At 42.6% G+C, this 57,671-nt stretch carries 59 protein-coding genes and 1 rRNA gene (1 of these 60 running past the window's edge); 18 read left to right on the top strand and 42 right to left on the bottom strand.

Annotation, left to right across the window (positions count from 1 at the left end; all coding sequences use genetic code 11):
- The 19 genes from AOG27_RS17995 to AOG27_RS18080 all read right to left on the bottom strand — a co-directional run.
- Window positions 1–139 (bottom strand): 16S ribosomal RNA (locus AOG27_RS17995); the annotation flags it as partial.
- 715 nt (window positions 140–854) lie between these two features.
- Complete coding sequence (rplQ, locus tag AOG27_RS18000; RefSeq protein ID WP_004589197.1) at window positions 855–1,256, bottom strand: 50S ribosomal protein L17; 402 nt, start codon at window positions 1,254–1,256, stop codon at window positions 855–857.
- Between the two features lie 39 nt (window positions 1,257–1,295).
- Window positions 1,296–2,282, bottom strand: coding sequence for a DNA-directed RNA polymerase subunit alpha (locus AOG27_RS18005; RefSeq protein ID WP_004589198.1), 987 nt, complete (start codon window positions 2,280–2,282; stop codon window positions 1,296–1,298).
- 24 nt (window positions 2,283–2,306) lie between these two features.
- Entirely contained in the window at window positions 2,307–2,927 is a 621-nt protein-coding gene (gene rpsD, locus AOG27_RS18010; protein ID WP_036974007.1) for a 30S ribosomal protein S4, read from the bottom strand.
- A gap of 21 nt (window positions 2,928–2,948) precedes the next feature.
- The gene (gene rpsK, locus AOG27_RS18015) at window positions 2,949–3,335 is read right to left on the bottom strand and encodes a 30S ribosomal protein S11 (RefSeq protein WP_036974009.1); all 387 of its coding nucleotides are present in this window, start codon (window positions 3,333–3,335) and stop codon (window positions 2,949–2,951) included.
- 13 nt (window positions 3,336–3,348) lie between these two features.
- On the bottom strand, window positions 3,349–3,705 hold the full coding sequence (gene rpsM, locus AOG27_RS18020; protein WP_036974011.1) for a 30S ribosomal protein S13: 357 nt from the start codon (window positions 3,703–3,705) through the stop codon (window positions 3,349–3,351).
- A 128-nt stretch (window positions 3,706–3,833) separates the two neighbouring features.
- A complete protein-coding gene (rpmJ, locus tag AOG27_RS21310) occupies window positions 3,834–3,947 on the bottom strand; it encodes a 50S ribosomal protein L36 (RefSeq protein WP_002959476.1) in 114 nt (37 codons plus the stop codon).
- Window positions 3,948–3,969: 22 nt separating this feature from the next.
- Window positions 3,970–5,298, bottom strand: coding sequence for a preprotein translocase subunit SecY (gene secY / locus AOG27_RS18025; RefSeq protein WP_036974013.1), 1,329 nt, complete (start codon window positions 5,296–5,298; stop codon window positions 3,970–3,972).
- A gap of 10 nt (window positions 5,299–5,308) precedes the next feature.
- Window positions 5,309–5,743 carry a 50S ribosomal protein L15 gene (rplO, locus tag AOG27_RS18030; RefSeq protein WP_054554386.1) on the bottom strand — a complete coding sequence of 145 codons (435 nt, stop codon included), beginning with the start codon at window positions 5,741–5,743 and terminating at the stop codon, window positions 5,309–5,311.
- Window positions 5,744–5,747: 4 nt separating this feature from the next.
- Entirely contained in the window at window positions 5,748–5,930 is a 183-nt protein-coding gene (rpmD, locus tag AOG27_RS18035; RefSeq protein WP_016710201.1) for a 50S ribosomal protein L30, read from the bottom strand.
- A gap of 3 nt (window positions 5,931–5,933) precedes the next feature.
- Entirely contained in the window at window positions 5,934–6,440 is a 507-nt protein-coding gene (gene rpsE / locus AOG27_RS18040; RefSeq protein WP_036974018.1) for a 30S ribosomal protein S5, read from the bottom strand.
- Window positions 6,441–6,449: 9 nt separating this feature from the next.
- Entirely contained in the window at window positions 6,450–6,800 is a 351-nt protein-coding gene (gene rplR / locus AOG27_RS18045) for a 50S ribosomal protein L18 (protein WP_036974021.1), read from the bottom strand.
- Between the two features lie 9 nt (window positions 6,801–6,809).
- On the bottom strand, window positions 6,810–7,343 hold the full coding sequence (gene rplF / locus AOG27_RS18050; protein ID WP_054554387.1) for a 50S ribosomal protein L6: 534 nt from the start codon (window positions 7,341–7,343) through the stop codon (window positions 6,810–6,812).
- A gap of 13 nt (window positions 7,344–7,356) precedes the next feature.
- A complete protein-coding gene (rpsH, locus tag AOG27_RS18055) occupies window positions 7,357–7,749 on the bottom strand; it encodes a 30S ribosomal protein S8 (protein WP_054554388.1) in 393 nt (130 codons plus the stop codon).
- A gap of 21 nt (window positions 7,750–7,770) precedes the next feature.
- Entirely contained in the window at window positions 7,771–8,076 is a 306-nt protein-coding gene (gene rpsN / locus AOG27_RS18060; protein ID WP_054554389.1) for a 30S ribosomal protein S14, read from the bottom strand.
- A 10-nt stretch (window positions 8,077–8,086) separates the two neighbouring features.
- Window positions 8,087–8,626: a 50S ribosomal protein L5 gene (gene rplE / locus AOG27_RS18065; RefSeq protein ID WP_054554390.1), complete on the bottom strand. Its 540-nt coding sequence runs from the start codon at window positions 8,624–8,626 to the stop codon at window positions 8,087–8,089.
- A gap of 16 nt (window positions 8,627–8,642) precedes the next feature.
- A complete protein-coding gene (gene rplX, locus AOG27_RS18070; protein ID WP_054554391.1) occupies window positions 8,643–8,957 on the bottom strand; it encodes a 50S ribosomal protein L24 in 315 nt (104 codons plus the stop codon).
- Window positions 8,958–8,967: 10 nt separating this feature from the next.
- Window positions 8,968–9,336: a 50S ribosomal protein L14 gene (rplN, locus tag AOG27_RS18075; protein ID WP_010378257.1), complete on the bottom strand. Its 369-nt coding sequence runs from the start codon at window positions 9,334–9,336 to the stop codon at window positions 8,968–8,970.
- Between the two features lie 275 nt (window positions 9,337–9,611).
- Window positions 9,612–11,555 carry an AsmA family protein gene (locus tag AOG27_RS18080; RefSeq protein ID WP_054554392.1) on the bottom strand — a complete coding sequence of 648 codons (1,944 nt, stop codon included), beginning with the start codon at window positions 11,553–11,555 and terminating at the stop codon, window positions 9,612–9,614.
- A 230-nt stretch (window positions 11,556–11,785) separates the two neighbouring features.
- On the opposite strand from AOG27_RS18080, the gene AOG27_RS18085 reads away from it, so the two are divergent.
- The 4 genes from AOG27_RS18085 to AOG27_RS18100 all read left to right on the top strand — a co-directional run bounded on the left by AOG27_RS18085 (window position 11,786) and on the right by AOG27_RS18100 (window position 14,698).
- Entirely contained in the window at window positions 11,786–12,205 is a 420-nt protein-coding gene (locus AOG27_RS18085; protein WP_054554393.1) for a hypothetical protein, read from the top strand.
- Between the two features lie 8 nt (window positions 12,206–12,213).
- Window positions 12,214–12,414, top strand: coding sequence for a helix-turn-helix transcriptional regulator (locus AOG27_RS18090; protein ID WP_054554394.1), 201 nt, complete (start codon window positions 12,214–12,216; stop codon window positions 12,412–12,414).
- A 151-nt stretch (window positions 12,415–12,565) separates the two neighbouring features.
- On the top strand, window positions 12,566–13,732 hold the full coding sequence (locus tag AOG27_RS18095) for a hypothetical protein (protein WP_054554511.1): 1,167 nt from the start codon (window positions 12,566–12,568) through the stop codon (window positions 13,730–13,732).
- A 288-nt stretch (window positions 13,733–14,020) separates the two neighbouring features.
- Window positions 14,021–14,698: a TorF family putative porin gene (locus tag AOG27_RS18100; RefSeq protein ID WP_054554395.1), complete on the top strand. Its 678-nt coding sequence runs from the start codon at window positions 14,021–14,023 to the stop codon at window positions 14,696–14,698.
- 65 nt (window positions 14,699–14,763) lie between these two features.
- Here the strand turns inward: AOG27_RS18100 and AOG27_RS18105 are convergent, their stop codons facing one another.
- Window positions 14,764–15,657 (bottom strand): aldo/keto reductase, encoded by an 894-nt coding sequence (locus tag AOG27_RS18105; protein WP_054554512.1) that lies wholly within the window; start codon window positions 15,655–15,657, stop codon window positions 14,764–14,766.
- Between the two features lie 170 nt (window positions 15,658–15,827).
- Between AOG27_RS18105 and AOG27_RS18110 the strand changes: the two genes are divergently transcribed.
- The 4 genes from AOG27_RS18110 to AOG27_RS18125 are packed head-to-tail and all read left to right on the top strand — an operon-like array spanning window position 15,828 to window position 19,691.
- Window positions 15,828–16,538 (top strand): YIP1 family protein, encoded by a 711-nt coding sequence (locus AOG27_RS18110; RefSeq protein ID WP_054554396.1) that lies wholly within the window; start codon window positions 15,828–15,830, stop codon window positions 16,536–16,538.
- Between the two features lie 48 nt (window positions 16,539–16,586).
- The gene (locus AOG27_RS18115) at window positions 16,587–17,753 is read left to right on the top strand and encodes an efflux RND transporter periplasmic adaptor subunit (protein ID WP_054554397.1); all 1,167 of its coding nucleotides are present in this window, start codon (window positions 16,587–16,589) and stop codon (window positions 17,751–17,753) included.
- Window positions 17,753–18,460: an ABC transporter ATP-binding protein gene (locus AOG27_RS18120; RefSeq protein WP_054554398.1), complete on the top strand. Its 708-nt coding sequence runs from the start codon at window positions 17,753–17,755 to the stop codon at window positions 18,458–18,460. The genes AOG27_RS18115 and AOG27_RS18120 overlap by 1 nt, the downstream gene beginning before the upstream one ends.
- Window positions 18,453–19,691 (top strand): ABC transporter permease, encoded by a 1,239-nt coding sequence (locus tag AOG27_RS18125; RefSeq protein ID WP_054554399.1) that lies wholly within the window; start codon window positions 18,453–18,455, stop codon window positions 19,689–19,691. The genes AOG27_RS18120 and AOG27_RS18125 overlap by 8 nt, the downstream gene beginning before the upstream one ends.
- Here AOG27_RS18125 and AOG27_RS18130 read toward each other — a convergent pair whose 3' ends face one another.
- Window positions 19,692–20,015 (bottom strand): Bor/Iss family lipoprotein, encoded by a 324-nt coding sequence (locus tag AOG27_RS18130; protein WP_054554400.1) that lies wholly within the window; start codon window positions 20,013–20,015, stop codon window positions 19,692–19,694. It lies immediately after the preceding gene.
- Entirely contained in the window at window positions 20,012–20,326 is a 315-nt protein-coding gene (locus tag AOG27_RS18135; protein WP_054554401.1) for a Bor family protein, read from the bottom strand. Before AOG27_RS18135 ends, AOG27_RS18130 begins: the two co-directional genes overlap by 4 nt.
- 175 nt (window positions 20,327–20,501) lie before the next feature.
- On the opposite strand from AOG27_RS18135, the gene AOG27_RS18140 reads away from it, so the two are divergent.
- Genes AOG27_RS18140 through AOG27_RS18150 form a run of 3 tightly spaced genes read left to right on the top strand, consistent with a single transcriptional unit; the run spans window position 20,502 to window position 22,434 of the window.
- Window positions 20,502–21,356, top strand: coding sequence for an endonuclease/exonuclease/phosphatase family protein (locus AOG27_RS18140; protein ID WP_054554402.1), 855 nt, complete (start codon window positions 20,502–20,504; stop codon window positions 21,354–21,356).
- 8 nt (window positions 21,357–21,364) lie between these two features.
- On the top strand, window positions 21,365–21,727 hold the full coding sequence (locus AOG27_RS18145) for a DUF5329 domain-containing protein (RefSeq protein WP_054554403.1): 363 nt from the start codon (window positions 21,365–21,367) through the stop codon (window positions 21,725–21,727).
- Between the two features lie 29 nt (window positions 21,728–21,756).
- On the top strand, window positions 21,757–22,434 hold the full coding sequence (locus tag AOG27_RS18150; protein WP_054554404.1) for a nitroreductase family protein: 678 nt from the start codon (window positions 21,757–21,759) through the stop codon (window positions 22,432–22,434).
- Here AOG27_RS18150 and AOG27_RS18155 read toward each other — a convergent pair.
- From AOG27_RS18155 to AOG27_RS18165, 3 genes are read right to left on the bottom strand one after another with little or no spacing between them, the layout of a single operon-like run.
- Window positions 22,427–23,488, bottom strand: a complete 1,062-nt coding sequence (locus AOG27_RS18155; RefSeq protein ID WP_054554405.1) for an efflux RND transporter periplasmic adaptor subunit — start codon at window positions 23,486–23,488, stop codon at window positions 22,427–22,429. The two genes, AOG27_RS18150 and AOG27_RS18155, sit on opposite strands and share 8 nt — an antisense overlap.
- The gene (locus AOG27_RS18160; protein WP_054554406.1) at window positions 23,478–26,765 is read right to left on the bottom strand and encodes an efflux RND transporter permease subunit; all 3,288 of its coding nucleotides are present in this window, start codon (window positions 26,763–26,765) and stop codon (window positions 23,478–23,480) included. Before AOG27_RS18160 ends, AOG27_RS18155 begins: the two co-directional genes overlap by 11 nt.
- 3 nt (window positions 26,766–26,768) lie before the next feature.
- On the bottom strand, window positions 26,769–27,074 hold the full coding sequence (locus tag AOG27_RS18165) for an ArsR/SmtB family transcription factor (RefSeq protein ID WP_054554407.1): 306 nt from the start codon (window positions 27,072–27,074) through the stop codon (window positions 26,769–26,771).
- A 145-nt stretch (window positions 27,075–27,219) separates the two neighbouring features.
- Between AOG27_RS18165 and AOG27_RS18170 the strand changes: the two genes are divergently transcribed.
- Window positions 27,220–27,564 carry a rhodanese-like domain-containing protein gene (locus tag AOG27_RS18170; RefSeq protein ID WP_054554408.1) on the top strand — a complete coding sequence of 115 codons (345 nt, stop codon included), beginning with the start codon at window positions 27,220–27,222 and terminating at the stop codon, window positions 27,562–27,564.
- Between the two features lie 62 nt (window positions 27,565–27,626).
- The gene (locus AOG27_RS18175) at window positions 27,627–29,417 is read left to right on the top strand and encodes an alkaline phosphatase D family protein (RefSeq protein ID WP_054554409.1); all 1,791 of its coding nucleotides are present in this window, start codon (window positions 27,627–27,629) and stop codon (window positions 29,415–29,417) included.
- Here AOG27_RS18175 and AOG27_RS18180 read toward each other — a convergent pair.
- The 6 genes from AOG27_RS18180 to AOG27_RS18205 form a co-directional block, all read right to left on the bottom strand.
- Window positions 29,414–29,956, bottom strand: a complete 543-nt coding sequence (locus AOG27_RS18180) for a PH domain-containing protein (RefSeq protein WP_054554410.1) — start codon at window positions 29,954–29,956, stop codon at window positions 29,414–29,416. The genes AOG27_RS18175 and AOG27_RS18180 overlap by 4 nt on opposite strands.
- Window positions 29,957–30,054: 98 nt before the next feature.
- Complete coding sequence (locus AOG27_RS18185) at window positions 30,055–34,359, bottom strand: alpha-1,6-glucosidase domain-containing protein (protein WP_054554411.1); 4,305 nt, start codon at window positions 34,357–34,359, stop codon at window positions 30,055–30,057.
- Between the two features lie 22 nt (window positions 34,360–34,381).
- Entirely contained in the window at window positions 34,382–37,276 is a 2,895-nt protein-coding gene (locus tag AOG27_RS18190; protein ID WP_054554412.1) for a TonB-dependent receptor, read from the bottom strand.
- A gap of 187 nt (window positions 37,277–37,463) precedes the next feature.
- The gene (locus AOG27_RS18195; protein ID WP_054554413.1) at window positions 37,464–38,081 is read right to left on the bottom strand and encodes a LysE family translocator; all 618 of its coding nucleotides are present in this window, start codon (window positions 38,079–38,081) and stop codon (window positions 37,464–37,466) included.
- The gene (locus tag AOG27_RS18200; RefSeq protein WP_054554414.1) at window positions 38,081–38,260 is read right to left on the bottom strand and encodes a DUF4177 domain-containing protein; all 180 of its coding nucleotides are present in this window, start codon (window positions 38,258–38,260) and stop codon (window positions 38,081–38,083) included. The genes AOG27_RS18195 and AOG27_RS18200 overlap by 1 nt, the downstream gene beginning before the upstream one ends.
- Before the next feature lies 1 nt (window position 38,261).
- Window positions 38,262–38,666, bottom strand: coding sequence for a DUF3224 domain-containing protein (locus tag AOG27_RS18205; RefSeq protein WP_054554415.1), 405 nt, complete (start codon window positions 38,664–38,666; stop codon window positions 38,262–38,264).
- 77 nt (window positions 38,667–38,743) lie between these two features.
- Between AOG27_RS18205 and AOG27_RS18210 the strand changes: the two genes are divergently transcribed.
- Entirely contained in the window at window positions 38,744–40,516 is a 1,773-nt protein-coding gene (locus AOG27_RS18210) for an ABC transporter transmembrane domain-containing protein (RefSeq protein WP_054554416.1), read from the top strand.
- Window positions 40,517–40,577: 61 nt separating this feature from the next.
- Here the strand turns inward: AOG27_RS18210 and AOG27_RS18215 are convergent, their stop codons facing one another.
- Window positions 40,578–41,210 (bottom strand): OmpA family protein, encoded by a 633-nt coding sequence (locus tag AOG27_RS18215; protein WP_054554417.1) that lies wholly within the window; start codon window positions 41,208–41,210, stop codon window positions 40,578–40,580.
- A gap of 80 nt (window positions 41,211–41,290) precedes the next feature.
- Entirely contained in the window at window positions 41,291–42,070 is a 780-nt protein-coding gene (locus AOG27_RS18220; protein ID WP_161804360.1) for a substrate-binding periplasmic protein, read from the bottom strand.
- Window positions 42,071–42,190: 120 nt separating this feature from the next.
- On the opposite strand from AOG27_RS18220, the gene chrA reads away from it, so the two are divergent.
- Window positions 42,191–43,327 carry a chromate efflux transporter gene (gene chrA, locus AOG27_RS18225; protein ID WP_054554418.1) on the top strand — a complete coding sequence of 379 codons (1,137 nt, stop codon included), beginning with the start codon at window positions 42,191–42,193 and terminating at the stop codon, window positions 43,325–43,327.
- Here chrA and AOG27_RS18230 read toward each other — a convergent pair.
- The 4 genes from AOG27_RS18230 to speA are packed head-to-tail and all read right to left on the bottom strand — an operon-like array spanning window position 43,324 to window position 48,303.
- Complete coding sequence (locus AOG27_RS18230) at window positions 43,324–44,574, bottom strand: mechanosensitive ion channel family protein (protein ID WP_054554419.1); 1,251 nt, start codon at window positions 44,572–44,574, stop codon at window positions 43,324–43,326. The genes chrA and AOG27_RS18230 overlap by 4 nt on opposite strands.
- Complete coding sequence (locus tag AOG27_RS18235) at window positions 44,571–45,494, bottom strand: acetyltransferase (RefSeq protein WP_054554420.1); 924 nt, start codon at window positions 45,492–45,494, stop codon at window positions 44,571–44,573. Before AOG27_RS18235 ends, AOG27_RS18230 begins: the two co-directional genes overlap by 4 nt.
- Window positions 45,495–45,522: 28 nt before the next feature.
- The gene (locus tag AOG27_RS18240; protein WP_054554421.1) at window positions 45,523–46,401 is read right to left on the bottom strand and encodes an acyltransferase; all 879 of its coding nucleotides are present in this window, start codon (window positions 46,399–46,401) and stop codon (window positions 45,523–45,525) included.
- A 21-nt stretch (window positions 46,402–46,422) separates the two neighbouring features.
- Entirely contained in the window at window positions 46,423–48,303 is a 1,881-nt protein-coding gene (gene speA / locus AOG27_RS18245; protein WP_054554514.1) for a biosynthetic arginine decarboxylase, read from the bottom strand.
- A gap of 198 nt (window positions 48,304–48,501) precedes the next feature.
- Between speA and speE the strand changes: the two genes are divergently transcribed.
- Window positions 48,502–49,365, top strand: coding sequence for a polyamine aminopropyltransferase (speE, locus tag AOG27_RS18250; RefSeq protein WP_054554422.1), 864 nt, complete (start codon window positions 48,502–48,504; stop codon window positions 49,363–49,365).
- Window positions 49,366–49,414: 49 nt separating this feature from the next.
- Here the strand turns inward: speE and AOG27_RS18255 are convergent, their stop codons facing one another.
- The 3 genes from AOG27_RS18255 to AOG27_RS18265 form a co-directional block, all read right to left on the bottom strand.
- Window positions 49,415–51,016: a methyl-accepting chemotaxis protein gene (locus AOG27_RS18255; RefSeq protein WP_054554423.1), complete on the bottom strand. Its 1,602-nt coding sequence runs from the start codon at window positions 51,014–51,016 to the stop codon at window positions 49,415–49,417.
- Window positions 51,017–51,089: 73 nt separating this feature from the next.
- Window positions 51,090–52,319, bottom strand: a complete 1,230-nt coding sequence (locus AOG27_RS18260; protein ID WP_054554424.1) for a hypothetical protein — start codon at window positions 52,317–52,319, stop codon at window positions 51,090–51,092.
- Window positions 52,306–52,920, bottom strand: a complete 615-nt coding sequence (locus AOG27_RS18265; protein WP_054554425.1) for a methylamine utilization protein — start codon at window positions 52,918–52,920, stop codon at window positions 52,306–52,308. The genes AOG27_RS18260 and AOG27_RS18265 overlap by 14 nt, the downstream gene beginning before the upstream one ends.
- Before the next feature lie 159 nt (window positions 52,921–53,079).
- Here AOG27_RS18265 and AOG27_RS18270 point away from each other — a divergent pair, with 159 nt between their 5' ends.
- A complete protein-coding gene (locus AOG27_RS18270) occupies window positions 53,080–55,122 on the top strand; it encodes a glycoside hydrolase family 97 protein (RefSeq protein WP_054554426.1) in 2,043 nt (680 codons plus the stop codon).
- Between the two features lie 127 nt (window positions 55,123–55,249).
- Here AOG27_RS18270 and envZ read toward each other — a convergent pair whose 3' ends face one another.
- Both envZ and ompR read right to left on the bottom strand, forming a co-directional pair.
- Window positions 55,250–56,545 carry a two-component system sensor histidine kinase EnvZ gene (envZ, locus tag AOG27_RS18275; protein ID WP_054554427.1) on the bottom strand — a complete coding sequence of 432 codons (1,296 nt, stop codon included), beginning with the start codon at window positions 56,543–56,545 and terminating at the stop codon, window positions 55,250–55,252.
- Window positions 56,546–56,550: 5 nt separating this feature from the next.
- Window positions 56,551–57,270, bottom strand: a complete 720-nt coding sequence (gene ompR / locus AOG27_RS18280; protein ID WP_054554428.1) for a two-component system response regulator OmpR — start codon at window positions 57,268–57,270, stop codon at window positions 56,551–56,553.
- 166 nt (window positions 57,271–57,436) lie between these two features.
- On the opposite strand from ompR, the gene greB reads away from it, so the two are divergent.
- A protein-coding gene (greB, locus tag AOG27_RS18285; protein ID WP_054554429.1) for a transcription elongation factor GreB crosses the window boundary here: on the top strand, window positions 57,437–57,671 show its start. 248 nt of this gene lie beyond the right edge of the window; 235 of the gene's 483 nt are visible here — the first part of the coding sequence; its start codon is at window positions 57,437–57,439; the stop codon falls past the right edge of the window.

The raw sequence follows: 57,671 nt of genomic DNA on the forward strand, positions 1-57,671 counted from the left end.
TAAGGCATATTCCCAAGCATTACTCACCCGTCCGCCGCTCGTCAGCAGAGTAGCAAGCTACTCTCTGTTACCGCTCGACTTGCATGTGTTAGGCCTGCCGCCAGCGTTCAATCTGAGCCATGATCAAACTCTTCAATTAAAAGTTTTTTGAAACCGAAGTTTCGTGCTCAATGAATTCTGTATAAATTGACTATATAGTCACTCATAAGAAATTGAGACTCTAAATTTGTTTGCTCCACTTAGTAAACCAAGCTTCGCTGTTAGAACTCAATCTGTACGAGTGCCCACACAGATGATTGCTTTATATTGTTAAAGAACGTTTGAGATACTTTTGCGTCTCAAGGGCTGTGCATTCTACGCAAGCCGTTATTTTTGTCAACACTTAATTTTGAGAAAAGTTTATTTTTTCAAAACTCAGTTTTACTTGACTCAACCAACTCGTCGTTTTGCTTTTTTGTAAGCAGTCCGCCGTGTCGGTGGATGCGCATTATAGGGAGATCTGAATTGAGATCAACTGTTTTTTGAAGTTTTTATGAAAAAAATGACTGTTCGCGCAAAATACGAACGAAACGGGTAAAAATAGCACTAAATTACTCGTATTATGGCTATTTAGGCAGTGTTTTTTATAAATGAGCTTGTATTTAAGTTGTATAGAAGGTGATTTTAACTATAAAAGAACGCGAATTGATCTTTATATGTGATCTTAATTGCTAGGTGCTGGGTGCTAGGTACTTCAAGATTGCATGGTAATGTTTAGGGTTGATAGAGCTGTATTATTGAGAGTGAATTTTTAGTAGTGAATTTTAGAAAGTAAAAAGCCGAGCATAAGCTCGGCTTTTTGGTGTCTTTACGACTTACTCTGCAGACTGCGCGTCTTCTTGAACTTCTTCGTTTGTCGCTGGGCGACCAACTAGTTCAATATAAGCCATTGGTGCATTATCACCAGCACGGAAGCCACACTTAAGAATACGAGTGTAACCACCAGGACGGTCTGTATTACGTGGACCGATTTCGCTGAATAATTTACCAACTACTTCATTATCACGCGTGCGAGCAAACGCTAAACGGCGGTTTGCTACACTGTCAGTCTTAGCCAGTGTGATTAAAGGTTCAATTACACGGCGCAACTCTTTAGCTTTAGGCAAAGTTGTTTTGATGATTTCATGTTTCACCAAAGAACCAGCCATGTTGCTGAACATCGCTTTGCGATGGCTGCTGTTACGGTTTAATTGACGACCACTCTTACGATGGCGCATGACCCTATCCTTCTAACTAAACTAATATAGTGATTTAGATTATTCAGCTAGGCTTGCAGGCGGCCAATTTTCTAGGCGCATACCTAGAGAAAGACCACGTGAAGCTAGCACGTCTTTAATTTCAGTTAGAGACTTCTTACCTAAGTTAGGCGTTTTAAGAAGCTCAACTTCAGTGCGCTGAACTAAATCACCGATATATTGAATTTGCTCGGCTTTCAAACAGTTTGCTGAACGTACTGTTAGCTCAAGATCATCAACTGGACGAAGCAGAATAGGATCGAATTCTGGCTTCTCTTCTTTCTCTTCTGGCTCAGTTACATCACGTAAATCTACGAATGCATCTAATTGCTCAGCTAAGATAGTAGACGCACGGCGGATCGCTTCTTCAGGATCTAGAGTGCCGTTTGTTTCCATATCAATGATTAACTTGTCTAAGTCTGTACGTTGCTCAACACGGGCTGATTCAACCGAGTACGCAATACGTTCAACTGGGCTGAATGATGCATCAAGCAGCAGACGACCAATTGGACGCTCATCGTCATCAGAGGATAAACGACTAGATGCCGGCACATAACCGCGACCGCGCTCAACACGAATACGCATGCTGATCTCGCTGCTATCTGTCGTAAGGTGACAGATAACGTGATCTGGGTTGGCGATAGTTACATCACCATCGTGCTGAATATCAGCCGCAGTCACAGGGCCTACACCAGATTTAGTCAGGGTCAGAAAAACTTCATCTTTGCCTTCTAAAGTTACTGCTAGACCTTTAAGGTTTAACAGAATTTCAATGATGTCTTCTTGTACGCCCTCTTTCGCGCTGTACTCATGCAATACACCGTCGATTTCTACTTCAGTTACTGCACATCCAGGCATAGATGATAACAGTATACGGCGTAAGGCATTACCCAAAGTGTGACCAAAGCCACGCTCTAATGGTTCTAAAACTACTTTAGAACGCGTTGGGTTGATAGCGTCGATATCGACTAACCTTGGTTTTAGGAATTCGGTAACAGAACCCTGCATTTTATCCTCTCTTAACTCTTAACTTTACTTAGAGTAAAGTTCGACGATTAGTTGTTCGTTAATGTCCGCAGACAGATCTGAACGCTCAGGTAGGCGCTTGAAGCTACCTTCCATTTTCTTACCGTCAACTTCAACCCAAGTCGGCTTTTCACGTTGCTCAGCCAACTCTAGAGCAGCGATGATACGTGCTTGTGTTTTTGACTTCTCACGAATTACAACAGTATCTTCTGGAGTAATTACGTATGAAGGAATGTTCACAACACGACCATTAACTAAAATCGCTTTGTGGCTTACTAACTGACGTGCTTCAGCGCGTGTGCTAGCAAAACCCATGCGATATACAACATTGTCTAAACGTTGCTCTAAAAGCTGTAACAAGTTTTCACCTGTATTACCTTTAAGGCGAGCAGCTTCTTTGTAGTAGTTACGGAATTGCTTTTCTAATACACCGTAGATACGACGTACTTTTTGCTTTTCACGTAGCTGTAAACCGTAATCAGATAAGCGACCTTTACGAGCGCCGTGCTGACCAGGTGCAGTCTCAAGTTTACACTTAGAGTCGATAGCTCTTACGCCGCTCTTAAGGAACAGGTCAGTACCTTCACGACGACTCAGCTTGAGCTTAGGGCCCAAATATCTTGCCATGTTATTTCTCCTAACCTATTGTTAAACGCGACGTTTCTTCGGTGGACGACAACCATTATGAGGGATTGGCGTCACGTCAGTGATGTTGGTGATACGGTAACCAGCAGCATTCAAAGCACGTACAGCAGATTCACGACCTGGACCTGGACCTTTGATGAAAACTTCTAGATTTTTTAAACCGTATTCTTGAGCAGCAGTACCTGCACGCTCTGCAGCAACCTGAGCCGCGAATGGAGTAGATTTACGTGAACCACGGAAACCTGAACCACCTGCTGTTGCCCAAGATAGTGCATTACCTTGACGGTCGGTAATTGTTACAATAGTGTTGTTGAAAGAAGCATGAACGTGAGCCATACCATCAGCAACTTGCTTTTTAACCTTCTTACGACGAATTGGTGCTTTAGCCATAATCTACCCCACCTTATTTCTTGATAGGCTTGCGAGGACCCTTACGAGTACGCGCGTTAGTCTTAGTACGTTGACCACGTAGTGGTAACGAACGACGGTGACGTAGGCCACGGAAACAACCAAGGTCCATAAGGCGCTTGATATTTAATGTAACTTCACGACGAAGGTCACCTTCTACAGTGTACTTGCCAACTGCTTCACGCAATACGTCAAGTGTTTCGTCTGAAAGTTCACCGATTTTTGTGGTCTCGGCGATACCAGTCGCTGCTAAGATAGCCTTAGAGCGAGTCTTACCTATGCCATAAATAGCAGTTAAACCGATAACTGCGTGTTTATGATCAGGGACGTTAATGCCAGCGATACGGGCCACTAACACATCTCCTATATTTGAATTTGGTAATCATCTGTTTGAAAAGCCCGTAAGGATACTCAAACGAAGACCAAATCACAACTAAAAACACAGGCCGAGTAAATAACTCAGCCTGCACGACTGTTTAATTAGCCTTGCCTTTGCTTGTGCTTAGGCTCACTGCAAATTACGCGTACTACACCAGCACGTTTAATAACTTTACAGTTACGGCATATTTTCTTAACGGAAGCACGTACTTTCATTGCTCAACTCCGTAAAATGACCTTATCGACCGTAGCCTTTAAGGTTTGCTTTTTTCAGCACAGAATCATACTGATGTGACATCAGATGCGTCTGTACTTGTGCCATAAAGTCCATGATTACAACAACGATAATCAAAATTGATGTACCGCCGAAATAGAATGGCGTTTGCCATGCCATAGTCATGAATTCGGGCACCAGACAGATAAAGGTTATATACAAAGCACCTGCCAATGTCAGGCGTGTCATCACTTTATCAATGTATTTAGATGTCTGCTCACCTGGACGAATACCTGGGATAAATGCGCCAGATTTTTTCAGGTTATCTGCTGTTTCACGCGGGTTAAATACCAACGCGGTGTAGAAAAAGCAGAAGAAGATAATAGCCGCAGCTAAAACCATCGCATATAAAGGTTGACCTGGAGTCAACGTTGTAGCGATTGCTTGTAGCACATCAGCGACCGGACCTTCACCCTGGCCGAACCAGCTTGCAATTGTACCAGGGAACAGAATTATACTGCTAGCAAAGATTGGTGGAATAACACCCGCCATGTTTACTTTCAGTGGTAAGTGCGTGCTTTGAGCAGCAAATACCTGACGACCTTGTTGACGCTTTGCGTAGTTAACGACGATACGACGTTGGCCACGTTCAAAGAATACAACTAGGTAAGTAACAGCGAATACGATTACAGCAATCAATAACAGTACAAGTACATTCAGATCACCTTGGCGCGCCATTTCGGCTGTCGAACCAATAGCAGACGGCAGGTTAGCTACAATACCAACAAAAATCAGAACTGAGATGCCGTTACCGATACCACGCTCTGTAATTTGTTCGCCCAACCACATTAGGAACATAGTACCAGTTACTAAACTCACTACAGCAGTGAAGTAGAAACCGATACCTGGGTTAACAACTAACCCGTCCATCATGCCCGGTAAGCTAGTAGCAATACCGATTGATTGGATTGTAGCAAGCACAAGCGTGCCGTAGCGTGTGTACTGGCTAATTTTCTTACGCCCTTGCTCACCTTCTTTCTTAAGCTCTATAAACGGCGGATACATATGCGTTAATAGTTGCGTAATAATCGAAGCCGAGATGTACGGCATAATACCCAGTGCTAACACTGAAGCGCGCTCAAGCGCACCACCGCTGAACATGTTAAACATTTCAACAATGGTGCCCTTTTGTTGCTCGAAGAAATCGGCAAGTACAGCGGCGTCAATCCCAGGGATCGGCACGAATGAACCTAGACGGTAAATAATGATAGCACCTAATACAAATAGTAATCGACGCTTCAATTCCGAAAGCCCACTTTGTGCACTTTTCATATCTTGACCTGGTTTAGCCATTAGTACTTCCTTAGTCTTCTACCTTGCCTCCGGCAGCTTCGATAGCTTCGCGAGCACCTTTAGTCACTTTAAGACCTTTAACGGTAACTGCGCGTGAAACTTCGCCAGATTTAACTACTTTAACGAACTGGATGTTCTTTTTAACTAGACCAGCTGCTTGTAACGCGTTTACGTCTACTACATCGCCTTCAACTTTAGCGATTTCAAAAAGGTTAACTTCAGTAGATACTAATGATTTACGTGAAGTGAAACCAAATTTAGGTAGACGACGTTGCATAGGCATTTGACCGCCTTCGAAACCAACGCGTACTTTACCGCCAGAACGTGATTTTTGGCCTTTATGACCACGGCCACCAGTCTTACCAAGACCAGAACCAATACCACGACCTAGACGTTTCTTTTCAGTTTTTGCACCAGCAGCAGGTGAAAGTGTATTCAAATGCATCGAATTAACCCTCAACCTTTACCATGTAAGAAACTTGGTTAATCATACCACGCACACATGCTGTGTCTTCTAACTCAACAGTGTGATTGATACGACGTAGACCAAGACCGCGTAATGTAGCTTTATGCTTCGGTAAACGACCGATAGAGCTCTTTACTTGTGTTACTTTTACAGTTTTATTAGCCATGGTTTACCCCGTGATTTCGTCAACGCTAAGACCACGTTTAGCAGCGATTGACTCTGGAGAGTTCATGTTCTCTAGAGCAGCAATCGTTGCACGAACGATGTTGATCGGGTTAGTTGAACCGTATGCTTTTGACAATACGTTCTGTACACCAGTTACTTCTAGTACTGCACGCATCGCACCACCGGCGATGATACCTGTACCTTCAGAAGCAGGCTGCATGTATACTTTAGAACCCGCGTGGCGACCCTTGATTGGGTGCTGTAGCGTGTTACCGTTAAGGTCTACACTGATCATGTTGCGACGTGCTTTTTCCATTGCTTTTTGAATAGCAGCTGGAACTTCACGTGCTTTACCATAACCAAAACCTACTTTACCTGCGCCGTCACCAACTACTGTTAGTGCAGTGAAGCTAAAGATACGACCACCTTTAACCACTTTAGACACACGGTTTACCGCGATTAGCTTTTCAGCCAAATCAGGCTGTTGTTGCTTTGCTTCTACGTTAGCCATTGTCTACTCCTAGAATTGCAGACCGGCTTCACGCGCTGCATCAGCAAGCGCCTTCACACGGCCGTGATATTTAAAGCCACTGCGATCAAAAGCAATCTTTTCGATGCCTTTGTCAGCTGCACGTTCAGCAACCGCTTTACCAACTGCTTGAGCAGCTGCAACGTTACCTGTGCCTTTAACTGTTTCGCTAATTGCTTTTTCAACAGTAGAAGCAGCAGCCAGTACAGTACCCTCAGCAGTAACTACTTGAGCGTAAATGTGACGTGGCGTGCGGTGGATAACAAGACGCGTTGTGCCTTGTTCAATGTAATTTCTACGAGTGCGCTTAGCACGACGTAGACGAGCTGTTTTTTTATCCATCGTCTTACCTTACTTCTTCTTAGCCTCTTTACGGCGTACATTCTCGTCCGCGTAACGAACACCTTTACCTTTATAAGGCTCAGGTTTACGGTATGCACGGATGTTAGCAGCTGTTTGACCAACTAACTGCTTGTCTACGCCCTTAACTAGAACTTCTGTTTGGCTTGGTGTTTCAATCGTAATACCTTCTGGTACTTCGAAATTCACTGGGTGTGAGAAACCAAGAGTTAAGTCTAATACTTTGCCCTTAGCTGCTGCACGGTAACCAACACCTACTAACTGAAGTTTCTTCTCGTAACCTTCATGCGTACCAACAACCATGTTGTTGATTAGAGCGCGAGCAGTACCTGCTTGTGCCCATGCATTAGCTACGCCTTCACGAGGTAAAGTTGTAATAACGTTGTCGTTAACTTGTACTTCAACAGCGTCGTTGATTGTACGAGTTAATTCACCGTTTTTGCCTTTAACTGTGATGTCCTGGCCTTTTAATGTAACTTCTACACCGGCAGGAACATTGATTGGTGCCTTTGCTATGCGAGACATAGTTCCCCTCCGATTAAGCTACAAAGCCAATGATCTCACCACCAACGCCGGCACTACGTGCTGCGCGGTCTGTCATTAGGCCTTTAGAAGTTGATACGATAGCGATACCAAGACCACCCATTACCTTTGGTAATTCGTCACGTTTCTTATAGATACGTAGACCAGGGCGGCTAACACGCTGGATGTTTTCAATAACAGCTTTGCCTTCGAAATATTTTAAATCGATAGAAAGCTCAGGCTTCGCTTCACCGCTTACAGCGTAATCTGCGATATAACCTTCATCTTTTAATACTTTAGCTACTGCTACTTTCAGTTTTGAAGTTGGCATCGTTACTGATACTTTCTTCGCTGACTGACCGTTACGGATACGTGTAAACAAATCCGCAATAGGATCTTGCAAGCTCATAGTCTTACTCCCGTGATACTATTACCAGCTAGCCTTTTTAAGGCCAGGAATTTCACCGCGCATAGCTGCTTCGCGAACTTTAATACGGCTCATGCCGAATTTGCGAAGGTAACCATGTGGGCGGCCCGTAACGTTACAACGATTACGTTGACGTGAAGAGCTAGAATCACGTGGTAAAGCTTGAAGCTTTAATACCGCGTCCCAACGATCATCGTCAGATGTATTAACATCACTGATGATAGCTTTTAGTGCCGCACGCTTTTCAGCGAACTGAGCAACTAATTTCGCACGCTTTGCTTCGCGCGCTTTCATAGAATTCTTTGCCATAACCCTACCCTTATTTCTTGAATGGGAAGTTAAACGCTTCTAACAACGCACGGCCTTCATCATCTGTTTTCGCAGAAGTAGTGATTGTGATATCCATACCGCGAACACGGTCTACTTTATCATAATCGATTTCTGGGAAGATGATTTGCTCACGTACGCCCATGCTGTAGTTACCACGTCCATCAAAAGACTTAGCACTTACACCACGGAAGTCACGGATACGTGGGATAGCGATTGAAACCAAACGCTCAAAAAAGTCCCACATACGCTCGCCACGTAGGGTTACTTTACAACCAATTGGGTAACCTTCACGCACTTTGAAGCCAGCAACTGATTTGCGTGCTTTAGTGATTAGAGGTTTCTGACCAGAGATTGCTTCTAGATCCGCAACAGCGTTATCTAGGATCTTCTTGTCAGCTAGAGCTTCGCCCACACCCATGTTTAATGTGATCTTTTCGATCTGAGGGACTTGCATGACAGAGCTGAAACCAAACTTCTCTTGAAGCTCAGCAACTACTTTGTCTTTATATACTTCATGCAGTTTCGCCATCATTCTACTCCAACTATTAGATAGTTTTACCAGTAGATTTAAAGATACGTAATTTCTTACCATCTTCAATCTTGAAACCTACACGATCTGCTTTACCCGTTTCCGAGTTGTAGATCGCAACGTTTGATACGTCGATAGACGCTTCTTTCTCAACAATACCGCCAGCTTGGTTCAACTGAGGAACAGGCTTTTGGTGCTTCTTGATTAAGTTGATGCCTTCGACAAATACTCGACCAGATTCAGCAACAACTGAAAGCACTTTACCGCGCTTACCTTTGTCTTTGCCTGCTAGTACGATTACTTCGTCATCACGACGGATTTTTGCTGCCATGATAGACTCCTTATAGTACTTCTGGTGCTAGTGAAACGATTTTCATGAACTTTTCAGTACGAAGTTCACGAGTCACAGGGCCGAAGATACGAGTACCAATTGGCTGTAAGTTATCGTTTAAGATAACAGCCGCATTGCTATCGAAACGGATCAAAGAACCGTCCGGACGACGAACGCCTTTTTTAGTACGCACAACTACCGCGTTTTTAACATCACCTTTCTTCACTTTACCGCGAGGAATAGCTTCTTTTACAGAAACTTTGATGATATCGCCAACCGCTGCATAGCGACGGTGCGAACCGCCAAGGACTTTAATACACTGCACTTTGCGAGCGCCGCTGTTATCAGCAACGTCCAGCTGAGTTTGCATTTGGATCATGTTAATGACCTCCGGTGTAGAAATTACAACGCGCCTTAATTTTGTTTAAAATCAAGACATTTCGGTTAAATTCCACTCAAAAAACAAGCAAGTTGTCTCTTAAGGGCGGGCAATTGTAGCAGCAATGGCAAGGAAGTGGTAGGTTATTTTTTAATTAATTTGGAATTAATCGCAATGCTTGCATTGAGGAATTACAGCAGCTTGCTGGTTTGTTATTGATTATAAAACAAACAGGACGCAAATGCGCCCTGTTTTTGACTTTAATTAAATTTTTATTAATTACCAAATAGACCTTTTAATTTGTCTTTGATTTTATCTTTAGCTTTTTCTTTGACTTCTTCTTTAGCCGCATCACTGACATCTAAACTATAACCAACATCATGGAATGGACCTTTGATACGCAGTGGAATTTTAAAGCCGGTACTGTCATCGGTCGTGCCTTGCCCTTCGATTGAATCAACAATCCCCGTTACCAAGCGATAGTCTACATTCGTCATAGGTAAATCAACTTTACCTGAGCCTGTAATGCGAATAAGCGGGCTAAGTAGTGATAGGTCTTTATTTTCACCAACACCGTTAGTGAATACAAAACTGCCCTGCAATGCCGAGAAGTCTGTTTGCTGTGAGTTATCAAAGCCTGTATCTAAACCTTCTGATACTGCACTCAAGTTACCTTTGATAAGCTCTTTTGCTTTACGAACCATCTCTGCAATGTTGGCCCCTTTTACCGCACCATCAGCAAACTCAAAGCCTAACTTACCATTTAAAGCATTGATAAAGCTCTTTTGGCTTTGACCTGTGGTCGTTAGATCCCAATTTAGAGAGCCTTTACCCATTAACTTATCGAAACCAGCCGCATCAGTTAGTAATGGCTGTGCATCGATTTTATCTAAAGAAAAGTTAGTACTAATTTTATAAGGTGTTTGCTTGGCGTTAACGGTTATTACACCTTTACCATTGCCTTCATAAGCAACAAACTTATCTAAACTGATTTTAGCCACGGCATTTTTTAGGTTCACCGTTAACTGGTTTTCACCAAGGGTAATATCATTTGCTTTTAAGCCACTTGAACGCACGACTACATTTGCATCTAGTGCGTTTAAGCCGCTCATATCAATTGCAGTATCATCCCAAACAATTGGCTGTGCTGGTGCATCTGCGGCAGGTTCTGCTTGTTCTTCTTTAGCTACGCCTTCTGGTAGGTAAGGGTTTAAATCAAGCATGCCCAAATCAATATCGGCATTCACAGCTAACCGTTCACCAAGCTTAATATCGCTTTTACCTTTAATTTGCAGCTCATCGAGGGTGGCAAGTAGCTCAGTAAGCTTAAACTGCTGTCCTTTTAGGTGCATCGAACCCTTTACATTAAAGGCATTAAACGCATTTTCTTTTGCATTAAGCTCAACACCTTGCCAGCTCGCAATGTTTTTAACAGAGTCACCACTAACAGAAAGAAGCCCTTGCACGTCATTACCCATTTCTGCAATTGCACCTTTAAAGTTCAAGTCGACTAAACGTGAATCAACCTCAGTGCTTACATTAAAGGTTTCGCCTTCAATCGCTTTAACAGGTGTATCTAGCGTCACATCTAAATCAAAGCGCTCACCCATATAGGTAATACCGCCTTTTAATTCTAAGGTCTTACGAAGAGAAGGTAGTAAGATTGCTAATTCTAAATCGCTTATCTGTTGCTTTGCCCCAGTTTTACCATCTAGATAAGTGAAAGTACCACCGTAGATTGCTACTTCACCAAGTTCAATATCAAAGTTATCTGGTAAGTTAACAGCGCCAGAACTCTTTTGCTGCTCTGTCTGTGGTTGCTCAGCAACCGCATCAAATAATTGCCAGTTTGCTTTACCATTTTTATCGGTTTCTAACAAAATCGTTGGTTCGTTAATAACGAATTTATCAAGCTTAAACTCACCGCCAAATAACGACATCCACGGGATACGGATAGCAAGTTGCTGCATGCTTGCCATATCTTTTTGCGAGCCTGTTTGCATATTGGCAAAGTGCACATCATTCAATTCGAGTTTTAATGATGGAAATACCGACAGCTTTTTATCGCCATTAATAGTCAGACTACGACCTGTGGTTTGTTCTACTTGCTCCGATACTTTATTAAATATCGCGTCTGTAGGTATTAGGAATGGTGCTGCGACTACCAATGCAATCAGTAATACGAAGATGACACCAACAATTTTCAGTAAGGTTTTCATAATCATCCTTAAAAATGGGCAAACAATGTTCATATCATAGCGGTAGTTAGGCGCAAATGCATTGCCCAACACACAAAAAGGTTTGTAAACAAGCTTAGGTACAAGAATATGAATCAGCGCTGAAACTTTTTGATACCTGTAGGTTACAAAAAGATCTTGACCGTATGATACCCTAGGGTTACATTGATACCTGTAGGTTACATTTGAGTTTAAAATAAAAGGAAACGATTATGTCTAAGCAAGATATCAAAACGGAAGAAAAGTTTATGAGTCATAACGCATGGTTTTCAATATTCATGGGAGTCACGTTATTAATTATTAGTGTTTACCCAATGCTCAAGCAAACATCAGTATTTTTACTGTTTATTGGTGTTGCCGCATTTTTAGGATCTTTCTTTATGTTTGTGATTAGAGGGGGATTTACATGGAAACTTGGTTATCGCCTTACTTATAAGGATGAATTTTTAAATACGATTGATACCATCGCTTATAAACATGTTGTGCTTGGATTGCTTTTTAGCATGGGGGCTATTTTTTTATTGTCTGATGAACTTGCTTTAAATGTATCTCATAGCATGATGGCCACATTTTACCTTGCCTTGATGTGTTTGATATATGGCGTATCAATTCTTTGGCAAAGTAGAGACTAGGTATAAAAGTGCAAAATAATATCGCTAAATTCCGCAAAGAAAAGGGATTATCGCAGCAAGAACTTGCTGATGCCATTGCAGTATCACGTAAAACCATTAGCACAGTTGAAACAGGCCGCTTTATACCCTCGGTGATTATCGCGTTAAAAATTGCTGCTCACTTTGAACTCAGTGTTGAGCAATTATTTACACTCGATGACAATGATTAATAAACCACGTCAGTCGCAATCTTACTTATAAATTATCAGTAAGATTGCATCATTTCATTACTTCGGTATGATGCACGACCCTGTTGTTTTTGCACCCTGTGTACTAAAATTAAACAACCCAATTTGGTCAAAACTGGAGTATCGATTAAGCATGAAGAAACTGCTTATTTCACCGTCAAAAATGGCGCTTGGCGAGCAAGAAAGTCAAATTTATCAAAATATCCTCAAGCAAGCCTCTGATATCAGCTTAAACCTAATGGCAGTTAAAGTAGAAAACCACCCTGAAGACTTTTTAGGTTGGTGCTATGAGCTATTAAGTGCAAGCCGCGATCGCATTAACTACGATCTGTTAGAAGATAAGCAATTACCCACTCTTAAAAAACTTCATGACTTATTAATTTCTGCAATCAGTTTTTTGCAGTTAAAAACATTAAGGGTTGCGCCATGGCCTGTTATTGCAGGCTTCATCGAGCAGCATAAAGAGCTTTTAGCCCTTGATGAGCAACTACGCTTAGCTAATTACATTGCTGCAATTAAATCGCAATCCCTAAAAGAGATGATCCCAGAAGACCGTTTAGCGTTTTCAGGTAAACACAGTGCCTCGCTTGATCCAAGCAGCTATAACTTCGACGTTGAGTGGTTTGCTTCTACCAAGAACGCGAAAGGTTTCCACCAAATGTTGAGTGATTTACCTGGTGCGTTCGATGAGGCGCTTGCACACATTCCACTTGAGGGTGAAGTAACGCAAGAACATTATCAGCATTTTATGGTGGCTTACTTCATGGCATTTAATGGCAGCGAAGAAAAGCCAACGCTTGCTCCTGCTACTCGCTTACTTGCGATGCGCCGACCTGACGTGTTTACACCAATCGTAAATAGTAAACTTGATGCCCTTTGTGCGGCATTAGGCATTACTAAGCTTAATAACCGTGATTTTGAGCGCTACTGGCAAGATGTTATCGAAGCAATACATAGCATGCCTTGGTTCAAAATGGCCAGTGCAGCAAATGAGCTTGAACAATCTCTGGTTGAAATCAAAGCCCTATTGCCTAGCTTCTTTTATTATGCAGATAAAAGTACCGCTGATAACTCTAACTATATTAAGTTGTTAAACAAACCTAAGAGTACCACGAGCTCAGCAGGTAAAAAGACCGTACGCCGTGGCAAAGAATCAGCAGAGATACTGGTGGACCGAGCATTAGCAAGTGATGATATCCCTGAACATATCAAAGCTAAGCGCGATTCAATCATCAGTGAAGTTGAAAAAGGCCGCAGTGTTGAAGAAACCATTAGTCTAATGCGTGCAATTTTCGGCTAAGTTACTCTCAAATAAGCAAAACCCGGTTGCTTCGCAATTGTGCAACCGGGTTATTTTTTGCACCACACATGTGCGCATGAACAATTCAAATAACCATCCTTTTCACAATTAAACAAGTTTAAAAGCCTGTTTTTAAAGCCTTTAAGCATAAAATATCCCGTTAGAAATTAACTTGGCACAACCAGTGCAATATCGTATCCAGACAACACATAGAAAATGTCCTCAAATAATAACCAGACTGCAATCTGAAAATGGGACAAAATCAACATAACAACAGGATACAGAAACATGCTAAAACTAAAAAAAACGGTCGCAGCAAGCGCCCTTGCGCTATTAACTTTGAGCTCAACATATAGCTATGCAGAAGTCACAGCAAACGCTGCGGCAACTTCAAACTACTTATGGCGTGGTCAAGAGCAAGGCGGCGGTGATGCTGCAATCCAAGGTGGTATCGACTACGCAAGTGAATCTGGCTTTTATGCGGGTACTTGGGTGTCGAATGCTAGCTGGGCTGACGACATGACTTACGAGCTAGACCTTTATGCTGGTTTTGGCGGTGAAATCAATGAAACCTTTAGCTACGATGTTGGCTACATTTATTATGCATACCCAGATGCAGCATCTTACACAGATGCAGACTTCTCAGAAATCTACGGTAGCATTAGCATGGGTAGCTTCACCTTTGGTGCAGCAGTCCTAGCAACATCAGCAGCAAGCGGTGACGGTACAGATTTTGGTGACTCTCTATATTTAAATGCTGACTACAGTTTCCCAGTTGGCAGTACCGGTGCAGAAATGGCCCTTCACTTAGGTCATTACTCAGGGGATTTCATTGGTGATGATGACATCATCGACTACGGTGTTTCAGTGTCGAAAGACGGCTTTACTTTCGGTCTTTCAGACAACGACATTGATGGTTCAGATGTAAAAGTGTACGTCGCTTACGCGGTTGACTTCACTTTATAAAGAATGTGTTACTTGCTGCAACACGAAGGGCCGTTAAGGCCCTTTTCTCATTTATATCAATACACTTATGGTACACTATGACCAGTTGAGCCTTGCCAAATGCGATACCATTGTTCACGGTTCATAGTAAGCTGCTTAGCGTCAACAGCTGATTTAACACGCTCAATATTACCCGTACCAAGTACCACAGACGGTGCACTTGGGTGCATTAACAGCCAAGCATAAACAACCTGATCAATGGCTGTGGCGCCAATTTCAGCCCCAACCTGCTCCAACACTGCACGTAAACGCACCGCTTTTTCATCTTCACTTGAGAATAAGCGCCCCCCAGCTAATGGAGACCAAAGCATAGGTTTGATATCAAGTAATTGGCATTGGTCTAAGCTGCCATCATCAAGGGCTTTCATCTCGTACGGAGAAAACTCAATTTGATTAGTCACAAGCTCAAAGTCTAAACGCGACTGCAACAAGCTAAGTTGCGATGGGGTAAAATTAGATACACCAAAGTCAAGCACATCACCATTTGCTTTTAGGGTATTAAATGCTTGTGCCATTTCATCGGCGTTCATCAAGTAATCAGGGCGATGAATAAGTAATACATCTAAACGATCAGTGCTGAAGTTTTTAAGTGACTGCTGTGCCGAGGCAATAATATGCGCGGCACTTGAATCATAATGATTTGCTTTGCCTTGTAGCCCTAGGCTTGCAAACGCAGGCTTGATACCACACTTTGTGATTATTTTGATTTCATCACGAATACTTGGTTTTAGTTTAAGTGCTTTACCAAATTCAGCTTCACAACCGTATTCACCGTAAATGTCAGCGTGATCGGTATGTGACACCCCCATTTCAATTGCATTTTCTAAAAAACTTAAGCATTGCTGGGGCGTTATCTGCCAATCTAGCAAACGCCAGAACCCTAATACCAACTCATCAATACAACGATCATTGCTATTCACCATAACGACCTACTCTTCCTAATAAATTCGACTCAAATTAACTCTTTAACCATATCACAGATTTACCAATCACAGCTGTTAACATACAGTTACAAAATAGATTGCTAATTTGTTACTAAACAGGATATTTTAGTACCTAAAAACAAATGTTATAAAACAAGGAATAAAAAATGAAATCGTCAAATGTTATGACTGCTTTGGTTGATATTTTTATCAGCCCAAGCAAAGCCTTTAATGGTTTAAAAGAGGCAAAAGGTTGGTCTTTTGTTGCCTTTATTTTACTTGCCGGCATTCTCGCTGCCAGCATGTTTGCTTTTTACAATAAGGCTGACCCGCAGTTTTTAATAGATCAACAAGTGGCAGCGGCCAGTGTTGATGCCACCATTGCAGAACAAAAAATGATTCGCCAAAGCATGGAGCAAACCATAGATATGCAAGTATGGTTTGCTATGTTTGGTGGCATTATTGGTTTGGCTGTTATTAATGCTCTAATGGCAGGCTACTACCTATTTGTATCTAAGCAAGACCCAGAAGCTAATTATGGCTATGGTGCGTGGTATGGCTTTGGTGTGTGGACTATGATGCCAATGATTATTTCAAGCCTAGGTTTACTCATCTTAGTATTAACTGCGAGTACCGACCAAATCTCACAGACGTTATTTAACTATGCTTCGATTAACCAACTTTTAATTGGTTTAGAAATTGGCCACCCATTCTACACCTTACTTGAAAGTCTCAATATCTTTTCTATTTGGGGTATTTTCATCGCAGCTATCGGTTTAAAGAGCTGGACTAATTTCACTTTCAATAAGGCGTTACTGTTTGCAGCCTTACCAAGTATTGTTATTTACGGTATTTGGACTGTAATCGCTCTCGTTTAATTCTGCTTTGAGCGGCAATATGCCGCTCTTAACTTCCAAGGAAGAAAGATGAAAAAAGCCATTATAATTGGCCTCGCTGTTACGGCATTTGTCGCTTTACTAATCTCAAAACAAGTCACAGGCAATAAAGATGCACCAGAAATGCATATTGCAGAAGTTGAACAAGGCAATATTGCCGATTCAATTTTAGCCTCTGGTAACCTAGTTTTTAACACCCAAGTGCAACTGCGCTCAGAAGTGACTGGCCGTGTAGCGAAGGTGTTTGTAGAAGAAGGCGAAAGTGTCACTGAAGGCGATATTCTTATGCGCTTAGATACGACCGCGTTTGAATCTGAAGTTGCCCGCAATAAAGCCGTGCTTCGTGCGACCGAAATCGATATTAAACATAGCGAAACCCGATTAAAAAATATTGAGCGCCAATTAAGCCGCCAAAAAGAGCTTTATGAAGTGGGCCTTGCTGGCCAAGAAGTGTATGAAAACCTACAAAATGCCCGCGATTTAGCAAAAATAGATATTGAAGCAAAACGTGAAGCTTACAACCAAGCCCAAGCATCACTATTGATTGCTGAAGACCGTTTAAATAAAAGCGTGTTTCGCGCTCCAATGAGTGGCCTACTTGCTTCGGTAAATATTAAAGAAGGTGAAACCGTTATTGCGGGAACAACCAACATTATTGGCTCAGACTTGATGCTAGTAGCTGACCCCAGCGCAATATTAGCCGAACTTCGAGTGGATGAAACCGATATTGCTGGTATCAAACTAGACCAACATGCAGATATCTATGCTGCCGCTTACCCAAATCAACCTTTTACTGGCAAAGTCATAAACATTGGCACATCAGCAAAAAATCAAGCTGGTTCACAAGGCTTATCATTTAAAGTCAAGGTACTGCTTGATGCCACTGACCGCCAGCTTTATGCCGGAATGAGCTGCCGCGCAGAAATCGCTACAAGCATTGCCGAAAACGGCTTAAAACTGCCTATTGAAGCTATTCAAAAAGAGGATGATAGCTACTTTGTCTGGAAGCTTAACGCAGATAACACAGTAACTAAAACAGCTGTTACGGTAGGTATTTCTTCAGATATCGAACAAGCACTAACCAGCGGTGTTGCAAAAGGAGATCGTATTGTTATCGGCCCAGCTAGACCACTTAGCTCACTTAAAGAGGGTGATACGGTAGCCGTTAAAAACAGCCCTGAAAAAGGTGCTAGCTAATGTCTGTGGTGATCAAACTCAGTAATATCAATAAACAATACAAAATGGGCGAACAAGTTTTCAAAGCCCTTGATGATATTAATATTGAAATTGCTCAAAATGAGTATGTTGCCATTATTGGCCCTTCCGGCTCAGGTAAATCAACCCTGATGAACTTGCTTGGCTGCTTAGATACTCCCACCAGTGGTGACTACTATTTAAAAGATAAGCTCGTAAAGCGCATGACCGAAACGGAGCTTGCTCATCAGCGTAATAAAAGTGTTGGCTTTATTTTTCAAAGTTTCAATTTATTACCACGAGCATCCGCTCTTGAAAATGTTATGCAGCCTTTGGTGTATCGATTTATCTCGGCCAAAGAGCGAAAGCAGCAAGCGCTCGAATCATTACAACGGGTTGGTCTTGGCGATAAGGTAAATCACCTTTCGAGCCAGCTTTCTGGTGGCCAACGTCAACGTGTCGCTATTGCTCGCGCACTGGTTACTAAACCCCACATTCTACTTGGTGATGAGCCTACCGGTAACCTAGATAGTAAAACCACCACTGAAATCATGGCGCTGTTTGATGAGCTTCATAACGAAGGGCACACCATTATTTTGGTTACTCACGAACAAGATATTGCTGATCACTGCCAACGTGTTATTCGTTTAGTTGATGGCAAAGTTGTTAGTGATACCCGCAAAGGCGAAGGAGCAAGACAACATGTTTAAATCTGCTATCGCTGTAATGGAAGGCACAAAAGCAGCACTGATGGCAATTAAAGCCAATGCAATGCGTAGTGCCCTTACCTGCTTGGGCATTATTATTGGTGTTGCTGCAGTTGTGACCGTGGTAGCAGTAATGCAAGGGTTTACCAAGCAAATTAATGATCAGCTTGCTGACATGTCTCCTGATGTCACCAATATAAAGCCTTACACTAGCGTAGAAAAAGAAATGGTAGGGCAACAAGCAAAGTTAACCTACAGCGACTTTTTAACTCTAAAAGCACGCGTGAAAGAAGCTGAAACCTTTACTGCACTGATGTTTACTTGGCGCTTTTCGGGTGCAGCAGAGTATGGCAATAAAAGCCATGCTTCACGGGTAATGGGCACAGAGCAAGACTACCAAAAAGCTTACCGTACCTACCCAGAACTCGGCCGATTTATTCGCGCAGAAGATGATGCAAAACGCCGTAGAGTGGCGTTTATTGGCCCTTCAATTATCGAAAAGCTTAACCTGCCAGAAAACCCTGTAGGTGAATATATCAAACTCGGTGGTGAGTGGTTTCGCATTATTGGTGTTGCTGAAAAACAAGGTAGTTTATTAGGTTTTGACCAAGACGATTACATTAATATTCCGATAAGTACCATGAGTGCATTAGAAGGCGGCAGTGTTGATACTAATGTACAAATGATGTTTCGTTTAAAAGACGACGCTAACGAAGCGCAAGTACTGGGTAAAATTCGCCGCATCTTACGTCAATTACATAAACTGAAAGACGGTGAAGATGACGACTTTGAATTTGAAACCGCCGAAAAAGCCCGTGCTAATATCGATAAATTTACCGGAAGTGCAACCGCAATTACCGCGGGGATCGTAGGTATCAGCCTGGTAGTTGGTGGTATCGGAGTGATGAATATCATGCTGGTTTCGGTAACAGAACGTACGCGTGTGATCGGCACTTTAAAAGCATTAGGGGCAACACCTGGTTTTATTATGCTGCAATTTTTAGTTGAAGCGGTGGTGCTATCACTGTTTGGTGGTTTAATTGGTTTAGCGATAGGCTACGGTGCTGCGGCACTAATTTCAGTTTTAGTGCCGAGCATGCCAGATGCCTACATACCGGGTTGGGCGATTATGCTGTCATTTGGCTTTACTTCATTGATTGGTATTGTGTTTGGCTTAGCGCCCGCTATTAAAGCTGCACGCTTAAACCCAATTGATGCACTGCGTTATGAATAACTAGTCTGGCTTATAAGGTACTTGAGCGCAGCTTATTTCAACTGTTTTCGGGTACCAAATAGGCCCAACTTGGTTTACTGCAGCTTCAGCTAAACCATTGGTGAACGACTTATAAGTGTGAACAGTTTGCCATTCGGAATCAGGGCACTCCTCTGATAAGTCTACAGGCTCTGAACCTTCGTAAAGCGCCGCGGCAAAGTTATGATGCCATTGCTCTGTTGCAGGCGCTTTATTGGCTTGTGCAGCACTGCCATTATCAAAGTAGATATTTGTGCAACCACTTAAGGTTGCCACTAAAACAGTTGTTGCTAGTAAGCTTTTCATAATTGTTGCTCCTGTGCTTGTTGCTCACACCATACTTTTACTGTGTGAGGAGCATAAATTCCGAGTGTAACGAGCCCTAATGCTCCATCAGCGAATGTTTGTTGCGATTGCATTTGGGCAACTTTTTTATCTTGGCAAATAGCCTTTACATCAACGCGCTCTTCACCAACGAGGCCCCACAAAAAGAATGGGCGGCTATCTTGGTAATCAGCTTTAGTGGCTAATTTATTGGTTGTTTTTTCTGGCACTATGGTGACTGATGAACACGCTGTCACCGATAAGGCAAGCAGCATACAGGCCATTTGTTTCATGAGTAGTTCCTTTGTCTGAGTTGTTAAGCTCAGTAAGTATAAGAATATGAGTACTCATTTTGGGTAAGAAAGCGTATAGAAATTGTAGAAAATACTACAGTTTCTAACATTTAGCCTTTGAACTAAACTGAGGCTAACAACGACTAACTCTCAAGGAACGTAACTAAAGGTCATTATGACGGCATATCTGCGTATATTTTTATTACTTGTGTGTTTGAGTGTGCTGTCTTGGTATAGCTTTTCAAGCGATCCTAGCTCTGATGAGCAACAAGGTATAACCAAAACCGCTGTGAACCTTGCTAATTGCCAACAGCAGTTAGCACAAAGTCGTATGCAAACTTACGCTGAACATTATATTTTGCCCTATCAGTTCAAGTTATTGAGTTGGAATATCTACAAAGCACAAATAGATGGCTTACTCACAGATTTGCAAAACCTAAATGCCGGTGCTGATATTGTGTTACTACAAGAAGCTATCGAAGAACCTTCGCTTACAAAGCTCAAACCCTATTGGCGCTTTGCTAAAGGGTATAAGAGTGGCGGCGTGCAATCTGGAGTTATGACACTCAGCCGCTGGCCAGCTACTGTGCATTGTACACTCACCCATAAAGAGCCTTGGCTACGTAGCCCAAAAGCCACCAATATTGTGGAATATGCGCTGCCAGATCAACAGTTATTACTGAGTATTAACCTGCATGCCATTAACTTTGCTTTTGGCGTTAGTGACTTTAAACAACAGCTAGACGATGCCGCTGCTATTATGCAAACGCACAAAGGGCCTATCGTGTTTGCCGGTGATCTCAATACTTGGAGTGATGAGCGCCAAGCATTATTACAGCAAACATTGACTCAGCTAGGTTTGCACGAAGCTATCTATTTAGATGATAAACGTACCAAAGCATTTGGGTTAGCACTTGACCAAGTATGGGTGCGTGGTGTCAAAATAAAGACAACCATAGTACCTGAGCTTGTAAGCTCAGATCATAATCCAATAATTGCAACCTTGACCATAGAGCAAAAAGTACAGTGAAAATAACAATGAAAGGATATTGGTTTATCGCGTTAATGTTATTGAGCATTAGCCAATTCAGTAATGCAGCGACCCCAGAACAAGAGATAAATCACCTCATTGATTTTGTCGCTAAGAGTGATGCCGTATTTATTCGCAACGGCACAGAGCACTCAAGCCAAGATGCTGCCGAACACCTAGCTATGAAGTATCGAAAAGCAACCCGCTATGCAAAAACTGCCGAAAAGTTTATCGAAAATCTGGCGAGCAAAAGCTCATGGAGCGGTAAGCCCTATAAAGTTAAACTCAGCAACGGTAACTTAATCAATGCAAAAGATTGGTTAAGCAATGAATTAAAAGAGTACCGTCGAAACCAACATATTCATAATTAAAATCATCAACACACAAGAAGCGAAAAGCCATGCAAGAACACAAGAATCAGCCACTCAATGACTTTATTGAGTACCCTCATGACGAGATGCTAAAACGCGCCGAAGAGTTTTTAGCCGTGAGTCAGCGTCGCCACAGTATTCGTAGCTTTAGCGATCGCCCAGTGCCAAAAGAAATAATCGAAACTTGTATTAAAGCGGCTGGCACTGCACCCAGTGGGGCCAATCATCAACCTTGGCACTTTGTAGCAATACACAGCAGCGATGTGAAAAAACAAATTCGAGAAGCCGCTGAAAAACTAGAGCGCTCATTTTATGAAGGTCGCGCAGGTGAAGAATGGTTAGATGCCTTAAAACCACTTGGCACCGATGCCAGTAAGCCCTACCTTGAGCATGCACCTTGGCTAATTGCCGTGTTTAGTCAAAAGAAAGGCGGTATTTCTGCCGATGACAAAAATACCAATTACTATGTTCATGAATCTGTTGGCCTAGCAACCGGCTTTTTAATTCAAGCACTACACAGAGCTGGTCTTGCCACCCTCACGCATACACCAAAACCAATGAGCTTCTTAACCGAAATTTGTGGCCGCGATAAAGATAATGAGCGCCCTTACATGCTACTTATTGCAGGCTACCCAGGCACAGATGCAACCATCCCTGAGCATGCCTTAGTGAAAAAGTCGCTAGACGAAATAGCAACCTTTATTTAGTTTTAAAATCAACAGCCAGCACATCACCCGGGTTTAAACCTGAAACGATGTGCTGCTGGCCATCGAGCATTTCGCCAAGGCGCACATAGCGGCGCACTATCTGATTATTTTCAAGTAAATAGACCATACTCAATTGGCCATATTGGTACACCCAGCTTGACTCAATCAACACCCCTTTTTCAGTAGCGAGCGGTAATTGTAATTGCGCATAAAGCCCTGGCATTAATCCAGTTTGCGCATCTGTTTCTAAACGGATCTCCATACTACGCGCAGCACTATCAGCAACCGGCACAATTTCTGTCACTGTAGCAGGCATTGACGTAGATAAAGCAGGTAGTTTAACCGTTAGAGTTTGACCAACATTCAACTTAATTGCTTGTTGTTCTCTGACATCAAATGCTAATTGCAATTGTTGTGGGTTATACAGTGCGAGTAATGGCGTGCCAGGAGTTGCGGTATCGCCAGGCTCTGCAAAGCGCTCAACCACAACACCTGAAATCGGCGCTTTAATTTGCGTAAAACTCAGTGCAACTTGCGCTTGTGTTTGCTGCTGTTTAGCAATCGCTAGGTTCGCCGTTAAATTATCGAACCTTGCTTTAGCATCGTCGTATTCGCTAACAGATACCAAACCTTGCTTGTATAAATCGTTAATACGCTTTAGTTGTTTCTCTGCTTGAGTCAGCGAGGCATTAATCGCATTTATTTGTGCTTCGCTTTGAGCAAGCCCTGCTTTAAAATCATCTTGCTGCAAGGTAATTAGCACGTCACCTTGTTTTACAGTATCGCCAGCGCGTACATTTAAACGCTCAACTTGTGCCATTACACGAGAAGAGATTTGCGTATTTTGTTTTGCAATCACGGTGCCCGGTACAACTTCATCACGCGCAATATCTGCCAGTGTCACTGTCACTAACTGACCAGTGTAATCATTTGCTGATGGGTTTTTCATGCCTGCAGCTTGCTTATCAGAGAAACTGCCCGCCATGTAAAGTACCGCCACAATGATCACAGATAACGCGATGATCGAGCCAGTAAGTTTCGATTTACCCTGCATGAGCTTGTTCCTCTTTGCCTGCATTCTTTGCAAACACTAAATAATAAACCAGTGGCACAACAAATAATGAGAACAATGTTGATGCCACAATACCAAAAATAATTGCAATCGCTAGACCGCTAAATACCGGATCTAGGGTGATCACCAAGTTACCTAGTAAGGTGGTTCCCGCGGTGAGTAACACAGGGCGCATACGCACCGTACCTGCGGCAATCAAAGCCTGTTTAATTGCCATACCTTGGCCGCGAGCTTGATTAATAAACTCAACTAAAATAAGTGAGTTACGAACCACAATACCAGCAAGAGCAATCATGCCAATCATGGCTGTTGCAGTGAATAGCACCGGCTCTGGAGCACCAGCAATGCTGCGCTCTCCAAATTGATTTAATAGCCAAAAGCCCGGCATGATCCCTATTACGGTTAATGGAATAGCCGACATGATGATCAGTGACAAACTGGCAGAGTTTGTTTGAATGCGTAAAATGATGAAAATGGCAGTGAGCGCAAACGCAAAGGCAATACCCATATCTCTGAATACATCAATAGTAATTCGCCATTCGCCTTCACCACTAAAGGTCACGTCAGTGCCAGCAGGTAATTGCCAAGCTTGGCTACCACCATTATTGAAAAAGTGCCTACTTTGCCAATCAGTTTGGCTAAATTCGTCAGCGCTAATGCCTAAGTCAGCATTGACGTCAGCAATAATTTCAGCGGGTGTACGCCCATTTAACTCAGCCATTACATACATAACATTACGCTGATCTTTACGCATAATTGGCTTGGCAACATCTTGATGCTGAAATTCACCCAATTCAGATAATGCCACCAGCGGACGCGGTGCACTTTGCAGCCCAAATTCATCACTGGTTTTTGCAAGCTCCCTATCACCACGAACTAGTAATGCCAGCAATTGAGCAAATTGGTTACGATCTTGATATGGCAGTTGTAACTTTATATCGACAGGGTCTGTTTCGCCGCTAACATATAACACCCCAACATTTTGCCCATGCGAAGCAATGGCTAAGGTCTGGGCAATATCTTGTGTAGACACCGCCGACAATGACGCTTTACTTTTATCAGTAACAAAACGTTGTAAGGGTGCATTGGCAGCAATACTGGTATCAACCTCAACCACATGCGGCTCTTGTTTTAACCTTGCAGCAACAGCAAGGGCTGCTTGATAGTGCGTGTCTGTATCAACAAATGGCTCACTGTAAACTTCAGCCACTAAGGTACTTAAAACCGGAGGACCCGGTGGCACTTCAACCACTTTAATTACAATGCCATCGGTTGCCAGTGGCGCTAATGCGGCACGCAAGCGCATGACCACGCCATGAGATTGATGATCACGCTCAGTTTTATCGAGCAGTAATACTCTGAGTTCAGCTAAATTAGCAGCTTCACGTCGATAATAACCACGCACCATACCATTAAAGTCCATGCTTGATGGCTGACCAACGTAGGCTGCCGCCTCGCTTACTTCATTTAATTGCCAAGTGATGGTTTGTACTTGTCGAGTGAAAGCGGCGGTTTGCTCAAGGCTTGTACCTTCAGGCATATCGATTAAAACTTGTAACTCGTTTTTATTATCAAACGGTAATAGCTTTAAAGGCACTGCACGCATTACGGGTAACATGGCACTGGCGACAAACAAAGCTAATGTGGTCCATAAAACGAGTTTGGCACGGCCTTTAGACTCAAGTAATGGTGATAATATGCGCTCATATAAACCATGCTGATTGGCATCGAGTTGTACGCTGTCACCGACTGGCGCTTTAAGTAGTTTCATTGCCAACCACGGCGTAACAAAAAATGCCACTATGGTCGAAACCATTACACTAATTGGCACATTGAATGCCATCGGTGCCATGTACGGCCCCATCATGCCAGTAATAAACGCAAGTGGGATAAACGCCACCATAATGGTTAATGTAGACATAAACAGCGCCACACGAATTTCGCTCATGGCATCAACTATGCGTTGTTTTTTATCGCCTTTGTGGGTTAAAAAACGACTTATGTTGTCTATCCCTGTAATTGGATCATCAACCAACAAACCTAAAGAAAGGATTAGTGCAAACAGTGTGACTCGGTTAATTGTATAGCCAAAGGCAAAATCAAGTGTCAGGGTGATGCCGTAGCAAATAGGCACTGCCAAACCAACCACAATCGCTGGTCGCCAACCTAAAAATACGCCAACAAAAATAACCACGGTAAATACCGCAAACACTAAGCTTGAGGTAAGGTTATTTACTTTCTCGTTCGCGGTTTGGCCATAATCACGCAGTACGGTGTAGCCCACTTCATCTGGCAATAGATTAGCCGATAAACTGTCCATCATGCTGTGCACTTCGTTGGCTACAGCGACCGCATTGGTGCCTGCTTGCTTAGCGACACTAATGGTGACTAAAGGAAGTTGTTGTTGGTTATCTGAATGAGCCAGCCATTGATAGCTTTGCGCTTCGCTTGGACCATCACTCACCTCGGCCACATCGCTTAGATAAACACTCTTACCGTTTACCACGTTGACAACAAGACGTTCAATCGCAGATTGAGAGCGTAAAACATCACCCACTTGTAAGGCAATTTGCTGCTTTCCTTCAACAACACTGCCCACATTCAATAATTGGTTAGATACGCTAAGCGCATAATACACATCAGTTAGGGTTGTTTGATGGGCAGCAAGAGCGCTTGCATCAAGGTTAATTGTTAATTGACGGGTTCTACCAGCAATCACTTTCACTTCGCTGGTGTTTTCGATGCGCTGTAAACTATTAGCGATTTCGTTAGCAAAGCGGGTTAGTTGATAGTCATCGTAAAGTTTTGGATCTTTACTAAATAAGCCCAGCATCACAATGGGCACATCGTTCACTTCAACCGGACGTATTTGCCATGAGCTGATCACTGACGCCGTCGTGTGTTGATAGCTATAGAGTTTAGCGTAAGTATCGAGAATAGCTTGCTCACGGTCGTGACCGACTTCAAAGCGAAGGGTGACAACAGCAGCATTACTTTGTGTAGTTGAGTAAATATGCTCAACACCCGTTAACTGCGCCAATAACTTCTCCAATGGCTCTGTTACCAGCCTGGCTACTTCTGGCGCTTCAACGTTTGGTGCTGCTACATATATATCAAGCATAGGAACCACAATTTGCGGTTCCTCTTCACGAGGGGTTTGCTTTAATGCCATTAAGCCAAGCAACACCGACATAATAAAAATAATAACAGGAAGGCGGCCGCTCAAGCTGTTTTTAACAGCATTATCGATAGCACTCACTGCTTAATTACCTTTGCAAAATAAGCCATATAGAGTTGCTAGGATCGATACTACATTTTCATCAACCACGCGATAATAGATAGTTTGGCTTTCGCGTCGAGTAGCAACTATCTGAGCTTTTCTCAGCGCCGCTAAGTGTTGCGATAATGCAGACTGCGCCAACGGCACAGCTTCGTTTAATTCGCTCACGCTCATTTCACCATCTTGCAGCGAACATAAGATCATCAAGCGATTTTTATTCGCCAATATCTTTAGCATTTGCTCTGCTTGCTCCACATTGTCGGCCATAGCCGCAAAATCGATGTTCATATTCACACTACTCTATATTCTTAAAATGCCGCTAAAGTATAGATTGATATATTAGAAAAGTCTAATATTAGAATTTACTAATATAGTGTTATCTAATATATTAAATACATCACCCTTTTACGAAAACTTGGCATGGAGGATAAGTATGCTGACACCAATTCCTGACTTAATGAAAATTGTTGCCCCAAACCAGCGCCGCATTAGCGCTGACCAAGCAAAACAAGAGCTAAGCGAAAACCATGGTTTATTAATTGACGTACGTGAGCCTGCTGAGCACGCAACTAAAGCAGCGACAGGTGCAATTAATATCCCGCGTGGTGTACTTGAAATGAAATTAATGGAAATTGAAAAAGATCCTGCAAGGCCCATTTACTTACACTGTGCAAGTAGTGCCCGCGCCACACTGAGTGCCGAAGCACTGACTCGTGTTGGTTACGAAAATGTCACTGTAATCACCTGTAATACAGAACAAATTTGTCAGGTGTTTTAACTTCATAGAACAGTAACACTGGTCGGATAAGCTCGTGCTTTTCTACTTATAGGTACAGAGCAATGACTTTTACGCGCAGACGCTTTTTAAAAGCATCGGCGGCTGGTTTTGGAGCCGCCGTTTTATCCTTCGGTTTAACGGGCTGTAGTCTTAATGACGATGATGACGAAACTACAAAGCAAACCCCTGTCAGCTTTGATCACGGTGTTGCCAGTGGCGACCCGCTCGCTGACAGTCTAATTATTTGGACTCGCATAACCCCTCTTGAAAACGTCACGAGTATTAACGTAGTTTGGCAAGCCTCAACAGACGCTAACTTCACAACCATTAGCCATGATGGCGAAACACAAGTAAGCGATGCAACCGACTTCACCTTAAAAGTTGATCTGCAAGGCCTCGATGCCAATACCACCTATTACTACCGCTTCATAAGTAATGGTAAAACCTCACCCACTGGAGTAGGTAAAACGCTTCCAACCGACAACATAGAACAAGTTAAATTTGCTGTTGTCTCTTGCGCTAACTATCCTGCTGGCTACTTTCATGTGTATGGCGAAATCGCAAAACAAACCGATTTAGACGCAGTACTGCACCTAGGTGACTACATCTATGAATACGGTAATACAGGTTATGCCACTGAAGATGCCGCCGAACTTGGCCGTTTATTACCTGATGACAATAACGATGAAATCATTTCTTTAGCGGATTATCGCAAACGTTACGCCCATTATCGTAAAGACGAAAACCTGCAAGCTGCCCATAGTCATTGTGCATTTATTACTGTTTGGGACGACCATGAAATAACTAATGATACATGGCATAGTGGCGCTGAAAATCACAACGACGGCGAAGGTGAATTTAGCGAGCGCAAAATGCATGCGCTACAAGCCTACTTTGAATGGATGCCTATCCGTAATGTTGCCGATAAAGAGCGTATTTATCGACGCTTCGAGTTTGGTAATTTAGTGTCATTGCACATGCTCGATACCCGTGTTTTAGCTCGCGACGAGCAAGTTAATTATGCAGATTTCGACTTAACCAGCAGCCAAGGACAAACTGACTTTGTTGCAGCAATTAGCTCACCTACTCGTGCTCTATTAGGTAACGAGCAACTTACATGGCTGACTGATGGTTTAACGACAGCAACAACACAATGGCAAGTACTTGGGCAACAGGTGCTGATGACCAAAATGCATTTGCCACTCGAGATTTTACAGTTACTAATGAATATCCAAGTGACTCAAGCAAACGGTGCTGATCCCTCGGCATTACTTGCTCAAGCAAACACATTATTTAGTGAGCTTGCGCAAATTAAAGGACGTATATTAGCTGGCGATCCAACGGTTACTAGTGAACAGCGAGCACGCGTAGAAACAACAGCACCTTATAATCTTGATGCATGGGATGGCTATGCTTATGAGCGCGAGCAAATACTAGGAACTGCAATTGCAGCACAAAAGAATTTAGTCGTTTTAGCTGGTGATACGCATAACAGTTGGGCAGGACACTTAGTCACTGATGCAAGCAATCCTGTTTCTGCTAAAGCCGCAGCTGGTGTTGAATTTGCAACATCTTCGGTTTCATCACCAGGTCTTGAGAACTACTTAGCGTTAAATACGCAATCGAGCGAAGCTGTCGCACAAATTGAGCAAGTCATTGCATTATTGGTTAACGACTTAGCTTACAATAACTTAGTTGAACGCGGCTACTTAACCGTCACCTTTACTCAACAGCAAGCGCTTGCCCAGTGGCATTATGTAAGTAGCGTTAAAACAGCCGATTACACACTGCTTAGCGAGCGTCAAAAAGCGCTCAGCGTACAAGCTGGTAACCCTACTTTACAAATGGTTTAACGCTTTTCATCTAATAGCGTAACTAACATTTGCTCAATGTTTTTTACGCTATAAGTAAGTGAACGCAGCAGCTCTAACTGACTATCTTCAGGTTGATGCTCAGCTTTAGTACTGCTGCTTTGAGTCATCTCATCTTTTTGTTTTAAGATTGCCTCGCGAAACGTCTCTGCATCAACCACTCCGAGCAATGATACTAATGCACCTTGCCCTGATTGACCTGCCGTTTCAAAACTCAGTCGATAAAGACCAAATTGGCGCATTAAGGGACCTTGGCTCAGTGCCACATCAGTTATTTTTTCAAGTGGGATCGATTTTTCTTCTTTAAAGAAGACACCGCGTTTTACCACTAACTTACGTGTTAACAACGTGGCTGACATCGCCGCTAAAATACGCCCTGCCACCAGCCAGATTATTAACGCAACAATGGGAATAAAAGGGATCCCTACCATACTAATCACACAGGTAAAAATACCCAGTAATAACCAATACTGTTTTACTTTTGGATCAAAGCTGGCACTCAATAAACTGGTTTCTGTCATCATAGGCTCCTTGATAGAGAGTTATAACAATATACAAACTTTTCATTAAACACAAAAAAAGCCGAGCAAAGCCCGGCTTAAGGGTACTGCAGGGAAAGCTATTCCACTGCTTCAACCGTCACTGTTAATTTACTCAGATCAGGTCCTTGCACTGTAAAACGATAATCCCCCGCTACAGCAATACTCAAGGTGATATCGCCCCCAACGGCTTCTAATAAGGTCGCTTCACCAATAATAGCGATGGGTGAATCACCACTACCGCCATAATTTATGGTGTTCCAGTCGCTTGAAGCGACTTTGAATCCATATTCTCCCACTTCAAGTGCCAGTGTCGTACTATATAAAGCATCGCCAGTATAAATTAACGGATCCACTGGATCCCAATTATTCATGCTGCCTCGCAAATAGACTTGAGTTTCGCCAAACATTTCTGCATTAAATACGGTCATGAGTGGCTCTTCAAGGTTACTAGCATCAAACACAAACTGATATTGACCATCGCTGGCAATATCCATTGTCATGTTTGCGCCTTTTACTGCGAGTAGTTTTTCAGTACCCACTGTAACCGCTGCGCTACTTTCACCTGAGCCATAATCGACTGTATTCCAATCACTTGAAGCAAACTTAAAGCTATAGCTACCTGCAGTTAATTGTTTAGTGAAAGTATAAACACCTTTGCCTTGGTACATTAACTCATCACTGGTATCCCAACTATTGAAGTCACCGCGCACATAAATTGGGGTGCCAACAAATGGCTCTTCATTATAGATTTTAAGCACTGGGTTATCGGTGTCTGTGGCATCGAATGAGAACACATAAACAGCATCCATTGCCGCCGTAAAGGTCATATTGGCGCCACTGCGTGTTAGCGGCTCATCTTCACCTTCGATCACTTCAGCAACATCGGCAGAAAGCGCACCAAAATCAACGGTAGACCAATCTTCAGAAGCCACTTTAAATTCATAGCTACCTGCTGTTAGAGGAATCGCAATTTTGTACTCGCCATTACCTACATATTCAAAGCTATTTGCCGTCCCCCAGTCATTTAACGAGCCACGAACATAAACTGTTGTGCTACCAAATGGCACAATATCTGGCGCCCCCACAGTCGCATCAGCACTTAAGCCTTCACCTTGTGCATCAGCTTGTGGTTTCACAAACACAGCAACAGTATATGGTGGAACATTAAAGGTACCTTCGCCCTCACCAGCCATAAAGCTTGCCGCTGACATACTTGAGTCAACACTCGCTTTTAAAACAGGATGAAGCTCAAAACCCGCAGCCGTTGATACCGTATGCGATAAGCTTTGCTCAGTGCCGTTCATCACCACGACAATGGCATCGTATTGGCTATCTAGGTCAGTCAACCCAACACCATCATCAATACTCATCACGACTAAGCCTTGTTGTTGACGCTTACCAATATTGTGGAAGCCAACGCGGTCTAGAATGTCTTGCTCTGTGGTTAAACTAAATAATGGGCTGGCACTACGAATTGCTAAGAACTCAGTAAATACATTACTTGCGTACTCAATGTCGCTTGCCATCGCTTGCGCATTCGTATTTGCAGAAATAGGTGCAATTTCGCCCCACTTCGCTTGGTTATCTTGCGCAGGTGGCAGGCCTACATTCCAGTTATTGGTATCCATACTGAAATCAACAAAGTTGAACCAATCACCAGAATCATAACTGTTACGATCCATTGATTTAGAACGCAGCATATCAGCACCCATTTGCATAAATGGAATACCTTGGCTCATCAGCGGCATAGCTAAAGCCATATTGTGAACACGCACACGCTCTTCAATACTTAAGTTAGTACCATGCTTATATTGCAGCTGATCCCATAGTGTTTCGTTATCATGCTTAGAGACATAGTTAATGCTATCAGCTGGGTCGAGTGCATAAGCTGCTGGCTGACCACCCCAACTAAAGCTGCTACCTTTTGCTGAATTACCTTTAAAGTCTTTAAGAATGTAGTTTTGTAAGTTACCTGCCAGCGATAAACGCAACGTATCTTGCTCAGATAAATTGCCATCTGTGGCATTATTGCTAAAGAATGCACCACCACGAATTGCTTCACGGATACGGTCATTAAAGGTACCTACTTCAGTTCCTGCCATATCCATTTGTTTAGCTTGCACAAATAAACGGTTATCAGCGACTTCATCAAAGTTCCATCCTTCACCGTAAAAGTAAGTATCTGGGTCAACTGCTTGCACTGCATTAAGCGCTGCCATAATTGAGGCTTTTGGCATATGCCCCATCACATCAAAGCGGAAGCTATCGTAACCAAAGTCACGGGCTAAAATCACCATAGAGTCAGTAACAAACTTATCCATCATTACATGTTCTGTTGCAGTATTCTCACAACATGTTGAGCGTTCCATTATGCCTGTTGTTTCGTTATATCTGTGGTAGTAACCTGGTACTAGTTTATCAAACACAGATTTATCCCAAACACCTGATGAGGTAGTGTGGTTATAAACAACATCAAGCACAACACGCAAACCAATTTCCTGTAAAGACTGGATCATCGCACGCGTTTCTTTGACTCGTGCAATACCTTCAGGCGATGAAGCGTAAGAGCCTTCAGGCGCAATAAAATGATGCGGATCATAACCCCAATTAAAGCTATCAACACCACGCATAGCATTAGCCAGTGCTTGAGCATCATCAGAACCAGGCAGGTAAGACGCCATTAAATCAACTATCAATGCACTCTTATCTTCGGTTTTACATGCATCGGCATCATCGTCAATGCGGCTACATAAATCACCTAAGGTTGCAGTAATATCAACACGCTGACTGGCATCTTCATCTATGGTGCCAATATCTGTCAGTGGTAGTAAATGGAAATGGGTTAAGCCATTATCTGCCAGCTTTTTGAGATGTTGCATTGGTGCACTATCAAGCTCAGTAAACGCAAGATACTTACCACGGTTTGCTTCACTGACAGTTTCATCACGCACACTAAAATCACGTACATGACCTTCATAAATAACCGCTTGCTCTGGGTAATCAACCGTTGGCACCATACGCTCATCCCAGCCGGTTGGTTTTGTATCTTCATCATTAAGGTTAATCAATTGGCTATATAAACCATTGGTCGAAACGTTTAATGAGTAAGGATCTGTGCTCCATAAGCTTTCAATTTGCTTGGTCGCTGGGTGATAAACATCAAACATAAAGCGGTAGTAATGGCGATCGTGACTAATATCGATATTGCTAGACCAAATACCCGTTGCGCTATCAAAGGTCATCGCAAATTGTTCAAGCTCTGTTTTATCAGCATCATACAGCGCTAATTTCATATTGCTTGCAGTCGGTGCCCATACCGACACATCAATGCCATTATTTGCGTAATGCACACCAAGTTGTGCTTCATTAGCGTCACTTTCGCCACTGGTATATAAGTCATCGAGGGCTTTAGCGGCTTGTACATAAGTGGCTTCTGTTAGCTTGCCATCAGCGTCATAGCCTGCCACAACCAGTTGTTGTTTAATAAGCTCTTTTGCAGTGGCGGCATCCCAGTTACCTTGGTACGCATTCCATCCGGCAAGGTGTGGTACTTTAGCGATTTGCTCATCACTTAAAGATGTCGATGTAAGCTCAACCACTTGACCATTTAGCTCTTCGGTGTCTTCATCTATTGCTAAATCTGCATTGTTTGATGAGTGTAATTTAATGATGCTTGTCAGTTCATTACTTGGATTATAGACAAAGGTTGAGAGGTCAAGCCAATGTGCTGAGGCACCTGAAAGACTCACTCCTAAACTCAAAATTGGGAATTCAAAAACAGACGGTTCACCATGAAAAGTAAAGTTCATACGTTGGAACTTTTCATCGTCCTGCATCAATGGCATTTTTAAGTCAACATCACCAAACGCTTTGCCGGACCCTTCGGTTCCAATATGCACAATGAAGTTAGCACACTCGTTGTAACCCTCTTTTAGTTTTACAATCCAATACGCGCCGTAGTTAGGGTCAACACCATCGTATTCATGACCATTGGCCCAATCAGTGGCATCAAACGGTGCAGCGTAAGCATCACAGTCATCGTTATTCCATGAGTGTAAACGGTATCCTTCATAGATTTTATCTGTGCGGTTATAGAATAAGATGGCTTCGTCGTCTGCAGGGAAAACCACAGGATCAGGCAAAGTGGGATCAGCGCCTACTACGCAGCTCTCATTATTTTCATCTGGTACGGAATTGCCTTTACAACTAATTGGTGGTGGATCTACACACTCAGTCCCTGCTTCATTAGGGATTTGCGGTACGCTACAAGTTAATAAAACTTGCCCAGAATCTATATCGTCACTTGCGCCACCACCACATGCAGTTAGCAATACCATGCTACATGCAATCAGTAAGCGGTTTAAATTAGCTATTACTTTCATATTATTATCTCCAGCTTACTGATCAATGGTTATAGGTAAAACCCAGATAAAACTGACGACCAAAGAATTGCGTGGTGCCTGTTTTACTGGTTGTTCCAAAATAGCTTTGTGTTGGTTCATCGGTTAAGTTATTTACTTGTAATAACATGCCGAATGAATCTGTGAACTGATACGATGTTTGGAAATCGACAACCGTTTCTGCATCAAAATTCACCACTTGCTCATTGACAGCAACTTGCTCTGAAACAAAATCATCGCGATAACGAACATTCAAACGTGTTTCAAAGTTTTCATAGCTGTAAAAAAGTGTGCCGTTAAAGACATTGTTTGATAGGCCAGGCAAGTCTTGCGACACAGAATCACCACCTAAATCGGTAATAGATTGCACCTCACTCTCGGTATACGAGTAACTGGCGTTAATACCTAGGCCTTCAAACGGTGAGGGTAAGAATGAGAAAACTTGCGTATAGGCAAGCTCAATACCACGAATATAACCGCCTTTGGCATTGTTAACCGCAGTGGTGTACACCCCATTAGTAGTTTCGATTTGCTCACCGCTGACAGGGTCAATAATGTATTCTGGTACGTTAAAACCATTACCCTTAAAGTCAAAGTTCTCTATGGCTACCGTATCTATGAATGAGTCGATATTCTTATAAAACGCAGCAACAACCAGTGCACCATCGGTGTCTTCAAAGTATTGCTCGTACGAGATATCGTATTGATCAGCATAAAAAGGTTTTAAGAATGGGTTATTAGTACTTGAACCGTTAATTTCGCCGTCATTGTTAACCGATGCACTGGCATCGCCTGCTAAACGGTTAATCGGAGCACGCGCCATCACTTTTGCCGCAGCAAAACGAATTTGTGTCGCGTCACTCACTTTAAAGTTTAGGTTTAATGAAGGCAGGTAGTCTGTGTATTTTATGCCTAACACGCTTGGTGCATAAAGGTCGTTAACAATGCCATTGTCATCAACAATATACTGCGCACCGAGTTGTGGGTCACCACCGACGTTTTCAAGCACCGTCGCGGACTGATCGGTATCTACTCGGCGAATACCAATATTACCTGTGATTGGCAGCTTGCCAATTTCAGTATCAATGTTAAGCATAAGGTAAGCGGACACCACTTCTTCATACACTGAACCACTTTGCAACATGGTCCATGAATAGTTAGTGGTATAGTCTTGTGCATCTGGCTCACCATCACCATCTAAATCAACAACACCATCAGCATTACCCCAGGTTTGTACTGGTTGCGGAATACCATTTGGGAACCATGCGTTAAGTGCTTTATCTAAATCTATCGCTAGATATGATGGGAAATAACTAAACTCACCTTGCCAATTGACGACTGTAGCCATGTCATCGGTAAGGCGAAGCGGTGGTTGAGTCGAAGAAAATGCACCGTCGTTACCGTATTCAAATACAGAGCGATTATTGCTGTACTCACGGTCTGAATAACGAGCGCCAAATTCAATGGAGCTAAACCAGTTATTCTCTAACTCATACTTAAAATCGAGTCGAAATGCTTTTACTTCATCTTCATTTTCATACGGGTAAATACCGTATTTACTGACCATAACTCGGTCAATATCGCTAAATGCGTCGGCTTGGTTAAAACCTACATCAGGCAAGTTTAAGCCGTTCAATTGATAGTTAAGCGATACATTGGTATCGAACACTGGGTTCTCAACGGTGGCATCTTCCGCAACCAATGCCCAAAGTAAACCATTACGGAAATTACTCTTAGCACGTGATAGCGACACGTCAGCATTGACGTTTAAACGCTCAGTAACTTGCCAATCCGCATTAATGCCGTAGCTGTCTACTTCATCGAAATCTTGGTTATCATCATTAACAATTTCAACACGGGTAAAGCTATTTGATGTGCGGTTAATCGCACCACCAATCACCGCATTACCGTCAAGCACTGGGTTAGCATACACCGCAGACGGACCACCAAACTTAACTCGGAAACCACGGGCAAATGACTCGCTATCAAAACGCGATAAAAACGCATCACCCTTTAATTTAAAGTTATCGGCTGGCACCCATTCAATTGAGGTTAAATAACCATTACGGGTTTCTTCACCACCTAAGTGCTGAAGCTCAAATCCCTCGCTGATGTATTCATTGGCAGGATTATCTGCAGGGCCATCGGTATCATTTGCCAGTCCATCAACATCTTTGTTTCCGTTATATGCTAAACCGATAAACTGAGTCGCCACACTTGGTTGGAATAAGCGCGCGTAACCCACTGCGACACCTAGCGTATCGTCAAGAAACTTACCTTGGTAAGAAAAGCTAATACGGTCGCCGTACTCGGTTGCATCAAAGACCTCTGAAGCACGGTCGTTATACATACCACGCACATTCGCAGTAAATTTGTGTTGCTGGTCATTATCCAATGGGCTGGCTGTTTGTAGCTCTACCGTACCTGCTACGCCCCCTTCAATGAGGGATGCCTTTGGCGACTTGTAGACCGCCGCTGAACTGATTAACTCAGACGGGTATTGATCAAACTCAATACTGCGACTACCACTAGTAGATACTTGCTCACGACCATTTAATGTCGAAAAAACAAAGCCACCAGATAAACCGCGAATGTTGATTTCGGCAGCTTGGCCTCCGGTACGTACCGCCGAGATCCCCGGTAGACGTGTTAATGCATCAGCCATAGACACATCAGGTAATGCCCCTAAGTCATCAGCTGATAGTTGCTCAGAGACAGTGTCGCTAAAGCGTTTTTGATTTAATGATTGAATTAAGCTGCGACTAAAGCCGCGCACTTCGATTACTTCTAGCTCAGGATCGATTTCCTTTGCTGATGTGCGTTCTTGTTCCGTCGCCGCTATTGCACTATTTGCTGCCACTAAAGCCAGCATAAGCGCACTTAGCTTGAATTTCCCCATTGGATTTCCACCCTGTTGTCGTTGGAGGTGTTGTATTTGTGGTTATTGTTGTTGTCAAAAAACAACCAATAAAGTGTAACCAAAAGGTAAATATTGTGTGATGAATACGTATGCAATAGGAGCTTGCTGGGGAGAGCAGCGATCACAACCCTTTTCTATTAGTGATGTAATCGCAATATAGAGGGATTTATAAAGTAATAACGACGCGAACAGCTAGAGCAATAAAGATTATCCCTAGCAATTTTTCGAGCCATGGATTTGTCTTGGTGAAACCAAAACGCTTTTTTGATATGTCGGTTAACAGTGCAACAACTAGATACCAGCCCGTATCAAGCACAAATACCGTTAAACACATGATTAAACCAACTTGCAAAGTCAGCTTTTCAGGATCAATAAATTGCGAAAACAGTGCTAAAAAGAACACCGCAAGTTTTGGGTTTAAAAAGGCAATAGCAAAGCCATCTTGCAATGCGCTACGAGGACTCGGCTTAGTCTGCTCAACATTCAATGTTTGCGAGCTAGGTTTAGCTAACAAAATACGAATACCCAAATATGCGAGATAGGCTGCACCGCCATAGACCAGCACTTGATAAAGCGTTGGCAACTGAGTCATCAGCGCACCTAAACCAAGTAACGAGGCACACGCATAAAAGCCAACCCCAATACCATGGCTTAACGCCGCTAACATGCCATTCTTCATACCGCCATGTAAACTGTGCTTTAAAACCACAGCTAAACTCGGCCCCGGCGACATCGCTCCCATCACGCAAATTAAAACTAAACTCAACCACTCAGTTAGTGTCATTATTCGTTATTCTCGATTAGCAATAAAACGGATGTTATCTGACCATAAACCCCTGTTGCTGTAGTGATGGTTTTCACTTGCCAACCTGCTTGTCCTAATTCGAACACTCGTTGATTTAATGCATCAATATCGATGCCGCCAAAAAAGCGTTTCTTTTTAAACTCTACAACTTTTTGCATGTTAGTCCGTCAGTTGGTATTCAAAGTCATAATGATGAATACCCGATTCAATTCGAATTGCCATTTTACCAGAAATACCTTCAAGTTCACCTGCGCCTGAGTCTGGTACCACTTCTAAAATCAATCGGTCAGCCCCTTTATCCATGGTGCCAAAATGTTGCAGCACAAAACTGCCTTGCTTACCTTCTAAGCTACCAACAACTTGCTCTATCGCTACATAACCTGCACTGCCCTGAGTTGCAGTCATGGCACTGAGCATTTCGCCTTGGCTTGTTGCTTCTAATGGACCTGAAAACTGTTTATCAATCGACATACGTCCTAAATTTACGCCATCTTGCCCTGTGGCATAACCGCCAATTGGGTTTAATTTTACGGTGAATTGACCACTGATCGTTGTAGATTCCATACTAATCCCTTAATAACTGTTGATTTTTAGAGCATTGATAACCATATCTATACCCTATTCATCAACAAGAATCTAGCATGTCTACCAATAAAGAAAAGGCCGCATTTAGCAGCCTGTTACCGATTTTAGCTTTTATTAAACCCTATAAATGGGTGGTGTTTGCAGCCCTTGGCGCCTTGCTGCTTACGGCCGGTGTTAACTTATCACTCGGACAAGGCGTTAAATTTGTTATCGACCATGGCTTTATTGCAGGCTCACAAGCTCAGCTTCAACAAGCAGTAATGGTGTTGATTGGTTTAATAAGCTTATTAGCTGTAGGTACTTTTTGTCGCTTTTATTTAATGTCGTGGATTGGTGAGCGAGTCAGTAACGATATCCGTAAAGCCGTGTTTGATCGCATCGTTACATTACACCCGAGCTACTTTGAAGAAAACCGTAGTGGCGAGCTGATGTCGCGCCTGACCACCGACACCACCTTATTGCAATCTATCATTGGTTCCTCTTTTTCAATGGCACTACGTAGTAGTTTAATGCTGATTGGTGGCTTGGCTATGCTACTTATTACCAACCTAAAGCTGACTCTTGTCGTTGTTGCCTGCGTACCAGTAGTATTGGTGCCGATGATGATTTTTGGCCGAAAAGTAAGAAAACTGGCAAGCTCAAGCCAAGATGCCATTGCCGATATCAGCACCTATGCTGGTGAGATCATTCAAAATATTAAAGTAGTGCAAAGTTATAGCCATGAAGAACGTGAAAAAGCAGCATTTAGCGAGGAGACCAACAAGGCGTTTCAAGTAGCGAAGAGCCGAATCAAACAGCGCTCGTTTTTGATTGCAGCGGTGATATTTCTGACCTTTAGTGCTATTAGCGTGATGCTTTGGGTTGGTGGCAGTGACGTATTAGCTGGCACTATGACAGGTGGTGAGCTAGGCGCTTTCGTGTTCTATGCGATTATGGTGGCGATGTCTGTAGCAACCGTTGCCGAAGTGTATGGTGAGCTGCAAAGAGCCGCAGGTGCAGCAGCACGGCTGTTAGAGCTACTTGCCGTTGAAAGCATGATCAAAAGTCCAGATACAAATCATGATGCACAACTTGAAGCAAACAAACTTAATCACCCTGCTATCGAGTTTAATGAGGTATCTTTTCATTACCCTTCAAGGCCAGATAAAGCCGCTTTAAATACGCTGAATTTACAAGTAAAACAAGGTCAAACTCTTGCTATCGTTGGCCCATCGGGGGCTGGTAAAACAACGTTGTTTGAGTTACTGCAGCGCTTTTACGACCCAAGTTCAGGGAGTATTTCGCTGGCAGGAATAAACATAAAAGCACTCTCTCTTGATTGCTTACGCCAGCAAATGGGGATGGTGGCACAAAACCCAATTTTATTTAGCTCAGACGTAATGCATAACATACGTTATGGCAACCCAAGCGCCAGCGACGAGCAAGTATATGCGGCGGCCAAATATGCCCATGCCGATGAGTTTATTAGTCAACTGCCAGATGGTTACCACAGCTTTTTAGGGGAGCAAGGTGTTAGGCTTTCAGGTGGGCAAAAACAACGCATAGTTCTGGCCCGCGCAATATTAAAAGACCCTGCAATTTTATTGCTTGATGAAGCAACCAGTGCACTCGACGCACAAAGTGAGTTTCATGTACAAGCTGCCCTTGAGCATCTAATGAAAGACAGAACAACACTGATCATTGCCCATCGTTTGGCAACGGTTAAACACGCCGATGTGATTGTCGTGATGGATAAAGGAGAAATTATTGCAACGGGTACGCATCAGCAATTGTTTGAGACTAACCCATTGTATAAACAATTGTGCGAATTACAGTTTAATCGAGATTAAGAAGGGAAATGTCAGGTTTGAAAGGGCATATCAAACCTGACCACAAATCTAGATATAAAATCTAACCTTGTGTATTCGGTACGATCTGAATTTCTACGCGGCGGTTTAAAGCTCGGCCATTTGCTGAGTCATTGCTTGCCACAGGGCGTGTTTCACCATAGCCTCGTGTGCTGATACGCGCAGACATAATCTGATGATTCACTAAGTAATCTTTTACGCTTTGCGCACGTTGTTGAGATAACGTCATATTGTAGGTATCTTTACCTGTGCTGTCGGTATGACCTTCTACGCTTAAGTAGGTTTTTTCGTATTTATTCATCACCTTAGCAATCGCATCTAAGGTGCTATGAAAGCCCGACGAAATATAAGATTGGTCAGTTGCAAAAGTAATATTTGATGGCATGACTAGACGAATATTGTCGCCTTCACGAACCACTTCAACACCTGAGCCTGCTAGCTCATCGCGAAATGCTTCTTCTTGCTTATCCATATAATCGCCAACGGCTGCACCTGCTAATGCACCAATAGCCGCACCAATGAAGATACGTTTATCATCGTGGTCGCCAGTTGCTTTACCTAGAACGGCACCTGTAGCAGCACCAATCGCAGCGCCTTTACCTGTATTCGTTGTCTCACAACCTGTCAATAAAACGGCTAATACGCCCACTGTTAAAACTGATTTTGTAAAAGTCATGTGTCTCTCCATGGCAATTATTCAAATTGAATTGTTAACAATTATGAATGAACGTCTATGAACAAACTATGAAGAATGGGTTACTTATCGATTGCTACAGCAGTAACCGGAGGTAAGTTATAACTTTTGACCAATTCTGTTAAACGGCCATTGAGGACTAAGGTATTAAGGCGCTCTTGAATTTTTTCGGCTAAACTCGAGCTTGCAAACTGTTTACTTAGGGCAATGTGACCATAAATAACATCTTTATAGCGATAAGGCATTTTTACAATTTCTTGTGAAGGTCGCTGCAAAAAAACGGAGGCATGATCTGCAGTCTCTTCAACAGCAATCACTAAATCAACACGATTTTTTAATAACATCTCAAAAGCATTATGTTCGCTTAAAGCCTCGATTTTAGTGAGGGTTTTATCAGTGTCGAAGCGGGGAAAATGCGCAGCACCTCGCATTACCGCAATGCGCTTACCGACTAGGTCTTGATAATTGTTTATTTTAAGCTCGCTATCAGCTTTTGCATAAAACACGAAAGAAGACGACAGCATCATATACGGCGGGGTAAGAAACTGCATTTTTTGTTCGCGCGCTTCTGTGCGAATAAGGCCGCCCATCACATCCAGCTCATTTTGCTCAAGCATCTTTAAACAACGAGAAAATGGGCAAGCAACATACTCAAACTTAATTGGTAAGCTAGGTTGCATTTCACGCATAATATCAACAATTGCGCCACTCACTTTACCATCATCAGAAATCATGCCATAAGGGGGCGCATGATCAACAGCCACCAACACTTTCTCATAAGAGTTCGCAGATACTAAGCCACTGAAAAAAAATAACAACAAACTTGCAATGTAGTGTTTCATAGTGATACTCATGACTACGTTCACTGGTTCTGTATATTGTAGACGGCCTTGTGTCATAAAAACCACAAAAATGTCATACAATTTTGTCATAATTGAAAAAAAATTACTGATGGCAAATCAATGTTATTCATCATATTTAAGCAATTCTTTTTATTAGGCTGTATGAGCTTTGGTGGCCCTGCAGCACACCTTGGTTACTTCAAACGCCACTTTGTTGATAATTTAAAATGGCTTTCTGCTGAACGCTATGCCCAACTGATTAGTCTTAGCCAAGCATTACCGGGCCCAGGTTCGAGTCAAGTTAGCTTTGCGATGGGGGTTGAAAAAGGAGGGGTATTGGGTGGCCTGTGCGCTTTTATTGGGTTTACCCTACCCTCATTTTTAATCATGTTTTTTCTGGCTCTAAGCGCTCATCAATTTGGTGATATATACTTTGCAGTAATTGCTGGGCTAAAACTCTTTGCAGTAGTGATTGTTGCCGATGCAACCTATAGCATGGCAATGAGCTTTTGCAAAAACCACTTACATAAACTTATAGCAGTGCTAAGTACTGTTGTATTGATTATTTTCTCACAATTATCGAGCCAAATTTTAGTACTTATTGCAGCAGCGGCTATAGGTTGGTGCTATCCACAACTTAAATTACCTGAAAGCCAAGAGCAAAAATCAGTGAAAATAGCTTGGTTACCACTTGGCTTATTTGCCATCTTGTTATTAATTAGTTTTTTACCTTTCGGTGAATGGCTCTCTTTGTTTGCCCCATTTTATCAAACTGGCGCTATGGTCTTTGGTGGCGGTCACGTTGTGTTACCTATTTTACAAGCTGGTGTACCGAGCCTTGAAACTGAGCAGTTTTTATCGGCTTATGCCAGTGCCCAAGCCATACCTGGACCGATGTTTACTATCGCTACTTATTTAGGCGCACAAGTTACACCAAGCATTCCACTTGTAGGTGCTATTGTCGCGACCATCCTGATTTTCTTACCTGGTTTTTTGTTGATGTTAGCCTTTATGAAAAGCTGGTTACAGTTAGCAGATAAGCCACGCTTTGCAGGCAGTATCGCAGCGCTAAATGCCGCTGTAGTGGGGTTTTTAGCCGCTGCTCTTTATTCACCGATTTGGCAATCGGCAGTGCAAAATCTATGGCAAGTAGCTTTAGTCATTGCAGTATTTACATGGCTAAGAATGGCAAAGCCACCTATTTGGTGGCTTTTGTTAGGCTTTATTACGATTAGCTTATTGATTGGTCAGCTTTAAGCTTTCTCACGTGGAGGATTAGCTACCTTGATACTAGGCTTTAAGCCAGTTTGGGCTTCGCTTGTGCTCAACTGACCCGTAACACTTTGATAAGGTCTAAGCCCAAAAATAGGCAGTACAGCAAGTAGATGATCCATGATCTCTGCTTGCAAGTGCTCGTATGAAATCCAGCGCTTATCCTCACTAAAGCAATAAAACTCAATAGGTAAACCATGATTTATTGGTTGCAGCTCTCGCACCATTAAAGTTAAATCACGATTAATTTTTTCATGTTGCTTTAAGTAACCTTCAGCATAACGTCTAAATAAGCCAAGATTTGTTACTGGGTTAGGTAAATTTGCTACTCGTATGTAGTCATGCAAAGGAATTGCATCATCAATTTGCTCTCGAAAAGCATCATCCACCAAACGAATACTATTCATATCAATGTTTAAAGAACGTTTGATACGACGACCACCTGACTCTTGCATACCACGCCAGTTTTTAAATGACCCTGCAACTAACATGTAAGTTGGAATGGTTGTAATCGTGTTATCCCAGTTACGCACTTTTACTGTATTTAAACCAAGGTCGATAACTTCACCGTCTGCGCCATAGCTATCCACTTGGATCCAATCACCGTAAGTTACTAGTCGATTTGCCGCAATTTGAATACTGGCGACAAACCCTAAAATAGTATCTTTGAATACGAGTAAGGTTACCGCCGCTATCGCACCAAAACCGGAAAGAATATAAGTCGGTGATTTCTCAAGTAGAATACTCACAATGAGGATTGCACAGACCATAAAGGTGATAAGTTTTACAACTTGGATCAAGCCCTGAATCGGAATATCGCGCGCAAAATCAAGCTGGTTATAAATACCACCAGCAATGCTCACCACACTACTTAAAATGAAGCCACCGTAAATGATCAGTGCAATTTGACCTACCGTTTTAAGTACTAATGCAGCGACATCATGAACTGGATAAACATAATCGAAGGTCGCTAAATAAAGTACACAGCACAATATCCCTGCAAAACGACGGTTTAACTTATTGAGCATAGGTGTGAGCGCACCAATACGCTCAGGAGACAGGCGTGTAACAACCTTTTGAATACCCGGTAGTAATAAGCGACGGGTAAACATGTAAATTATTAGTAATGAGCCAACGCCGATAGCTGTAGCGGTTAATGCACTTATTAGCGCCGCGTCTGGCATTGATTCAAACCAAGGCATCACCAACTCTTGTAGGTGAGTTTGCTTCATGGCGCTTCAATCTCCTTATTGATGGTAGCAAGGTACTCAGCTTGCTGAGCTTGGTGATAAGTTAGTAGCTGAGCATCTTTTTGTAACCACAACTCATTAATATGTTGTTGGAAAGCCGTTCTAAATGCACGGTCATGCTGATAATCACCAATCATCTCTGCGCTAATTGCTTGCACTTGCACTTCAACTTTAATCACGTTTAAACGGCCACGCATCAGGTTACGGCAAATATGGTCGCCCTCCCCCTGATAAATAATCGAGGTATTTAATAATGCATCAAATTGCTCACCTAACACCTCAAGAGCAAATGCTATACCGCCTGCTTTGGGCTTTAAAAGGTAAGTAAACGGACTATTTTGCTTACTGTGCTTTTGACTTGTAAAGCGCGTGCCTTCAACAAAGTTAATGATTGTTGTTGGGTGATTACGAAAATCACGGCAGCTACGTTTGGTGCGCTCAACATCAAGCCCTTTCAGCTTAGGATTTTTTGCCAGTTGCGCTTTGCTCACCCGCTTCATAAAAGGCATACCCATAGCCCATGCGCCAGTGCCAATGAATGGCACATACTTCAGCTCATCTTTTAAGAAAAACTTTGGCGCGGGTAAAACATCGATTGCACTCAGAACAACAATGTCTAGCCAGCTCATATGATTAGAGATAAGTAAGTACCAACCATCTGTAGTAACTTTACCTTTAATATCAATTTCAATTACTGGGCAACCTAACCACAAGGCAAAGCGGTTACCTTTACACCAACCGCGATAAGCTAAATGAAGAATATCGCTAACCACCTTAAATGGCAGTAGTAACTTAAGCACACCAAACAGCAGCACCAGCGTGCCCCAAATAATCACATTAGCAAACAAGACAATACTAACTAGAACGCCTGTTAACCAATTTGGTAAAAATTTCTTTAACATATGTGTGCTCTCGACTGCGTTAGCAATACTACTGCGTTTTAGCTTCTAATTCGGCTAACTGTTGATTTTTTTCTTCCCAAATTCGATTTAGCTCAGCTTGAAAATTTACTCTAAACTCTGCATCGCCCGTATAATCCCCAATCAAATTTGGACTCACTTCCATCACTTCTACTCGCACATCGACTTGCTTTACTCGACCACTAGCAAAGTCCACAAAGCTAGGAATACCACCAGGGTAATGAATGGTTACATTCACTACTTTGGAAATTTGTTCACCCATTGCTTGCATAACAAACGCAACCCCGCCCGCTTTTGGCTTTAATAGGTGCTCAAAAGGACTATTTTGGCGAGAATGCTTTTGCTCAGTAAAACGCGTACCTTCAACAAAGTTAACAATACTCACTGGCATTTCTTTAAACTTTTCACAGGCTTTGCGCGTGGTTTCTAAGTCTTTGCCACGCAATTTAGGGTTTTTCTTTAACTGGGCTTTACTCGTACGAGTCATGAATGGGAAATCCAACGCCCACCATGCAAGACCCAAGAAAGGAACGTATATCAGCTCTTTTTTCAAGAAAAAGTTTAAAAACGGAATACGGCGATTAAACAGACGTTGCATAACAACGATATCGACCCAGCTTTGATGATTCGCGATCACCAAGTACCAGTCTTTCGCTTTTAACTGCTCAAGACCTGTCACGTTCAGATTATATGAAGCAAATATGTTTTGGTTGATGCTGTTGCAACTCACCCACATAGTGGCGCATTGCTTAGCAATCCAACTCATTAATTTTTGCAATGGCTTGATTGGAATAAGCTTTATGAGGCCACAAATAAAAATAGGCACAAACCAAAAAAGGGTATTGAGGGTGTAAAATAAAAAACTGAACACACAACGGATCATCGACATTACTACTTATTCCTTTAACGCTTAATCTTCAAAATACGTATAGCCAGCAAGGCCTGCATTTAGTTCTGATAAATATTGTGCCTTAGATTGCTCATCAATTGCCAGTGAGTTGACCCGTTTTGCAAAGTTTTCAGCAAGAATCTCGCTATCATAATCAACAAACTTTAATACGTCCTTAACACTGTCACCTTTAATGGCATTAGTTAGTTGATAGCCTGCTTCTGTAAGCTCAACATGCACTGAATCTGTATCGCCGAACAGGTTATGTAAATCACCTAAAATCTCTTGATACGCACCCACTAAAAACATTGCAATATGGTATTGCTGACCTTGCTTGTACTCTGGAATAGGTAAGCTGCTCTCTATGCCTGTGCCTTCGACATAATCACGAATTTGCCCATCTGAGTCACAGGTAATGTCTTGAATAATGGCGCGCTGTGTTAATGGCTGATGCAAGTTTTCAACTGGCATGACAGGGAATAACTGCCCAATCCCCCAGACATCGGGGAGTGACTGAAATAATGAGAAGTTAACGAAGAGCTTATCGGCAAGTTTCTCGTTTAAATCGTCTAACACTTCTCGATGTGAACGGGCATTCTCACTAAGTGATGCACGAACACGATGTAAAATTGTGAAATACAACTGCTCGAGCTTCGCCCACTCAAGCATAGTGAGTAGGCCATGCACATATTGGTCATGGGCTTCACTGAATAGATGCATTGCATCATGATAAATTTCCAACGCCATACGCGGTGTTAAACGCTGTAAACACTGCCACATTTCATCTAGTACCAATACACTGCCTGCCTCTGGCGCCGTTGGATTTGCATGGTTTGGCGCACGCTCAACATCAATAACATCTGTAATTAATACCGCGTGGTGCGCTGTTAACGCACGGCCTGACTCGGTAATAATGGCAGGGTGTTTAAGGTCATGTTGCTGACACACTTCAGCAAACGCATTAACTACATTACGCGCATATTCTTCAACACTGTAGTTCATTGAACACGAACTACGTGACCCAGAGCCTTCGTAATCAACACCTAAACCGCCACCGACATCCACGGTATTAAGTGGTACGCCTAACTGTGTTAACTCTGCAAAGTGACGAGCACATTCACGCAGTGCGCGATGAATATCGCGGATATTGGCAATTTGCGAGCCGATGTGGAAATGCACTAGTTGCATTAAATGAAGTTTATTGCGTGATTTAAGCAGCTCAACCGCAGATAGCACTTGCCCTGCTGTTAAACCAAACTTACCTTTTTCGCCACCGGTATTCTGCCATTTCCCCTTACCAACCGAGTTTAAGCGAATACGAATCCCAATTGATGGCTCGATGCCTAGATCATCAATTTCTGCCAATAGAGTAGTTAGCTCAGAAAGTTTTTCTACAACAATATGAACCTTATGACCCATGCCTTGGCCAATACAGGCTAAGCGTAAAAACTCACTGTCTTTATAACCATTACAAACGATGGTAATTGGCTCTTGTGCTACACCTAAAATAGCCATCAGCTCAGGTTTTGAGCCGGCTTCAAGGCCCACTAAACCACTTGGGTGAGCAAGTAGTTTACTGACCACAGAACGCTGTTGATTAACTTTAATTGGATAAACACAGGTATAACTACCTTGGTATTCACGGGCATTTCGTGCTTTGGTAAATGCGCTAGTCAGCGTTTCAACGCGATTTTGTAAGATATCGGTAAAACGCACTAAAACAGGTAGGGTAAGACCTTGCTTTTTAAATTGCTCAGTCAGTTCAGATAAAGACACCGCGGCTTTAGTTTGATCGCCATCAGGGTAAGCCACCAGCTCACCTTGTGCGTTAATGTCAAAGTAACCGTCACTCCAGTGAGCAACATTGTATGTTTCGCGTGCTTTATCTAAACCCCAAGTCATGGCAATGTCTTCTGTAAATTCATTAAATATAAACGCACATTTTAATACGCTAGGGCTGACCACGCTAACAAAAATTGCGCTGTATGCCAAAGTGATAAAAAATATTCGCTATACTGATTAAAATTTGATTGAGCAATTAGCCAAGCACTGGCAGAATTGCACCCCTTTTTTACCATTAACCAAAAGTGTATAAGCAAGATGGCTAATTTAGATCAAAATAACTGGTTCACTGAAATTAGTGACCGTGATGGTAGTGCCTTTTCATTACGCATTACTAAAAAGCTTGATGAACAGCAATCGCCATTTCAAAAAGTAGAAATGTACGAAACAACTGACTTCGGTAATCTGATGATTATTGACGGTTGCACTATGGTAAGTAGCCGTGAAAACTTTTTTTACCACGAGATGATCAGCCATCCGGCATTGCTTGCACACCCAAATCCAAAAAATGTTGTGATCATTGGTGGTGGTGACTGCGGTACTTTACGCGAAGTATTAAAACACCCAAGTGTTGAAAACGTAACGCAAATTGATATCGACGAAGTCGTGACACAAATGTCACTTAAATACTTCCCTGAGCTGTGTGAATCAAATCAAGATCCGCGTGCTACAGTGATGTTTGATGACGGCATCAAGTACATGCGCGAAGCAGCCCCAGAATCAATCGATGTAGTAATTGTTGATGGTACAGATCCAGTTGGCCCAGGCGAAGGTTTATTTAACCACGCTTTCTATACCAGCTGTTTAACTGCACTTCGCCCGGGTGGCATCTTAATTCAACAAAGTGAATCGCCACTTATGCACATGCCACTTTTAGTTGAAATGCGTGATGCAATGACTGAAGTGGGCTTTGTTGACTTACAAACGCTGCCTTTCCCACAACCAATTTATCCAAGTGGTTTATGGTCTGTAACGCTTGCTCGTAAGTCAGAAGCGTTCGCTGGTTTTCGTGAAGATGATGCCAATAAACTTGCGCAAAGCACTGAATACTATAATGCAGGTATTCACCACGGTGCATTAGCCACACCTAATTATATGAAACGTGCTTTCGAGAAAAAGTAAGCGTTTTGACTAAATGAAAAAAGGGCTCATTGAGCCCTTTTTTGTTGTATTAAACCTTAAATCTATTAACTAGCTGATTCAGTTCGTCAGTAAGCTGATTCATACGGTTAGCGACCTCTTGTGTTGAACTCGCTAACCCGCCTCCATGTTGGGTTTGATCGTTTAGATCAGACAGGTTTTGACTAATTTCATCTGCCACAGCAGTTTGCTCTTCAGTTGCTTGTGCTGTTTGCATCGCCATATCATTTACTTTGACCGATGATTCTTGCATCGAGTTAAGTATATCGTTAGTTTGGGTAAACGACTCTACTGCTTCATCAGCAAAACGCTTACCACTATTAATCGCCTGTAAGGATTGCTCAACACTGGCTGCAAATTGCTCAACCATAGTTTGAATATCATTAGTGCTTTCTTGGGTCCGAGTTGCTAGGGTGCGAACCTCATCTGCAACCACCGCAAAACCTCGCCCTTGCTCACCAGCTCGCGCAGCTTCAATTGCAGCATTGAGTGCAAGTAAGTTAGTTTGCTCAGCTATAGCGCGAATAACTTCAAGCACTTTAGCAATGTTGTCTGAGCTTTGTTGCAGTTCAGTGGAACGTTGGCTGGCATGTTCCATATTATCTGACAAGGCAACAATTTTTCGACTCGAGTTATCAACCGCAGCCAAGCCTTGTTTAGCCAGTTGCTGTGAGTTGTCAGCTTCATGGGATGAGTTTTGTGCCACACCTGCAACCTCACGACTTGCAACGCTCATTTCATGTACTGCACTAACTATTGATTCAGATGCTTGGCTAAGCTTTTGATTTATTTGATGGTTCTGATTAGCAAAATTATCAAGGTCACGACCTAAATTATGCAGCTCTTTAGCCTGTCCAAGTATGTCTTTGATAAGTTGTTGTAGGTTATCTAAAAACCCGTTAAAAGCCGTCGCAAGTTCTGCAAACTCGTCTTGTGTTTTTACATTGATACGGCCTGTTAAATCACCATCTCCCGACGCAATCTCATTAATTCGCTCTGTCACAAAGTTAATCTGCTTCGTGAGTTGTCGAGGTACATAATAGCTAAACCAACCAGCGACAAGTAAAACGATAGCGATCATTATCATTAGTTTAACTTTAAAGCTGATAACACCATCCATTAACTTCTCAGTTTCAGATTTTGATGTTTTATCTGCTGCTTCGCCTGCTTTATCTAAAATATCCCTCAGTGCTGAAAATGTTTGTTCAGCAATCTGCTTTTTTTCACTGTTTTGTGGGTCATTAATAAAGTTTTTTGATGCCGAATACCATGAATCAAATGCGCTATCAAAATGACGGAACCGGTCGACTACCTCGGTGTAAGGTGACATGTAAGACAAGTATTGCCCAAAGCGCTCTTTAACTTGATCGGCATTTTCTTGATGTTCATTTAGATAAGTTTTATCTGTGTTACTGCTTGTAACAAGAGTAAGCTCGGCAACCTTTGCTTGGTAAATATCTCTATCAGCATTAACAACGACCGAAATCGCATTCAAAAATCGTTCTGATTGCGCGTCAACAGCTTGTTTTTGCAAACTGATAAGATAAGTGTAGCCTGCAATTAGAATAAGAATGGCAATGCCTAACAAAATAATCGGTAGGGAACTTTTAACGCGAATGCTTTGTAAATTCATACATTTTCCTAATTAAAAATCGAAACCAGCATGCTTATTGAATCTTAGCTGAAAAATATAAAACTGTATGAAATTAAAAGTGCCAACTCGCTGAAAGCTGAAATTGCTGCTGCGAGTTATGCTCATTAAATCCCATACCTGGTCTGTTTTGAGCGTCACTGCTCAGCACTGAATATTCAGCACCTACTTGCCACTTGGTTGACAGTTGATAACGCCAACTTGCGGTTAAAGCTTCTCCACGACTTTGGTTAGGATCAAATTGCCAATCATCATGATCGCTAACCTTGAAATAATCATACCTAATTGTGAGACGATGCTGGTCTAACTTGTGGCTTAATAAAACAAAATGGCTATAAAAATCATTGTCTACCCCACGATTTGTGCCCATCGCAGTTTTACCATCAAGGAGCTGTACAATAATGCGTGTTTGCTTATTAAACTTATACAACCATGCCGCGCTTAAAAAGCGTGTATCCCACGCATATTGACCAGTACGGGTATTCAAAGCACCTGGATCGCCATTGTTGTCATAATAATAGACACGTAATTGTGATTTTTTTTGATAATCCCAATGAGCGCCAACGTAATAGCCAAAACGCCCATCTACTTCTTCGAAAGGCTGCACGTGCTCGGCTTGCTTATCTAGCTGCGACCATTCAAATGAACGTGGAACAGCAAAATCAATTTGTTCATTGAACGTAGTCTGCCTGTCATGCATAGCAAAGCCACGCCATGACAGCAACGTCCCAGCAGGATCGTTGCCTTTAAAAACCGCAGCAAAGCCTTCAAAACTATGATTACTTCTAAATTGCCTACCTGGGCGCTTAATGTTTGCCTCTAAACCAAAGGCCCGCACTTCTTCGCCAATCCAAGTATTAATCGCAGAATTAGTGTAGTTATAAGGTGACATCCAGCCATTTTGCGGGTTCTCAAGCGACATTTTGGGATAAAAGCCACCTCCTTTCACTGTCCATTTATAACGACTAGCTGTAAGAGGCTGATATTGCAAATAAGCCTGAGTTAAACCAACTGTTAGTTCTGGATCAGGATGAACGTTAAGTACTGTGTGCGCAGACCAATCGCTATTTAACTCAAAACGACTACTCAGCATAGCTTGGGATATCACAACACCATCATGCTCTTGGTCATAACGGTATAAGCCAATTCCTTTACGCTGATAGCTCGCTAGTTGGTCACCACGCACAGCCGAAACAGTTACCAGCCCATCATGCTCAGCATATACCACTGCAGGCAACCCAAAAACACTCGCCAATAGCAAGGCTTGCCATTTATTCATAGTCATCAAACTCGTCACTGCTTAGTTCTAATTTTGGTAATAAGTTTTGCTTTAACTGATAGCTCAACGACTTTGCATTGTTCGTTATCTCGATAGTTTCTGGTGTACTGATATCATTAAAGCGGTCATGCCAAACAGCCAAAGTAAACTTACTTTCAGGTAAGCTTAATTCAACCATACCTTGATCATCTGTTTGCCCATAGATCCCACCATCGACGACCACAATGTAACCCAGCATCCAGTCATGAATGTTACAGCCAAGCTCAACAACCCCCGATTGTGCAAAGTTAATCGGTTTTTCGGGTTTATCATGGTAAAGCTTTAACTCAAATTGCTTTGTTTTAGAAAATGAATAAACGTGGTGCATGATTGAATCAAGGTTAGGAAATTCAACATTTGCCCCTTGTGGCACTGCCAGCACATGAGGCACAAAGGCACGTTCTTTTTGGCTCATGGTATAGTGACTATCAGCAACAGCAAGCTGTTTTGAACCTTTGAGCCAAACCACGGCATTCTTGACTGGCTGATTCTGCTTATCAACTATCTGTATTTGCTGTGCCAATAAACTTTGACTAAACAATAGTAGCAACAGGGTTATTCTTATCATTTTGCTTAACCTTTTTAGGTGCAGGGCTGATATCGCAGCGTTCACTTTGTTGAATACGTATGCAGATCTCTCGTATTAACCGGCAAGTCACTTTATGCTTTAAGGATGTATGTGAATACGTGACAACAATCCATAACCATAAGCCGCCAAGGAACAATAATGCGATTAACTGCCTTAATGTTAGCAGCCTTTTCAGGTACTTGCCTAGCACAAACCACAACCGTCAGTTCACCTGATGGGCAGATCAAAGTAACTATCTCAGATGAGCAACACACACCTAGCTACGAAATCAGCTTTGCAGGTAAACAAGTCATTGCTAACTCTTCGTTAGGCCTTGTTTTTAAACAACAACCAGCAATGAGCGAAGGTTACAAAATTAGCAGTCAAACCACTGATTCGGTAAAAAGCAGCTGGGAGCAACCTTGGGGTGAGCGCCAAACAGTAGTTGATAACCATAACGAAGTCGCTGTTACTTTTAAAAAACCACAACCACAAGGTGGCACGTTTACGGTACGTTTTCGCGCTTTTAATGATGGTGTAGGTTTTCGATACGAATTACCAAAACAAGCTGGCTATGATGATGTAGAAATCACTAAAGAACTTACAGAGTTTGCTATTACAGACTCATCAGATGCAACGGCTTGGTGGATCCCCGCGCGTGGTTGGAACCGATATGAATATGTTTATAACACCACCCCACTTCATAAAGCAGCACTTGTACACACACCATTTACTATAAAAAATAAAGAGGGTGTGCATATTAGTATTCACGAAGCTGCCCTTGTTGATTATGCAGGCATGGTGTTAAATCAACGTCGTGATGGTACCTTCCAAGCCGATTTAACACCTTGGTCAGACGGTGTAGCGGTTAAAAAGCACGGCGCATTTAATACTCCTTGGCGTACAATTCAAATTGGTGATGAAGCCGTTGATTTAATCAACTCAGATATCATCTTAAACCTAAATGAGCCAAATAAGCTGGGTGATGTATCTTGGGTTAAACCGGGTAAATACGTAGGTATTTGGTGGGGTATGCACATCAATGAAAATACTTGGGGTAGCGGTAAAATTCATGGTGCAACCACTGCAAACACGAAATATTACATGGACTTCGCTGCTAAATATGGCTTCGATGGCGTGCTAGTCGAAGGCTGGAATATTGGCTGGGATGGCGACTGGTTCTATAACGGTGACGTTTTTAGCTTTACACAACCTTATGACGACTTTGATATTGAAGAGCTGACACGTTACGGCAAAGAAAAAGGCGTACAATTAATCGGTCACCACGAAACGTCGGGTAACGTGACCAACTACCGTAACCAAATGGAAGATGCATTTGCGTTATACGAAAAATCAAATGTAAGCCAAGTTAAAACAGGTTATGTCGCTGACGGTGGTAACATCAAGCGTATCGATGAAAATGGTATTGTACGCAAAGAGTGGCACGATGGTCAGTTCATGGTTAATGAATACCTACACAACGTAAAACTTGCTGCAAAACATAAAATTAGTATCAACACGCATGAGCCTGTGAAAGATACCGGCCTACGTCGTACATACCCGAACTGGATTGCTCGTGAAGGTGCCCGTGGTCAAGAGTTTAACGCATGGGGTACACCGCCGAACCCACCAGAGCATATTCCAATGCTAGCTTTCACGCGAATGCTTGCAGGCCCAATGGACTTTACGCCAGGTATTTTTGATATGGGCTTTAACGGTTTAGGTGCTGATACCAACCGCCCACAAACAACCCTAGCGAAGCAATTAGCGCTATACGTTGTAATGTACAGCCCAATTCAAATGGCGGCAGATTTACCACGTAATTATTTAGCGAAGCCAGATGCATTCCAGTTTATTCAGGATGTACCAACTGATTGGCAACAAAGTATTGCACTACAAGGTGAAGTTGGCGATTTCGTTGTATTTGCACGTAAAGAACGCAAGCGTGATCAATACTCAGGTAACGACTGGTATCTAGGTGCTGTTACAGACGAAAAAGCCCGCACTTTAGAAGTGAAGTTAGACTTCTTAGATAAAGGTAAAAAGTTTGAAGCGCAAATCTACCGTGACGGTGACAAAGCTGAATGGGTAAATAACCCTTACGACTTAAAAGTAGAAAAACGCATAGTGACTGCTGATGATAAGCTAACGTTAAAGCTTGCCACCAGCGGCGGCACAGCGATTCGTTTTAAAGCAATCTAAGCTAAAAGCTGAAAGTTTTAAGCTTCAAGTAAAAAAGAGCGCGGCATTTGATGTCGCGCTTTTTTATTGCCATAAAAAAGCAGCCCACTCGGGCTGCTTAAAACTTATAGCTTAAAGCTAAATACTTTTAAAAAGGCAAATAAATTTGTGCGCTAAGGCCACCTTCTGGGCGATTAAGTAGTTGTACTCGGCCGCCGTGCATATCGACAATACGTTTAATAATCGCAAGGCCTAAGCCACTGCCTTCGCTACCGCGAGCGGCATCACCTTGTTTAAACGGTTCAAATACAGTTTCAAGTTCGCTTTCAGGGATCCCCGGGCCATGATCGTTAACCACGACTATGGCAAACTTTTTATTACTGCTCACGCGGGTTTCAACCTCTATATCACCATCTGAATAGCGAATTGCGTTTTCAATCATATTAGTAACAACACGCTTTATTGCCACCATACTCACTGGCACTTCACTTAAGCTCGGATTCTCTTTAAAGGTAATAGTGCGGTGATGTTTTTGTTCAGCTTCGACAACTTCTGACACAATCGCGTTTAAGTCTTCTAGCTCAAGTTCTTCACGTTTGTGGTGGCGTAAATACTCAATGAATTGGTCGATAATGGCATTCATGTCTTCAATATCATGAATGATCCCTTCACGCAGGTAATCTTCATCGTCCGACATCATTTCGGTGGCAAGGCGAATTCGTGTAAGCGGCGTGCGCAAGTCATGAGAAACACCTGCCATTAATAACCGACGGTCGTTCTCAAGAGCTGCAATACCACGCGACATTTGGTTAAACGCACGGGTTACTTCAATGACTTCTGTAGAACCTTGTTCTTCTAATTTGGTAGAAAAGTCACCTACCCCTACTTTAACAGCGGCTTGTTGCAGTGCTTTTAAAGGTCTATTTAGATGGCGGGCAAACAACCAACCACCGAGCACACTTAAAAAGCCAATACTCGATAAATAAAAGGTTAAGAATTTTAGGTTGTTTTCTTGCAGGCCGGTGAGCGGCACGCGTACCCAATAACCCGGTGCTTGTGGAGCTTCAACCCAATAAACAAGTGGGTCGGTTTGGCTAATACGTACCCGAGCAGAACCATTGAGCTCTTTCGACATGCTTCGCGATAGCATTGAGTACTCACGAGTTTCAGCCAAACCCTGACTCATTGCTTGGCGCTGGGTCATGACCTCGATGCCGGTGATCTCAAAAAACTTGTCTGAGGCTTCCTTGCTTACCTCAACCCCTTCTTCCCATTCAATAAACACGGTTTTCACCTGTTTAGATAGGATCAGGTTTACTTGTTCTATAGTTGGTTTAACAACATAAAAACTGACCGTGATATAAGAGACAATTTGATTGATTAACAGCAGGGCTGCAACCAAAAATACCGTTTGTCCAAACGCACTACGTGGAAACATGCCCATTACTGTTATTTTTCACCGTCTGGCACAAATACGTAGCCTAAGCCCCATACTGTTTGTATATAACGCGGGTTAGCGGCATCAACTTCGATCATCCGGCGTAAGCGTGAAACCTGCACATCGATACTGCGCTCAAGCGCACTGTAATCACGACCGCGCGCTAAGTTCATCAGTTTATCGCGACTAAGCGGTTCACGAGGATGAGTCACTAATGCTTTTAATACCGCAAACTCACCACTGGTTAACGACATTGTTTTATCACCATGGCTCATTTCGCGGGTCGCAAGGTTTAGTGTGAAGTCACCAAAGCTAATTTCGTTTTCTTCGGCAGCAGGCGCACCTGGCACTTCTTTCGCACGACGACGTAAAATTGCTTTAATACGCGCTAACAGTTCACGTGGGTTGAATGGTTTAGGAATGTAATCATCAGCACCAAGCTCTAAACCGATTATACGGTCAACTTCATCGCCTTTGGCTGTAAGCATTACAATTGGAATGTCATTTTCTTTTTGGCGTAAACGACGGCAAATTGATAACCCATCTTCACCTGGCAACATTAAATCTAATACAATCAAGTGGAAGTTCTCGCGCTCTAATAAGCGATCCATCTGCTCTGAATTTGCTGCTGAGCGAACAATAAAGCCTTGTTCTACAAGGTAACGCTCTAGCAAACTACGTAAGCGCATATCGTCATCAACAACCAATACTTTTGTCGTTTCGTGTCCCATAACTTTCATTCTTTTTGTAATATGTTACTTATTAATATAAATGAAAAAGTTAAGAATAAAAAACGAATTACGCGCTTAGATTGTTACTGAACATTTCAAAATCCGACTCGACAAAGGTAAAAGACTTTTATACCTTGCGGCTGGTTTTCTTTTTAGGCTGAATAAAATGGCAAAGACAAATTTAATAACCCGAGAAGGGTATCAGCAATTACAACAAGAACATGACTACTTATGGCATGAAAAGCGCCCTGAAATTACCAAAATTGTGACTTGGGCAGCAAGCTTGGGCGACCGTTCTGAAAACGCAGATTATCAGTTTAATAAGCGTGTTTTACGACAGATAGATCGACGTGTGCGCTATCTTCGTAAACGCATGCCAGATCTTAAAATTGTTGACTACA

The organism is Pseudoalteromonas lipolytica, assembly GCF_001306915.1.
In the GTDB taxonomy this organism is placed as follows: Bacteria; Pseudomonadota; Gammaproteobacteria; order Enterobacterales; family Alteromonadaceae; genus Pseudoalteromonas; species Pseudoalteromonas simplex.

What these genes read in the sequence shown, in the direction of transcription:
- AOG27_RS18115 (WP_054554397.1), top strand. Translation starts at nt 16,587, where the DNA reads ATGAAAAAAGCCATTATAATTGGCCTCGCTGTTACGGCATTTGTCGCT.
- rpsH (WP_054554388.1), bottom strand. Translation starts at nt 7,749, where the DNA reads ATGAGCTTGCAAGATCCTATTGCGGATTTGTTTACACGTATCCGTAAC.
- speE (WP_054554422.1), top strand. Translation starts at nt 48,502, where the DNA reads ATGGCTAATTTAGATCAAAATAACTGGTTCACTGAAATTAGTGACCGT.
- rpmD (WP_016710201.1), bottom strand. Translation starts at nt 5,930, where the DNA reads ATGGCTAATAAAACTGTAAAAGTAACACAAGTAAAGAGCTCTATCGGT.
- AOG27_RS18125 (WP_054554399.1), top strand. Translation starts at nt 18,453, where the DNA reads ATGTTTAAATCTGCTATCGCTGTAATGGAAGGCACAAAAGCAGCACTG.
- AOG27_RS18080 (WP_054554392.1), bottom strand. Translation starts at nt 11,555, where the DNA reads ATGAAAACCTTACTGAAAATTGTTGGTGTCATCTTCGTATTACTGATT.
- AOG27_RS18220 (WP_161804360.1), bottom strand. Translation starts at nt 42,070, where the DNA reads ATGAAACACTACATTGCAAGTTTGTTGTTATTTTTTTTCAGTGGCTTA.
- AOG27_RS18235 (WP_054554420.1), bottom strand. Translation starts at nt 45,494, where the DNA reads ATGTTAAAGAAATTTTTACCAAATTGGTTAACAGGCGTTCTAGTTAGT.
- rplN (WP_010378257.1), bottom strand. Translation starts at nt 9,336, where the DNA reads ATGATCCAAATGCAAACTCAGCTGGACGTTGCTGATAACAGCGGCGCT.
- AOG27_RS18175 (WP_054554409.1), top strand. Translation starts at nt 27,627, where the DNA reads ATGACTTTTACGCGCAGACGCTTTTTAAAAGCATCGGCGGCTGGTTTT.
- AOG27_RS18165 (WP_054554407.1), bottom strand. Translation starts at nt 27,074, where the DNA reads ATGAACATCGATTTTGCGGCTATGGCCGACAATGTGGAGCAAGCAGAG.
- AOG27_RS18185 (WP_054554411.1), bottom strand. Translation starts at nt 34,359, where the DNA reads ATGAAAGTAATAGCTAATTTAAACCGCTTACTGATTGCATGTAGCATG.
- AOG27_RS18130 (WP_054554400.1), bottom strand. Translation starts at nt 20,015, where the DNA reads ATGAAAAGCTTACTAGCAACAACTGTTTTAGTGGCAACCTTAAGTGGT.
- rplO (WP_054554386.1), bottom strand. Translation starts at nt 5,743, where the DNA reads ATGCATTTGAATACACTTTCACCTGCTGCTGGTGCAAAAACTGAAAAG.
- rplR (WP_036974021.1), bottom strand. Translation starts at nt 6,800, where the DNA reads ATGGATAAAAAAACAGCTCGTCTACGTCGTGCTAAGCGCACTCGTAGA.
- AOG27_RS18190 (WP_054554412.1), bottom strand. Translation starts at nt 37,276, where the DNA reads ATGGGGAAATTCAAGCTAAGTGCGCTTATGCTGGCTTTAGTGGCAGCA.
- AOG27_RS18255 (WP_054554423.1), bottom strand. Translation starts at nt 51,016, where the DNA reads ATGAATTTACAAAGCATTCGCGTTAAAAGTTCCCTACCGATTATTTTG.
- AOG27_RS18110 (WP_054554396.1), top strand. Translation starts at nt 15,828, where the DNA reads ATGAAATCGTCAAATGTTATGACTGCTTTGGTTGATATTTTTATCAGC.
- AOG27_RS18170 (WP_054554408.1), top strand. Translation starts at nt 27,220, where the DNA reads ATGCTGACACCAATTCCTGACTTAATGAAAATTGTTGCCCCAAACCAG.
- rpsK (WP_036974009.1), bottom strand. Translation starts at nt 3,335, where the DNA reads ATGGCTAAAGCACCAATTCGTCGTAAGAAGGTTAAAAAGCAAGTTGCT.
- AOG27_RS18270 (WP_054554426.1), top strand. Translation starts at nt 53,080, where the DNA reads ATGCGATTAACTGCCTTAATGTTAGCAGCCTTTTCAGGTACTTGCCTA.
- chrA (WP_054554418.1), top strand. Translation starts at nt 42,191, where the DNA reads ATGTTATTCATCATATTTAAGCAATTCTTTTTATTAGGCTGTATGAGC.
- rplQ (WP_004589197.1), bottom strand. Translation starts at nt 1,256, where the DNA reads ATGCGCCATCGTAAGAGTGGTCGTCAATTAAACCGTAACAGCAGCCAT.
- AOG27_RS18135 (WP_054554401.1), bottom strand. Translation starts at nt 20,326, where the DNA reads ATGAAACAAATGGCCTGTATGCTGCTTGCCTTATCGGTGACAGCGTGT.
- AOG27_RS18195 (WP_054554413.1), bottom strand. Translation starts at nt 38,081, where the DNA reads ATGACACTAACTGAGTGGTTGAGTTTAGTTTTAATTTGCGTGATGGGA.
- ompR (WP_054554428.1), bottom strand. Translation starts at nt 57,270, where the DNA reads ATGGGACACGAAACGACAAAAGTATTGGTTGTTGATGACGATATGCGC.
- rpmJ (WP_002959476.1), bottom strand. Translation starts at nt 3,947, where the DNA reads ATGAAAGTACGTGCTTCCGTTAAGAAAATATGCCGTAACTGTAAAGTT.
- AOG27_RS18265 (WP_054554425.1), bottom strand. Translation starts at nt 52,920, where the DNA reads ATGATAAGAATAACCCTGTTGCTACTATTGTTTAGTCAAAGTTTATTG.
- AOG27_RS18085 (WP_054554393.1), top strand. Translation starts at nt 11,786, where the DNA reads ATGTCTAAGCAAGATATCAAAACGGAAGAAAAGTTTATGAGTCATAAC.
- AOG27_RS18140 (WP_054554402.1), top strand. Translation starts at nt 20,502, where the DNA reads ATGACGGCATATCTGCGTATATTTTTATTACTTGTGTGTTTGAGTGTG.
- AOG27_RS18145 (WP_054554403.1), top strand. Translation starts at nt 21,365, where the DNA reads ATGAAAGGATATTGGTTTATCGCGTTAATGTTATTGAGCATTAGCCAA.
- AOG27_RS18200 (WP_054554414.1), bottom strand. Translation starts at nt 38,260, where the DNA reads ATGCAAAAAGTTGTAGAGTTTAAAAAGAAACGCTTTTTTGGCGGCATC.
- rpsE (WP_036974018.1), bottom strand. Translation starts at nt 6,440, where the DNA reads ATGGCTAACGTAGAAGCAAAGCAACAACAGCCTGATTTGGCTGAAAAG.
- rpsD (WP_036974007.1), bottom strand. Translation starts at nt 2,927, where the DNA reads ATGGCAAGATATTTGGGCCCTAAGCTCAAGCTGAGTCGTCGTGAAGGT.
- rplE (WP_054554390.1), bottom strand. Translation starts at nt 8,626, where the DNA reads ATGGCGAAACTGCATGAAGTATATAAAGACAAAGTAGTTGCTGAGCTT.
- envZ (WP_054554427.1), bottom strand. Translation starts at nt 56,545, where the DNA reads ATGGGCATGTTTCCACGTAGTGCGTTTGGACAAACGGTATTTTTGGTT.
- AOG27_RS18095 (WP_054554511.1), top strand. Translation starts at nt 12,566, where the DNA reads ATGAAGAAACTGCTTATTTCACCGTCAAAAATGGCGCTTGGCGAGCAA.
- AOG27_RS18180 (WP_054554410.1), bottom strand. Translation starts at nt 29,956, where the DNA reads ATGACAGAAACCAGTTTATTGAGTGCCAGCTTTGATCCAAAAGTAAAA.
- rplX (WP_054554391.1), bottom strand. Translation starts at nt 8,957, where the DNA reads ATGGCAGCAAAAATCCGTCGTGATGACGAAGTAATCGTACTAGCAGGC.
- AOG27_RS18240 (WP_054554421.1), bottom strand. Translation starts at nt 46,401, where the DNA reads ATGTCGATGATCCGTTGTGTGTTCAGTTTTTTATTTTACACCCTCAAT.
- AOG27_RS18005 (WP_004589198.1), bottom strand. Translation starts at nt 2,282, where the DNA reads ATGCAGGGTTCTGTTACCGAATTCCTAAAACCAAGGTTAGTCGATATC.
- rplF (WP_054554387.1), bottom strand. Translation starts at nt 7,343, where the DNA reads ATGTCTCGCATAGCAAAGGCACCAATCAATGTTCCTGCCGGTGTAGAA.
- AOG27_RS18100 (WP_054554395.1), top strand. Translation starts at nt 14,021, where the DNA reads ATGCTAAAACTAAAAAAAACGGTCGCAGCAAGCGCCCTTGCGCTATTA.
- AOG27_RS18155 (WP_054554405.1), bottom strand. Translation starts at nt 23,488, where the DNA reads ATGCAGGGTAAATCGAAACTTACTGGCTCGATCATCGCGTTATCTGTG.
- AOG27_RS18120 (WP_054554398.1), top strand. Translation starts at nt 17,753, where the DNA reads ATGTCTGTGGTGATCAAACTCAGTAATATCAATAAACAATACAAAATG.
- speA (WP_054554514.1), bottom strand. Translation starts at nt 48,303, where the DNA reads ATGACTTGGGGTTTAGATAAAGCACGCGAAACATACAATGTTGCTCAC.
- AOG27_RS18150 (WP_054554404.1), top strand. Translation starts at nt 21,757, where the DNA reads ATGCAAGAACACAAGAATCAGCCACTCAATGACTTTATTGAGTACCCT.
- AOG27_RS18215 (WP_054554417.1), bottom strand. Translation starts at nt 41,210, where the DNA reads ATGACTTTTACAAAATCAGTTTTAACAGTGGGCGTATTAGCCGTTTTA.
- rpsN (WP_054554389.1), bottom strand. Translation starts at nt 8,076, where the DNA reads ATGGCAAAGAATTCTATGAAAGCGCGCGAAGCAAAGCGTGCGAAATTA.
- AOG27_RS18230 (WP_054554419.1), bottom strand. Translation starts at nt 44,574, where the DNA reads ATGAAGCAAACTCACCTACAAGAGTTGGTGATGCCTTGGTTTGAATCA.
- AOG27_RS18210 (WP_054554416.1), top strand. Translation starts at nt 38,744, where the DNA reads ATGTCTACCAATAAAGAAAAGGCCGCATTTAGCAGCCTGTTACCGATT.
- secY (WP_036974013.1), bottom strand. Translation starts at nt 5,298, where the DNA reads ATGGCTAAACCAGGTCAAGATATGAAAAGTGCACAAAGTGGGCTTTCG.
- AOG27_RS18205 (WP_054554415.1), bottom strand. Translation starts at nt 38,666, where the DNA reads ATGGAATCTACAACGATCAGTGGTCAATTCACCGTAAAATTAAACCCA.
- AOG27_RS18260 (WP_054554424.1), bottom strand. Translation starts at nt 52,319, where the DNA reads ATGACTATGAATAAATGGCAAGCCTTGCTATTGGCGAGTGTTTTTGGG.